Source organism: Streptomyces sp. NPDC053542, from assembly GCF_044544685.1.
In the GTDB taxonomy this organism is placed as follows: Bacteria; Actinomycetota; Actinomycetes; order Streptomycetales; family Streptomycetaceae; genus Streptomyces.
In genome coordinates, this window is sequence record NZ_JBITXL010000004.1 from 431,022 (window position 1) to 488,692 (window position 57,671).

The window sequence follows — 57,671 nt, forward strand, 5'->3', positions numbered from 1 at the left end:
CTCGTAAGCGGCGTTGATCTCCTTGAACCGCTCCTGGGTCTTGGGATCCGGGTTCACGTCCGGGTGCAGCTCGCGCGCCAGCCGCCGGAAAGCCTTCTTGATCTGGTCCTGCGAGGCGTCGCGGCTGACACCGAGGACCGCGTAATAGTCCGTGGCCACTTACGACTCCGCCAGGATCTGTCCGACGTAACGTGCCACTGCGCGTACCGCTCCCATCGTTCCGGGGTAGTCCATGCGGGTCGGTCCGACCACGCCGAGTTTGGCGACTGCCTCGTCGCCCGAACCGTAGCCGACGGCGACGACCGATGTGGAAGTGAGGCCCTCATGAGCGTTCTCGTGCCCGATGCGCACGGTCATGCTCGAATCCTTGGCCTCTCCCAGCAGCTTGAGGAGCACGACCTGCTCCTCAAGTGCCTCCAGCACCGGCCGGATCGTCAGCGGGAAATCATGTCCGAAGCGCGTGAGATTGGCGGTACCGCCGATCATCAGCCGCTCTTCGGTCTCCTCCACCAGAGTCTCCAGCAACACCGACAGCACTGTCGAGACCGTGCCGCGGTCCTCCGTCTCGAAGGACTCGGGCAGGTCCTGCACCAGCTGCGGCACGTCGGTGAACCGGCGCCCCACCACCCGGCTGTTGAGCCGGGCCCGCAGGTCCGCCAGGGACGTTTCGCCGAACGGCGCCGGGCAGTCGATCATGCGCTGCTCGACCCGTCCGGTGTCCGTGATCAGGACGAGCATCAGCCGGGCCGGGGCCAGCGACAGCAGCTCGACGTGGCGGACGGTGGAGCGGGTCAGCGAGGGGTACTGGACCACCGCGACCTGCCGGGTCAGCTGCGCGAGCAGCCGTACCGTACGGGCCACGACGTCGTCGAGGTCCACCGCGCTGTCGAGGAAGCTGTGGATCGCCCGGCGCTCGGGGCCGGAGAGCGGCTTGACGGCCGCCAGCTTGTCGACGAAGAGGCGGTAGCCCTTGTCGGTGGGGATGCGTCCGGCGCTCGTATGAGGCTGGGCGATGAAGCCCTCCTCCTCGAGCACCGCCATGTCGTTGCGGACCGTGGCCGGCGAGACGCCGAGCCGGTGGCGCTCCGTGAGGGCCTTCGATCCGACCGGCTCCTCGGTGCCCACGTAGTCCTGGACGATGGCACGCAGCACTTCGAGTCTGCGTTCGCTGAGCATCGCGCACACCTCCAGTCCCGCGCTCTCCCCTGGGCCGCTGCGGCCGCTGTCCGGCCGGGGTCCGGCCGGCTGTCCCTGGCACTCGACCGGTCCGAGTGCCAAACCCTGAACCAGTGTACGGCCGGGTAGCACGGCCAGGGCAAGGCCGGGCACCGCGGCGCGCGGCCCGGCGGGCCACCGTATCGCGCCGCGGCCGGTCCATGTTCCCGGGATCCGCCCAGGTCAGCCCCGGCGGCAGCGGGCGATTTCCCGGTATCCGGGCTAGCGTCGCGGTATGGGCACGACTTGGGAAGAGGCAGGGTGGGAGCGGCTCGCCGACGGGGTCGCCCGGCGCCGGCTGCCCCAGTGGGACGCCACGGTCGGCGTCGTGGCGGGCACCACCGGCGTCCTCCTGGTCGACACCGGGTCCGGGCTGGCCGAGGGCGCCGGGCTGCGCCGCCAGGTGCGCGGCGTACTGGGCCGTGAGGTGTCCCACATCGCGCTCACCCACCCGCACTTCGATCATGTACTGGGCACGGCGGCGTTCGCGGGCGTGACGGTCTTCGGCGCGACCGGCATGGCCGAGCTGCTGCGCCGCGAGCCGGAGGCGCTGCTCACCGACGCGGTACGGAACGGGGCCGACCCGGAGGCGGCGGCCGAGGCGGTGGACACCCTGGTGGTCCCGCAGCACGCGGTCTGCGGCGAACGGACCCTGGACCTGGGCGACCGGCACGTCCTGCTGGCGAACGTCGGGCCCGGGCACAGCGCGCACGACCTCGCGGTGTGCGTGCGGGGCAGCGCGGGCGGGCCCGAGGTGGTGTTCTGCGGCGACCTCGTCGAGGAGTCGGGCGAGCCGCAGGCCGGTCCGGACGCGCTGCCCGCCTGCTGGCCGGCCGCGCTGGACCGGCTCCTCTCCCTCGGCGGCGAGGACGCCCGCTACGTCCCCGGCCACGGCGCCGTCGTGGATGCCCGCTTCGTCCGCACCCAGCGCGACGAGCTGGCCCGCCGCTTCGGCGTGTCGCCCGAATAGCCCGCACGGGCGACGTGCTCCCCGCATATCGTCTGTCGAATGCGCAGCAGACAGTACGGGCCCGACCTCACCCCGCCCTGGAAGAAGCAGAAGCCCGCCCCCGAGGTCCCCGCCGAGCCCGACCTGGTCGTCGAGGAGATCACCACCGGTTACTGCGGTGCCGTCATCCGCTGCGAGAAGACGGCCGAGGGGCCGACCGTCACCCTGGAGGACCGCTTCGGCAAGCAGCGTGTCTTCCCGATGACGCCCCGCGGCTTCCTCCTGGAGGGCAAGGTCGTCACCCTCGTACGGCCGTCCGCGCGGCCCCGGCAGCAGGGCCCGGCCCGTACCGCCTCCGGCTCACTCGCCGTCCCCGGCGCCCGCGCCCGCGTCGCCCGCGCCGGGCGCATCTACGTGGAGGGCCGCCACGACGCGGAGCTGGTCGAACGCGTCTGGGGCGACGACCTGCGCATCGAGGGCGTCGTCGTGGAGTACCTCGAAGGCATCGACGACCTCCCGGCGATCGTCCACTCCTTCTCCCCCGGCCCGGACGCCCGCCTCGGCGTCCTCGTCGACCACCTGGTGCCCGGCTCCAAGGAGTCCCGCATCGCGGCCTCGGTCACGGACGCGAACGTCCTGATCGTCGGCCACCCGTACATCGACATCTGGGAAGCCGTGAAGCCGTCGTCCGTGGGCATCGCGGAGTGGCCGTCCGTACCGCGCGGCCAGGACTGGAAGACGGGCGTCTGCCGGTCCCTGCGCTGGCCGGAGAACACGGGCGCCGCCTGGCAGCGCATCCTCGGCTCGGTCCACTCCTACAAGGACCTGGAGCCGGCGCTGCTGGGACGGGTGGAAGAGCTGATCGACTTCGTGACGGCGCCCGCCTGAATCAAGCCCGCCCGGCGATTGAGGGCAAGACCTCGGCCGGGACGGCGGGTCAGTCGACCAGGTCGCGCACCACGGCATCCGCGAGGAGCCGGCCACGCAGCGTCAGGACCGCCCGCCCGGCCTTGTACGGCCCGGACTCCAGCAGGCCGTCCACGAGCGCCCGGCGGGAAGCCGCCAGTCCCGCAGGAGCGAGCAGCTCCAAGGGGCACCCCGCCGCCAGCCGCAGCTCCAGCAGGATGCGCTCCACCCGGCGGTCCTCGTCCGAGAGGACCTCGCGGCCCGCGCCCGGGGTGCGGCCTTCCGAGAGGGCCTGCGCGTAAGCGCCCGGGTGCTTCGCGTTCCACCACCGCACGCCGCCCACGTGGCTGTGCGCGCCGGGGCCCGCGCCCCACCAGTCGGCGCCGGTCCAGTACAGCTCGTTGTGCCGGCAGCGGGCCGCTTCCGTGGTGGCCCAGTTGGAGACCTCGTACCAGGTGAAGCCCGCGGCGGTGAGGGCCTCCTCGGCGATGAGGTAGCGGTCGGCGTGCTCGTCGTCGTCCGTCATGGGGACCTCGCCGCGGCGGATGCGGCGGGCGAGCTGGGTGCCCTCCTCGACGATGAGGGCGTAGGCCGAGACATGGTCGGGACCCGCGCCGATCGCCGCGTCCAGCGACGCCCGCCAGTCCTCGTCCGTCTCCCCCGGCGTGCCGTAGATCAGGTCGAGGTTGACGTGGTCGAAGCCGGCGGCGCGGGCCTCGGCGACGCACGCCTCGGGGCGCCCGGGCGTGTGCGTACGGTCGAGGATCTTGAGTACGTGCTGACGCGCGGACTGCATGCCGAAGGACACCCGGTTGAAGCCGCCCGCTCGCAGCTCCTCCAGATACCGCGGGTCCACGGACTCCGGATTCGCCTCCGTGGTGATCTCCGCACCCGGCGTGAAGCCGAATTCCTCGCGGATGGCGGCGAGCATGCGCCCCAGATCCGCCGCCGGGAGCAGCGTCGGCGTGCCGCCGCCCACGAAGACCGTCTCGACGCGGCGCGGGTCGTCGCCCAGGACCTTGCGGGCGAGCCGGATCTCCTCGACGAGGGTGTCGGCGTAGTTCTCGCGGGAGGCGAGCACTCCGCCGGAGCCGCGCAGCTCGGTGGCGGTGTAGGTGTTGAAGTCGCAGTACCCGCAGCGCGTCGCGCAGTACGGCACGTGCAGGTAGAACCCGAGAGGCCGCTCGCCCGCTCCGTCCAGGGCGGAGGCGGGCAGCGCCCCGTCCTCGGGCATGGGCTCACCGTCGGGGAGTGCAGAAGGCATACCGCCATTGTCCGGCACGCGGGGAGTGATCCCCGCCGCCCGCACCGGCCGCCCGCCCCGACTGCCCGCCCCGCCGCCCGGCTACGGGCCCGGTACCGCCTGTAGCACCAGCAGCGCCAGGTCGTCGTCCGGCGGCGTCGCGCCGAAGGCGTGCACCCGGCGCCGGAGGTGCTCGGCGACGCCGTCGGCGCCCAGTCCCGCGCACTCGGCGAGGGCCTGCGCGAGGCCGTCCTCGTCGTCGAAGAGCCGGCTGCCCGAGCGGCGCTCGGTCACCCCGTCGGTCACGCACAGCAGCGTCTCGCCGGGCGCGAGGTCGAAGGACTCGCTCTCGTACTCGGTCTCCTCCATGACGCCGAGCAGCATCTGGGGCGCGGCGACCGCCCGCACCGTGCCGTCCGTGCCGAGCACCAGCGGCAGCGGGTGCCCGGCACTGGCCAGCGTGCAGCGGGCGCCGCTGCCGTCCGCGTACGGGACGATCTCGCCGTACAGGAGGGAGAGGAAGCGGGCCTGCTCGCTCTCCTCGCGGTAGCCGGGCTGGAGCTCCGCCTCGGAGCCGGCCGCCACCACCGCGGCGGCCACCGCGGCGACGGAGTCGGCCGCCTCCCGCGCGACCGTGCGGTTCAGCCGGTCCAGTACGTCGCCGACGCCGTACCCCTCGCGGGCCAGCAGCCGCAGCACCGGGCGGGCCAGCCCCGTGACGGCGGCCGCCTCCGGGCCGCTGCCGCAGACGTCGCCGAGCATGAAGCACCAGCGGCCCTCGCCCGCCTGGAAGAGGTCCCAGAAGTCGCCGCCCGCCCAGGCGCCCTCGCGCGGCTCGTACACCACGGCCGAGGCCACGCCGGGCACGTCGGGGCGGCGGCCGGGCAGCAGCCGGCGCTGCAGTACCCGGCTGATGCGTTCCTGCCGGCTGTAGGCGTCCGCGGTGGCGAGGGCCCGGGCCACCCGCCCCGCCAGGTCCTCGATGAGCGAGACGACCTCGTCGGGGAAGCGGAGCAGTCCGGCCCGGCCTATCAGGAGCGTGCCGTGCCGGCGCACGCCGGAGATCAGCGGGCAGGCCAGGGCCGCGCCGCCGGGGCCGAACCCGCTGGGCTCGCCGGGCCACGGCCAGGGGCCCGCGCCGGTGGGGTGGCCGTCGCCGCCGCGCCCGGTCAGTACCGGCGGGTCCTTCTCCAGCAGTTCGCGCAGCCCGTCGATGCGGGACTCCGTGGCGTGCCAGACGCGGGCCAGCCGGGGCGCGCCGAACTCCCCGCCGTTCTCCAGCCACACCGCGCACCAGTCGGCCATCCGCGGCACGATCAGCTGCGCGACCAGCGCGGCCACCTGGTCCGCGTCCAGCTGTCCGCTGAGCAGGTCGGACGCCTCGGCGAGGAAGGACAGCGCGCCGTGGTGGAGCCGCTCGACCTCGCAGCGGCGCAGGGCGGCCCGCTGCGGCCCGGGCGGCATCAGCTCGGTGGCCGGCGGCCCGCCCGGCGCCCTGCGGTCCGCGTGGAAGATCTCCGCCGGCGGTCCGTACACCGCCTCCGGCGCGTCCGCCGTCACCCGGAACCACACGGTCTTCAGGGTGCGCCGGTAGGTGATGCCCCAGGCGTCGGCGATCGCGCCGACCAGCTGCAGCCCGCGGCCGCCGCCCTCGGGGGTGACGGCGTCGTGGCGGCCGCGCACCGGGCGGGCCGGGTGGTGGTCGGCGACCTCCACGGTGACGGCGGTGTGCGGGCCGTCCTCGTCCAGCCGGCACTGCACCTCGACGGCGGTGCCGGCGTGCACGACGGCGTTGGTGACCAGCTCGCTGACGAGCAGTTCGGCCTCGTCGGTGACGCGCGCGGTGAGGTACTCGGTGCCGGGCAGGCCGCGGGTGATCCAGTCGGCGAGCGTCGTGCGGACGAACTGCCGGGCGGCGCCGGCCGCGATGGGCGAGCCGGGCAGTCCGACGGCGCGGAAACCGTCGGTTCCGTATGCATCGTCGGCGGGTTGTGTTCCCTCGGCCGGACGGCCCTCGGCGGGCGGGCCGCTCTCCTGTGCCGGGACGGCGCCGGGCCCGGCCGTGGCCGGCCTGCGCACCACGTCGGTTTCCGACGGAGTTGTCGTCCTCATTGAGCACTCCCGAGCAGTTCCGCAATCGCGCCGAATGCGCCATCGCCAGAGTGACAGACTGAGCCCACCCATTCGCACCGAGTTACTGAAGTGGGTCACTATGTCGGTGGATTCCGCAGTGCCCCGCGATACGCGGGAGACAGGTACCGGCTGGGTGCGGGCGGCTGATCTCAAGCCGCTGCTCACCGCGCTCGTGTCGATGTCCTCCGGTGACTTCCGTACGCACCTCCCCGTGGCGTACGACGGCGTCCTCGCCGATCTGCACGGCGCCTTCAACGACATCGTCGTGCGCACCCGGCACCACGCCGACGAGCTGGTGCGGCTGCGCTCCGAGCTGATCCGGCAGGGCCGGCTGGACGAGCGGATGGCGGCCAGCCCCGGCCAGGGCACCTGGGCCTCCTCGGTGCGCGCGGCCAACGACATCATCGAGGCGCTGGTGGTCCCGGCGGCCCAGGCGACGCAGGTGCTGAACGCGGTGGCGGGCGGCGACCTGACGCAGCGCGTGGAGCTGCACGACGGGCACCGCAGGCTGCGCGGCGACCGCTGCGGGCTGGGCCGCGCGGTGAACTCGATGGTCGATCAGCTGTCGCTGTTCACCGGCGAGGTCACGCGGGTGGCCCGGGAGTCGGGCAACGAAGGGCGGCTCGGCGGCCGGGCCAAGGTGGCGGGGCTGTCCGGGAGTTGGCGGGATGTGACGGAGGCGGTCAATACGATGGCCGCCCGGCTGACCGCGCAGGTGCGGGACATCGCGGCGGTGACGACGGCGGTGGCGCGCGGCGATCTGACGCGTCAGGTGACGGTGGAGGCGACCGGCGAGCTGCTGGAGCTGAAGCTGACGGTCAACACGATGGTCGATCAGCTCTCCGCGTTCGCCGACGAGGTCACGCGCGTTGCGCGGGAAGTCGGTACGGAGGGACGGCTGGGCGGCCGGGCGCAGGTGCCGGGCGTCTCCGGGGTGTGGAAGGACCTCACCGACAACGTCAACTTCATGGCGTCCAACCTCACCTCACAGGTACGCAACATCGCCCAGGTCACCACCGCGGTGGCCAACGGCGACCTCAGCCAGAAGATCACGGTCGACGCGCGCGGCGAGATCCTGGAGCTGAAGGAGACCGTGAACACCATGGTCGACCAGCTCTCCGCGTTCGCCGACGAGGTCACCCGGGTCGCCAGGGAGGTCGGCACGGACGGGCGGCTGGGCGGCCGCGCGCAGGTGCGCGGGGTGTCGGGGATGTGGAAGGACCTCACCGACAGCGTCAACTTCATGGCGGACAACCTCACCACGCAGGTGCGCAACATCGCCCTGGTGGCGACCGCGGTGAAGGAGGGCGACCTCGGTCAGAAGATCACGGTCGAGGCCAAGGGCGAGGTCCTGGAGCTGAAGACGACGATCAACACGATGGTCGACCAGCTCTCCGCGTTCGCCGACGAAGTCACCCGGGTCGCCAGGGAAGTCGGCACGGAGGGCAACCTCGGCGGTCAGGCCCAGGTCCGCGGCGTCTCCGGGGTCTGGAAGGACCTCACCGACAACGTCAACTTCATGGCGTCGAACCTCACCTCGCAGGTCCGCAACATCGCCCAGGTCACCACCGCGGTCGCGGACGGCGACCTGTCGAAGAAGATCTCGGTGAACGCGCAGGGCGAGATCCTGGAGGTCAAGGAGACCGTCAACGGGATGGTCGACCAGCTGCGGGCGTTCGCCGACGAGGTGACCCGGGTGGCCCGCGAGGTCGGTACGGAGGGCGACCTCGGCGGCCGGGCGCAGGTGCGCGGCGCGTCGGGCGTCTGGAAGGACCTCACCGATAACGTCAACTTCATGGCGTCGAACCTCACGACGCAGGTGCGCAACATCGCCCTCGTCGCCACCGCCGTCGCCCAGGGCGACCTGTCGAAGAAGATCGACGTGGACGCGCGCGGCGAGATCCTGGAGCTGAAGACCACCCTCAACACCATGGTGGACACCCTCTCCTCGTTCGCCTCCGAGGTGACCCGGGTGGCCCGCGAGGTCGGCAGCGAGGGCCAGCTGGGCGGCCAGGCCCGCGTGGAGGGCGTCTACGGCACCTGGAAGTCCCTGACGACCAGCGTGAACGAGCTCGCGTCGAACCTCACCACGCAGGTCCGGGCGATCGCCGAGGTGACCAGCGCGGTGGCCTCCGGCGACATGACGCGCAACGTCACGGTCGAGGCGCGCGGCGAGGTCGACGAGCTGAAGAACAACATCAACATGATGGTCTCCAACCTCCGCGAGACCACCCGCGCCAAGGACTGGCTGGACGCCAACCTCGCCCGGCTGGCGGGCCTGATGCAGGGCCACCGCGATCTGGTCGAGGTCGCCGACCTGATCCTGCGCGAGCTGACGCCGCTGGTGAACGCGCAGTACGGCGCGTTCTTCCTGGCCAGCGCCGAGACCGACGAGCTGCGGCTGGACTTCATCGCGGGGTACGGCTCCGCGCACGACGCCAGCATCGCCACCCCCGGCTCGCACGGCCACGGCCTGGTCCGCCAGTCGGCCGTGGAGAAGAAGCGCATCCTGGTGGAGGAGGTGCCGCCCGACTACATCAAGGTCGACTCCGGGCTGGGCGAGGCGGCCCCGAACACCGTCGTGATCATCCCCGTGCTCTTCGAGGACCGCATCCTCGGCGTGATCGAGCTGGCGTCCTTCTCCCGCTTCTCCGACGTCCACCTCGCCTTCTTCGACCAGTTCGTGAACACCATCGGCGTCGCCATCAACACCATCGTCGCCAACTCCCGTACGGAGTCGCTGCTGAGCGAGTCCCAGCGGCTGGCCGGCCAGCTCCAGGAGCGCACGGGCGAGCTGCAGCGGCGCCAGGCCGAGCTGCAGCGCTCCAACGCCGCGCTGGAGGAGAAGGCCGCGCTGCTGGCCAGCTCCTCGCGGTACAAGACGGAGTTCCTGGCGAACATGTCGCACGAGCTGCGCAATCCGCTGAACTCCCTGCTGATCCTCGCCCAGATGCTCATCGACAACGAGCACGGCCACCTCAGCCGGCACGAGGTGGAGAGCGCGGCGATGATCCACCGCTCCGGCTCCGAACTCCTCCAGCTGATCAACGACATCCTCGACCTGTCCAAGATCGAAGCCGGCCGGATGGACGTCTTTCCGGCCCGGGTCCCGCTGATCAAGCTGCTCAACTACGTCCACGACACCTTCCGCCCGCTGACCCTGGACCGCGGCCTGGCCTTCGAGGTCTCGGTGACCGACACGGTGCCCAAGGATCTGTACAGCGACGAGAAGCGGATCAAGCAGGTGCTGCGGAACCTCCTCTCCAACGCCCTGAAGTTCACCTCCAAGGGCAAGATCGACCTGCGGGTGGACCGGGCGGACGAGGAGAGCGTCACCTTCACCGTCACCGACACCGGCATCGGCATCGCGCCCGAGAAGCTGCCGGTCATCTTCGAGGCGTTCCAGCAGGCGGACGGCACGACCAACCGGAAGTACGGCGGTACGGGCCTCGGCCTGTCCATCAGCCGGGAGATCGCGGGCCTGCTCGGCGGCGAGCTCACGGCACAGAGCGAGCCCGGCGCCGGCTCCACCTTCGCCTTCCGCATCCCCGTCATGTGCCACAGCACGGCGGAGCCCGCCGAGCAGCCGCCCGACGACGACGCGGTCACCGACGAGGGCGAGGCGCCCGCCCCGGAACTCACCCGGCCGCCGGTCCCCGCGCCCACCGTCTCCCCGGAGGAGAGTGCCTGGCCCGCCGTGTCCAATGTGGAGCAGTGGGCCGAGGGCGCCACGGGCGAGCTGCTCTCGGGCGCCCAGGCCCTGGTCGTCGACGACGACATCCGCAACGCCTTCGCGCTGACGAACGTCCTCAGCCGGGTCGGCATGCGGGTGATCTACGCCGAGCACGGCCGGGAGGCCATCGAGATGCTCGGCAAGAACCCGGGCATCGACTTCGTCCTGATGGACATCATGATGCCGGAGATGGACGGGTACGAAACGATCCGCGCCATCCGCCGCACCCCCCGGTACGCCGATCTGCCGGTCGTCGTCCTGACGGCCAAGGCCATGCCGGGCGACCGAGAGAAATCCCTGGAGACCGGCGCCAACGACTACCTACCCAAACCACTGGACGTGGACCGGCTGCTGAACGTCGCCGTCGATCTGCTCGCCAAGTACCGCGCCCCCGCCTCCGCCCCTGACGGCGGCGCCCCGACCAGCCACGGACACGAAGACGCAGCAGACGACGAGACCGGCCGGGCCGGCAATTCGTAGGGGCACACCCGTTTCAGAGGCCACTCATGATCCACGTCACCAGCACCCACAGCGACGACCGGGCAGGCATTCTCCTCGTCGACGACATGGAGGAGAACCTCGCCGCGCTGGAAGCCGTCCTGCGCTCACTCGGTGAACCGCTCGTCCGCGCACGGTCGGGCGAGGAAGCGATGAAGGCGCTGCTCCGCCAGGAGTTCGCGGTGGTCCTCCTGGACATCCTGATGCCCGGCATGGACGGCTTCGAGACCGCGAGCAACATCAAGCGGCTCGACCAGGCGAAACACATCCCGATCATCTTCCTGACCGGCACGGACGCCGACTCCGGCTACGCCTTCCGCGGCTACTCCACGGGCGCCGCGGACTATCTCACCAAGCCCTTCGACCCCTGGGTACTGCGCGCCAAGGTCAAGGTCTTCCTGGAACTGCACCAGAAGAACCGGCAGTTGCGCCGGCTGCGGCAGCAGGACCGGGCCCGCCTCGACGAGCTGGCGGACCGTATCTCCCTCATGGAGCAGGCGCTGGCGGCCGGCGACGACGTCGAGGCGGGCGAACTGCGCGCCAGGATGTCCGCGCTGGAGGAGACCGTACGAGCGCTGCGCCACGGCCGGGCCTGACGCCCGCCGGGCCCGTACGGAGAACGTACGGGCCCGGCAGCCGGCGTCAGTCAGGACTCGGCAGCCGCCGTCAGGACTCTCGGGTCCCCGCGTACATGTCGTCCAGCAGGTCCTTGAAGGTGCGCTCCACGACCGGGCGCTTGACCTTCAGGCTGGGCGTGACCTCGCCGTGCTCGATGTCCAGGTCACGGGGGAGGATGCGGAACTTGCGGATCTGCTGCCAGCGCTGCAGGCCCTCGTTGACCCGCTCGACGTAGCCGTCGATCAGCGCGCGGACCTGCTCGGTGGCGACCACGGCGGCGTAGTCCTTGCCGGCCAGGCCGTGTTCCTTGGCCCAGGCGAGGATGGTCGGCTCGTCCAGCGCGATCAGCGCCGTGCAGAAGTTCCGGTTGGCGCCGTGCACGAGGACGTTGGAGACGAACGGGCAGACCGCCTTGAACTGGCCCTCGACCTCGGCGGGCGCGATGTACTTGCCGCCCGAGGTCTTGATCAGGTCCTTCTTGCGGTCGGTGATCCGCAGATAGCCGTCCGAGGACAGTTCGCCGATGTCGCCGGTGTGGAACCAGCCGTCGGACTCCAGCACCTCGGCCGTCTTCTCCGGCAGCCCGTGGTACCCCTGCATGATGCCGGGGCCGCGCAGCAGGATCTCGCCGTCCTCGGCGATGCGGACCTCCGTGCCGGGCAGCGGCTTGCCGACCGTGCCGGTGCGGTACGCCTCGCCGGGGTTCACGAAGCTGGCCGCGCTGGACTCGGTGAGGCCGTAGCCCTCCAGGATGTGGATGCCGGCGCCGGCGAAGAAGTAACCGATCTCGGGGGCGAGCGCCGCCGAGCCGGAGACCGCGGCGCGCAGCCGTCCGCCGAACGCCTCGCGCAGCTTGGCGTAGACGAGCGCGTCGGCGACCTTGTGCTTGGCGGCGAGCCCGAACGGCACCGAGGCCGTCCCGGTCCGCCGGAAGTTGTCCTGGGAGACCTTGGCGTACTCGCGGGCCACCCCGGCCGCCCACTGGAAGATCTTGTACTTCGCCGCGCCGCCCTCGCGGGCCTTGGCGGCGACGCCGTTGTAGACCTTCTCGAAGATCCGCGGCACGGCGGCCATGTACGTCGGCCGCACGACCGGCAGATTCTCGATGATCTTGTCGACCCGGCCGTCCACGGCGATGACGTGGCCCTGGGCGATCTGGCCGGCGGTGAGCACCTTGCCGAAGACGTGCGCGAGCGGCAGCCAGAGGTACTGCACGTCCTCCTCGTTCACCAGCCCGGTGGCCTGGATCGCGCGGGCCATGTACGACCAGCAGTCGTGCGGCAGCCGGACGCCCTTGGGGCGGCCCGTCGTACCGGAGGTGTAGATCAGCGTGGCCAGCTGGTCGGCGCGGAGGGCGGCGACCCGCTCCTTCACGCAGCTGGGGTTCTTCTCCAGGTAAGCGGCGCCGCGCTTCTCCAGCTCGGCGAGGGAGAGCACCCAGCCCTCGGGGTCGCCCTCGGCGGACACGGCCGCCGCCTCGTCGATGACGATGACATGCGCGAGGTCCGGCAGGTCGGCGCGGCACTCGCGCGCCTTGGCCAGCTGCGCGGCGTCCTCGGCGATCATGATGCGGCTGCCGGAGTCGGCGAGGATGTACGCCGTCTCGTCCGCGTTGGTGCTGGGGTACACGGTCGTGGTGGCCGCGCCCGAGCACAGCACGCCGAGGTCGGCGAGGATCCACTCCACCCGCGTACTGGAGGCCAGCGCCACCCGCTCCTCGGGGGCCACGCCCAGCTCGATCAGGCCCGCCGCGGTGGCATACACCCGCTGTGCGGCCTCGGCCCAGGTCAGCGACTTCCAGTCGTCCGGACCCTGGCCCGAGGCAGGCGGTACCGGATACCGGTACGCCTCGCCCTCGGGGGTGGCCGCAACCCGCTCCAGGAAGAGCGTCGCCACGGAAGGTGGCCGGTTCTCGATCAACGACTGGCTGTCCGTCACGTCTTCCTCCGGGGCCCGCTTCATTGCTGGTGACTCGCGAGTAACCTTCGAGCAGGGATCAGACTAGAACGCGCCGCGCTCCCATGTAAGGGCCTGCAGCACACTCATTCACCTTGTGACCGATCGGTGTGCGCGCGGCTCCGCTGCGCGTCCGCGCATGGTCCTCAGAAGCCCGTCTTCCCCTGCGCGGGGCGCCCGAACCGCGGTACGGCGGCGACCCGCGCCGGTACGCGAAAGGCGCCCGTCCCCGGCTGGGAACGGGCGCCCCACGTCGCCCGGCGGCGCGCCGCCGCATCGCGACGGTCACCGTCCGGCGTTACTTCTTGCCCTTGGAGTCACCATCGGAGTCGGAGGACAGGACCGCGATGAAGGCTTCTTGCGGAACCTCCACACTTCCCACCATCTTCATCCGCTTCTTGCCTTCCTTCTGCTTCTCCAGCAGCTTCCGCTTACGGGAGATGTCACCGCCGTAGCACTTGGCGAGGACGTCCTTGCGGATGGCGCGGATGGTCTCGCGGGCGATCACCCGGCTGCCGATGGCCGCCTGGACCGGCACCTCGAACGCCTGCCGCGGGATCAGCTCGCGCAGCTTGGCGACGAGCCGGACGCCGTACGCGTACGCCTTGTCCTTGTGGCAGATCGCGGAGAACGCGTCGACCTGGTCGCCGTGCAGCAGGATGTCGACCTTGACCAGGTCGGCGATCTGCTCACCGGTGGGCTCGTAGTCCAGCGAGGCGTAACCGCGGGTCTTGGACTTCAGCTGGTCGAAGAAGTCGAAGACGACCTCGGCGAGCGGCAGGGTGTACCGGATCTCCACCCGGTCCTCGGAGAGGTAGTCCATGCCGAGCAGATTGCCGCGGCGGTTCTGGCACAGCTCCATGACCGCGCCGATGAAGTCGCTCGGCGTGAGGATCGTGGCCCGCACGACCGGCTCGCGCACCTCGGCGATCTTGCCGGTGGGGAACTCACTGGGGTTGGTCACCTCGTGCTCGGTGCCGTCCTCCATGGTCACGCCGTAGATCACGTTCGGCGCGGTGGCGATCAGGTCCAGCCCGAATTCGCGCTCCAGCCGCTCCCGGATGACCTCCAGGTGCAGCAGGCCGAGGAAGCCCACGCGGAAGCCGAAGCCCAGCGCGGCCGAGGTCTCCGGCTCGTACACCAGCGCCGCGTCGTTCAACTGCAGCTTGTCCAGTGCCTCACGCAGCTCCGGGTAGTCCGAGCCGTCCAGCGGGTACAGGCCGGAGAACACCATGGGCTTCGGGTCCTTGTACCCGCCCAGCGCCTCCTGCGCCCCCTTGTTGAGCTGGGTGATCGTGTCACCCACCTTGGACTGGCGGACGTCCTTCACACCGGTGATGAGGTAGCCCACCTCACCGACGGACAGGCCGTCGGCCGGGGTCATCTCCGGCGAGTTCGTGCCGATCTCCAGCAGCTCGTGCGCGGCGCCGGTGGACATCATCCGGATGCGCTCGCGCTTGCCGAGCGTGCCGTCGACGACCTTCACATACGTGACGACACCGCGGTACGCGTCGTACACCGAGTCGAAGATCATCGCGCGGGCCGGCGCGTCCTTCACGCCGACCGGCGGCGGCACGTCCCGCACGACCTTGTCCAGCAGCTCGTCCACGCCCACGCCGGTCTTCGCGGAGACCTTCAGGACGTCCTCGGGCTCGCAGCCGACGAGGTTCGCCAGCTCGGCGGCGAACTTCTCCGGCTGCGCGGCCGGCAGGTCGATCTTGTTCAGCACCGGGATGATCTGGAGGTCGTGCTCCATCGCCAGGTACAGGTTGGCGAGGGTCTGCGCCTCGATGCCCTGAGCGGCGTCGACGAGCAGGATGCAGCCTTCGCACGCGGCGAGCGACCGGGACACCTCATACGTGAAGTCGACGTGCCCCGGGGTGTCGATCATGTTGAGGATGTGGGTCTTCCCGTTCTCCTCATCGGTGCGGGCCCAGGGCAGCCGGACCGCCTGGGACTTGATCGTGATGCCCCGCTCGCGCTCGATGTCCATGCGGTCGAGGTACTGCGCGCGCATCTGCCTCTGCTCCACGACTCCCGTCAGCTGGAGCATCCGGTCGGCAAGCGTCGACTTGCCGTGGTCGATGTGCGCGATGATGCAAAAGTTACGGAGGAGAGCCGGGTCGGTACGGCTCGGCTCCGGCACGTTCGTAGGGGTCGCGGGCACGCAGAGGTCCATTCAGAGAACGCGGGTAGACGGGACTGGGGTATTCGTCCTCCCCATCGTCCCATGAGCCGCGGGTCCGGTCCGTACGGGAGGGGCGGGGGCACGGTCCGGAGCCGCGGGTCCGGTCGGTACGGGAGGGGCCGGGGCGCGGCGCGGAGCTCCCTGCGGGTGGGGCCGGGGCGCGGCCGGAGCTCCCGGCCGCGGGTGCCGGGCGGCGGCGGCCGCGGTCCGGTTTGCGGTCCGGTTTGCGGTCCGGTTTTGGGTGGCCGTTCGCCCTGCTGGTAGCCTGGTCCACTGTGTTTCGTGCGCTCTCGTGTACGCGACACGCAGAAAGCCCGGGACGGACGAGCTGCGGCTCGGCCCCCCGGAATCCAACGAACCTGAAAAGGCTCTTTCGTGGCGAACATCAAGTCCCAGATGAAGCGGATCAAGACCAACGAGAAGGCTCGTCAGCGCAACAAGGCTGTCAAGTCGACTCTGAAGACCGCGATCCGTCGCACCCGCGAGGCCGTGGAGGCCGGTGACCTGCAGAAGGCCACCACCGCCCAGGCCGAGGCGGCCAAGAAGCTCGACAAGGCCGTCAGCAAGGGCGTCATCCACAAGAACGCCGCCGCCAACAAGAAGTCGGCGCTGGCGAAGAAGGTCGCGTCCCTCAAGGGCTGACCTTCTGACGTTCTTCCGATACCTCCACAGAGGTCTCGCGGCCGCCGTCACGGGCCCGTCCCGTACGGCAGCCAGCACGCTTCATCGCCGGTGAGGACCCAGCGGCCCCTCTCTCCGCTCCTCCCCGGCCCCCGCGCCGCACGCGGCCTGCGTTCGCCACGCGGGTGCGGCGCACCCAGCTTGATCCCGAGGACCCCGTCCCCGCCCTTCCCCAGGGTGGAGGCGGGGTCCTCGGCTTTGTGGCGGAGGGCGGGGCCTTCGGCTTGCGGAGCCCGGGAGAAGGGCGGGGCCTTCGGCTTGTGGAGCCCGGAGAAGGGCGGCGTGCCGGCTCCCGTGGACGGGGCGCCGGTGGCTGATTCCCGTCGGCTACGCTGCCGCTCATGTCGAACTCGGGGGAACAGCCCAATCCGTACGCCCAGCAGCCACCGCAGCCTCCCCAGGGGCCGCCTCCGCCGCCTCCGGCGGGACCGCAGCCGGGGAATCCGTACGGTCAGGTGCCGCAGCAGAACCCGTACGCCCAGCCTCAGCACCAGCCGCCGGCCGGCTACGGCTACCCGGCGGCCGCGCCGCACGGCGCGCCGGGGCCGACCATGCCGGGCGTCGGCCCCGCCGGCCCCGCCGGCTACGGCGGCGGTCCCGGCGGGACCGGTGGCCGCAAGGGCATGCCCTCCTGGCTGTGGGCCCTCGGCGGAGCCGTGGTCGCCTCGGCCGTCTGGGCCGGCGTGCTCGCCGCGACCGGCGGCCTCGGCGGCGAACCCAGCCCCGACCTGCGCGGCTACCGCTACCAGTCCGACCTGTGCCGGTCGACCTCGTGGACGCCGTTCGAGGACGCGCGCTTCAAGATGGAGGACAGCAGCACCTCGGACAGCTCCGGCGAGAACCCCGAGGCCAGCGGCCACCAGGACCCCGCCCTGGACTCCATGTGGTGCAACGCCGACCTCGTATCGGAGGACGCGGGCGACAACGACTACTCCTCCACGCTCGTCTACTCCAAGGCGTTCCTGCACAAGAAGACCGACCCGGCGCCGGAGTTCGCGGCGCAGTACCGCTCGTACGCACAGGAACGGTCCTCGACCCACTACAAGGTCGAGCCCGTACGGGGCCTCGGCGACGAGGCGTACCTGGTGACCCGCGAGGAAGCCGCCGACAGCAAGGGCTCGTACGTGGTCCTCGGCGTCCGGGACGGCTGGCTGACGTACGAGACCACCTGGTCCAGCTACTCCACCAGCGACAGCACCCGCCAGCCCGACTCCACCGAGGTGGCCGACATGCTCCGCACCAGCGCCAAGGAAACCCTGGCGAAGCTGAAGGGCTGAGCGGCTGCCGGGCGGGGCGGCACGGGGCTGAGCGCGGCTGGCGGCTGGGCGGCACGCGGGTGAGCGCGGCTTAGCGGCCGGCGGGCGGGCTGGCGCGGGGCTGAGCGGTACGGGGCTGAGCGCGGCTTAGCGGCCGGCGGGCTGAGCGGCACGCGGGCGGACGGGGCGGCATGCGGCTGCGCGGCACGGGGCTGAGCGCGGCTTAGCGGCCGGCGGGCGGGCCGGCGGGCCGGTGTATCGAGCGGGGCCCGCCGGCGCTCCGGGTGGCCGGCTGTCGGATGGCCGAGCCGGCGCTTCCGGTGGCCCGGCCCGCAGGGTCAGCGGCGGGAGCGTGCCGCGCGGGCGATCGTCACGACGGCCTTCTCCAGCGCGTACTCCGGATCGTCACCGCCGCCCTTCACCCCCGCGTCCGCCTCGGCGACCGCGCGCAGGGCCACCGCCACGCCATCCGCCGACCACCCCCGCATCTGCTGCCGTACCCGGTCGATCTTCCACGGCGGCATCCCCAGCTCCCGCGCGAGATCGCCCGGGCGGGCCCCCCGCGGCGCCGAGGCCAGCTTGCCGATCGCACGGACACCCTGCGCCAGCGCACTCGTGATCATGACGGGCGCGACCCCGGTCGAGACCGCCCACCGCAGCGCCTCGAGCGCCTCGGCCGCCCGCCCCTCGACCGCCCGGTCGGCCACCGTGAAGCTGGAAGCCTCGGCGCGGCCGGTGTAGTACCGCGCGACCACCGCGTCATCGATCGTGCCCTCGACGTCCGCCGCGAGCTGCGCACACGCCGAGGCCAGCTCCCGCAGGTCGCTGCCGATCGCGTCCACCAGCGCCTGGCACGCCTCGGGCGTCGCCGACCGCCCCACCGTACGGAACTCCCCGCGCACGAACGACAGCCGGTCCGCCGGCTTGGTCATCTTCGGGCAGGCCACCTCGCGCGCGCCCACCTTGCGCGCCGCGTCCAGCAGCCCCTTGCCCTTCGCGCCGCCCGCGTGCAGCAGCACCAGCGTGATCTCCTCGGCCGGCGCGCCGAGGTACGCCTTGACGTCCTTGACCGTGTCGGCGGACAGGTCCTGCGCATTGCGCACCACCACGACCTTCCGCTCCGCGAACAGCGACGGACTGGTCAGCTCGGCCAGCGTGCCCGGCTGCAGCTGGTCGGGGGTGAGGTCACGCACGTCGGTGTCCGCGTCGGCGGCCCGCGCCGCCGCCACCACCTGCTGCACCGCTCGGTCAAGCAGCAGCTCTTCCTGCCCCACCGCGATCGTGAGAGGGGCAAGGGGGTCGTCGTTTGCTGTCTTCCTGGCCATCGCGAACAGCATCCCACGCCCCACTGACACACCGGCCGCCGACCGCGACACCGGCCGCCACCGGCGGACGCCCCCTGTCGGAGAATGGCCGGGTGAGCGATGTTCGACATGTATTGGTACTGCCCGACCGGGACGCCGCTGAGGAAGTGGCCGAGCTGCTGACCGAGGAGTACGGCGTGACGGAGCAGCCGCAGCTCGTACGGGACGCCCTGGCCGGCGAGGACGACGCCGAGGACGCGCAGTGGCTCGTCGTCCTGGAAGACCCCCCGTCCGCCTGCGACCCGGCAACCCTGGACGCCCTGGCCGCCGAGTACGAAGGCTGGCTGGAACCGGCCCGCCCCTGACCCCCGGGACGCGCGGCGGGCTGCCGTCCTAGGAGGCGGCGCCCCGTGCCGCCGGCGGTATCGGTGATGCCGGGGCGCGGCCGAGGGTGATGCCGAAGTGCGTACGGTAGGCCGCGAGCACCTCCGCCTCGGGGATCTCGCGCTCCGTCCGGCTCCCGTCGGCCCCGGTGCTCACGAGCGTCCGGCCGGAGAGCGTGATCCGGCCGCCGTCATCGGTGAGCCGCGAGCAGACCAGCGACTGCGTGAAGTGCGACTTCGGCGACGTGGTCTGCCACCAGCAGCCCGCCTCGAAGTCGGCGAGCGCCCGCGGCCGCGGTTCGAGGCGGTACTGCGGCGCCCCGTCCCGCAGTACGTCGAGATCGCCCTCGGCCGTCTCCACGACCCGGAAGACCCCGCCCGGCTCGGCCTGTTCCTCCGCCGTGTCCAGCCGCAGCGGGTAGTGGCTGTGCCGCCCGAACCCGACATCGGCCAGCAGCGGTCCTTCGGGCGTACGGACCCGCACGGCCGCGTGGTCGTACGGGATGCCGAGCCGCCCGTCCTCCCCGTACACCCGCCCGGACAGCAGCTCGGCGTCGTACCCGAGCGCGGTCAGCAGGAACGCGAACGACCCGTTGAGTTCGTAGCAGAACCCGCCCCGGCGGTCCCGCACGATCTTGTCCAGCAGCGCCTGCTCGGTGAGGACGATCTCCTCGCCGAGGTGGATGGAGAGGTTCTCGAACGGGACCGTACGCAGATGCTGCAGGTGCAGCGTCCGCAGGGCGTCGCCATCGGGCACGGCTGGCCGCTCGGCCCCGATCCGCCGGAGGTAGGCATCAACGGCCTCGGCACCGTCGGCGGCCCCGGCCCCAACGGCGCCCCCGCCGCTCCGCACAGCCTCGGCGGCGGCCTCTGTATGCCTGGCAGCTTCTGTGTGCCCGGCAGCCTCTGCGTGCCCGGCAACCTCTGCCTGCCTGGCGGCCTCGGTGTCCATCAGCTCCCCGTCCTTTCCGTCGCGAACCAGCGGCGAGTACGGTCCGCCGCCGTGGCCGGAGCCGCGGCCAGCACGTCGGCGAGGGTCTGCGCGGCCAGTTCGCGGCGCCAGGCCAGCTCAGCGCGGCGCATGGCCGTGGCGATGCCGCACGGCCCCCGGAATTCGCGCCCCGGCCCCTCGGCACCCGCGCCCTGCTGCCGGATCTCCGTACAGCGGAACGCCTCCTCCGGCCCCTCGATCGCGGTCACCACGTCCATCAGCGTGATCGCCTCCGGCGGCCGGGCGAGCCGGAAACCACCGCGGGCGCCCGGCGTCGAGCTGAGGATTCCGGCCCGTACGAGCGCCTGGAGGCGCTTGTTGAGGTACGCGGCCGGCAGGTCGAAGGAGGCGGCCAGCCTCGCCGTGGACACCGGGCGCTCGTTGCCGAGCCAGGCCAGCGTCACGCAGCAGTGCAGCCCCCACTCGACACCTTCACTCATCCTCATAATCTGGAGTTTACAGATCCGGGTTCCCTCGGCTCCGGCGGCAGTCGGAACGGCTGCCGGCTGAACCTCTGGTGAAGGCTTGCCGAAGCGTGCCCGGCCACGGCGACGGCTCCCTGGATTGTGGGCATCACCGTCCTTGCCCCCGGTCCCGCCCTCCGCCCCACAGGGCGCGGACGTCCCCTCTCTCCGATCTCCCGTGCGAGGTTGCCGTGGCCATGCCGGACACCGAGACCCTCCTGGCCCTGGCCGGACTCGCCGCTACCGCCGTGGTCTGGGCCGTGGAGCGCTTCCTGCCCGGCCGCAAGCGCATCGGCTACCGCGTCCAGATGGACACTCCGATCGGCATGAACCCCCAGGACGCCCACAGCCTCGTGCAGTTGCGGCTCCTGAGACAGGACCAGGAGATCTCCGACGCCACGCTGGCCCTGCTGCGGATCGAGAACGACGGCAGCAAGGACATCGTCCGGCAGGACTACCAGGAACCGCTGACGGTGGAGTTCACCGGCCGTACGGTCATCGGCGTCGAGGTACCGGACGCCAACCCGACCGACCTGATCGGCATGCTGACCCGGCCCGGCGCCGGCCTGCGCTACAGCGGCAACCGCCTGCACCTCCCGAAGGTCCCGCTCAACACCCGCAACCACTTCAAGCTGCTCGTGCTGCTCTCCGGAACGGACGGGGACACCGACGAGGACACCACGGGCCGCGGCCGGGCGCGGGCCGGCGGCGAGGTGACCGTCGGCGGCTTCCTCAGCGGTGGCCGGATCCGCCGGAACACCCAGCGCTGGGGACCGCGCAAGCCCAGCCTCGCCCTCGGCGGCCTCTTCATCGTCCTGGTCGGGCTGCTGGGCGGACTGCTGCTCAGCACCCCGGCACCGCCCGCCCGCGCCGAGTGCGCGACGGGGCGGCTGACCATCGACGGGTCCACCGCGTTCGCTCCCCCGATGCAGGAGATCGCCCGCCAGTATCAGGCGCGCTGCCCGGGTGCGGTGCTCGACGTCGCCCGGAGCGGCAGCCTCTCCGGCCTCGCCAACCTGAACCGGGCCGGGCGCGCCGCCCGCTCCGGCAGCCCGTCCTTCCTCGCCATGTCCGACGTCCCCGCCCCCTCGATCTACGGGCGGCTGCAGGGCGAGCGGGTCGGCGTCATCCTGCTCAGCCTGGTCGTCAACGAGCGCACAGGCGTCGACAACCTCACCCTCGACCAGGTGCGGAAGATCTACGACGGCACGTACACCAACTGGCGGGACGTGGGCGGCAACGACCTCGCCATCCACGTCGTCGGCCGCGACGCCGGGTCCGGGACCCGGCGGGCCTTCGAGACGACCGTGCTGCGCCGTTCTGAGCCGGGCGTGGTGTCGTCGTACGACTGCACCGGCAAGGACCGGGACGAGCGGGCCCGCGTCACCCGCTGCGAGGTGAACAGCACCACCGGACTGCTGGACGCGGTCGACCGGGTGGCGGGCGCGGTCGGTTACGCCGAGACCTACGCGGCGGCCAAGCGGCCGCACGTCATCGGCATCCGGCTGGACGGGCACGAGCCCGACATCGAGTGGGGACAGCAACATGAATACCCCTTCTGGACCGTTGAGTTCCTGTACTCCTACGGGCATCCGGCGGACGGCTCCCTCGCCGCGAAGTTCCTGACGTACCTGAACTCCGACACCGCGAAGAACGTCATGCGGATGTACAAACACGTGCCCTGCGCCGACGACCGGAGCCTGTCGGCCTCCGTATGCCGTCCCTGACGGCCACCCGGCGGCGGGCCGGTCGCCGCCGCCCGCGGACCGGGCGGCGGCCGTTGCTGGTGGCGGCCGCGATGCCGGTGGCCGTGGCCGCGAGATCGGTAGTGGCGGCCGCGAGACCGGTGGTGGCGCTGCCCGTCACGGCGATCGCACCGTCGGTATCCGTACGCAGCACCCTCGCCCCCTGGACGCGCAGCGCGGCGACCGTGCTGGGGGCCGGGTGGCCATACGGGTTTCCGGCACCCACGCTGATCAGGGCGAGCCGCGGCGCCAGCGCGCGCAGGAGCGCCGGGTCCTGATAGGCGGAGCCGTGGTGGGCGACCTTGAGCACGTCGACCGACCGGAGGCCGGGGTGTTCGGCCAACAGCTCCTGCTGAGCCGGCGGTTCGAGGTCGCCCGGGAGGAGGACGGTCAGCCCGGCGGTGCGCACGAGGAGGGTGACACTGGCGTTGTTGGGTCCTTCGGGCATGGGACCCGTGGAGGCGTCGGGGGATGCAGCAGGGGAGGAAGCAGGGGGCGGGATCGGTACCGGGAACGGGGATGAGGGCGGGGGCGGGGGCCAGAGGACTTCCCAGGACACCGCGCCCGTTCGGCGCCGCTCCCCCGGTACGGCCCTGATCACCGGTACGTCATGGTCCGCCGCCACCTTGCGGACGAACGCCGCCCGGTCCGGCGGGTCCTCGCGCGTCGTCGTCTCAAGAGCCCCGACGCTGCGGCCCCGGAGCGCGCCGGGCAGACCGTCCACATGATCGGCGTGGAAATGGGTCAGGACGAGCAGCGGGATGCGGCGTACGCCCAGTTTTTGCAGGCAGCGGTCCATGGCACGCGGTTCGGGACCCGTGTCCACGACCAGCGCGCTGCCGGGGCTCGTGGCCACGACGAGGCCGTCTCCCTGACCGACGTCGCACACGGCCAGCCGCCAGCCGGGCGGCGGCCAGCCGGTGATGATCCGGGTCAGGGGCACGGGCCGGACGACGAAGACGACCAGGAGCAGGGCACAGACGACGCACAGCCGGCGGTACCGCAGCAGGGCCCGCGCGACCGGTACCAGGGCAGCAATGGCCGCGGCCAGCAGGAGGCCCCCTGACCAGCCACCGGGCCAGCCGAATTCGGCGCCGGGCAGCGCCGCTCCCGTCCGCGCGATGGCCGCGATCCACTCGGCCGGCCATCCCCCGCACCAGGCGAACGTGACGGCGAGCGGCGGGAGCAGCGGCGCGGTGGCCAGGGCCGCGAACCCGAGCACCGTCGCGGGCGCCACGGCCAGCTCCGCGAGCAGGTTGCAGGGGATGGCCACCAGGCCGACGCGGGCGGCGAGCACCGCGATGACCGGCGCGCACACGGCCTGCGCGGCGGCGGCCGCGGCGATCACCTCGGCGAGCCGGGGCGGAACCCTCCGCCGCTGCAGGGCGGCGCTCCAGCGCGGGGCGAGAGTGAGCAGCGCGCCCGTGGCCAGGACGGAGAGCAGGAAGCCGTAACTCCGGGCGAGCCACGGGTCGTAGAGCACCAGCAGCAGAACGGCGGCGGCGAGCGCGGGGAGCAGCGTACGGCGGCGGCCCGAACCGATGGCCAGCAGCGTGATCAGTCCACAGGCGGCGGCGCGCAGCACGCTGGGGTCGGGGCGGCACACGACGACGAAGGCGAGCGCCACCGCTCCGCCGATCACCGCCGTGGTCCGCAGCGACAGCCCCAGGCGGGGCGCGATGCCCCGGCGTTCGGCACGTACGGCGAGGTGCGGCGGGCCGATGAGCAGGGCCAGCACGATGGTGAGGTTGCTGCCGGAGACGGCGAGCAGGTGCGTCAGGTCGGTGGCCCGGAAGGCGTCGTCGAGCTCCGGCGTCAGTCGGGAGGTGTCACCGACGACGAGCCCGGGCAGGAGGGCGCGGGCATCGGGCCGCAGCCCGTCGGACGCCTCGCGCAGCCCGCCCCGGAGGGAGCCCGCGAGCCGCTGGAGGGACGTGGGGCCGCCGATGCGCCGCGGTGGCGAGCCGGCCGCATCGGCCGCTACGCGCAGTACGGCGGCCACCCGGCCGGTGGGCGGCAGCGGGGGTACGAGCCGCGCCTCGACCCGGATGCGCGTGGAGGGGAGCAGCGCCCGCCAAGTGCGGTCCGTCTTGCGGCCGTGCTGGGGAACGATGACCAGGACGGGGGTGCGGAGGGCGGTCACCGCACCGTCCGGTGCGGTGATGCGGCGTGCTTCGGCGGCGAACACGACGGCGGCCGGCATACGCTGCGCGCCGCCTGCCCGCTGCCGGGCGAGGTGCGGGTCCTCGGTCACCTCCAACTCGACGGTGGCTTGCGCGTACTGGTGCGCCAGCCGGGGCACCGGGCCGCGCCGCAGGTCCGCGCCGTGGAGCGCTGCCGAGGCCGCCCCGCCCACCGCGCAGAGCAGCACCGCGGCCGCCGCGACGAGGGTCCCGGCTTCCCAAGCCGTATGCCGTCGGCGCCGTCGGCGCCGCCCGAAGACAGGACCGGGGCCGGGGCGCGGGCCGGGATCCGGGGAGGCGGCCGGCCCGGCCACTTGTCCGCGTACGGCCCGGAGGACGGCGAGGCCGGCCAGTACGAGAGCGGCGGCACAGAACACGAGCAGCGGGGGGACGGGCGCGTCCAGGGCCACTGCCGCGGCTCCCCAGGCGGCGAGCGCCGGCGCAACCAGCCGCAGGTCGGCCGGGCCCTCCTCCTGCGGAGTCTGCGTCTGCGGGGCGACAGACGCGCCGGGCCCTGCCGGCGAGTGCGGGGCAACCGGCGTCGGCTGCGCGCCGCCCCGCTCGCCCTCGGAACCGGACCGCTCGCCCCCGGAACCGCCCCCCTCACCCTCGGAACCGGACCGCTCCCCCTCGGGGTCGTTCGCCGACTGCCCGGCGGCCGAGCCGTACGAGGAGGCCGGGGCCCATGGGGTGGTCATGGCTGCACCAGGGGGCGCAAGTCGGCGAAGCGGCGATCACCGATGCCGTTCACCTGCTGCAGCTGGTCGACCGAGGTGAAGCCGCCGTGCTGGGTGCGGAAGTCGATGATGTGCTGGGCGAGGACGGGGCCGACGCCCGGGAGGGTGTCGAGCTGGTCGGCGGTGGCGGAGTTCAGGCTGACCGGGCCGGCCGGGGCGCCACCGGCCGCGGCGGAGCCTCCCGACGGACCGCCGGCAGGAGCGGCGGCGGCAGCACCGCCCGATGCCGCAGGGGCGGCGGCCGGAGCGCCAACGACGACCTGTTCGCCGTCGGCCAGCAGGCGGGCGCGGTTCAGCGTGCGGGTCTCCGTCCCGGGCAGCACCCCGCCCGCGGCGCGCAGCGCATCGGCGACGCGGGCGCCCGGAGGGAGGCGGTGGATGCCGGGGCGGCGCACCTTGCCCGCGACGTCCACGACGATGCGGCGGTCCGCGGCGCCGGATACCGCACCGGCCGCGGCGCCTGCCGTGGTGCCGCCGGCCGCGGCACCGCTCGGACCGGCGAGCCCGGCCGGCCCCGCCCGCTCGGCCGCGGCCGGGTCCCTGGCCGGCGCGGCTGCCGAGGCGTGCTGCGCGGTCGGCGCCCGTACGGCCTGGGGTCGCGCGGTCCAGAAATGGTGGACCGCGAAGGCCACGGCGATCAGCAGCACGACGGCGAGCGCGCCGAGCGCCTTCGGGTCCGTGCCGCACCGCAGCTGGATCCACAGCGGCAGTCGTTCCTGCAGCGCCACCCGCCAGCGGGCCAACGGCAACGGGCCCGAACGGCCAGGACCCCACGCATCAGGTGGAACAGGTGGAGCAGGCGGAACAAGTCGATCAGGTGGATCGGGTGGGTCGGGGTGGTCAGGGCGGTCAGGGTGGTCAGATGAAGGTGCGGAGATGCGAGATCGCGGAGTCATGTCGACGACGCTAGAGCGATTTCGCGAACACCGTCGATCACCACCAAATTCCGTGGATAATCGGCGAGTTGTGGATAACTCGGCCACCCGGACGAGGGAAAACCGTCCCGCCGCCTACCGCGGCGAGAGCACAACTCCCAGCAGCCCCGGCCCCGTATGCGCGCCGATCACCGCGCCCACCTCGCTGACGTGCAGGTCCATCAGGCCCGGCACGCGGGCACGGAGGCGATCGGCCAGGGCGTCGGCGCGCTCGGTCGCCGCCAGGTGGTGCACCGCGACATCGACCGGATCCGTGCCCGCCCGGTCGGCCACGATCTCTTCCAGGCGCGCGATGGCCTTGGACGCCGTACGGACCTTCTCCCGCAGTTCGATGCGTCCGTCGGCGAGTTGGAGCAGCGGCTTGACCGCGAGCGCGGAGCCCAGCAGGGCCTGTGCCGCGCCGATGCGGCCGCCGCGGCGCAGGTACTCCAGGGTGTCGACGTAGAAGTACGCGGAGGTGCCCTCGGCGCGCTTCTCGGCCGCGGCCACCGCCTCGTCGACGTCCCCGCCGGACTGTGCGACCTCCGCGGCCGCAAGGGCGCAGAAGCCCAGCGCCATCGCGACCATGCCGGTGTCCACCACCCGCACGGGGACCGGCGCCTCCTTGGCCGCCAGTACGGCCGCGTCGTACGTCCCGGAGAACTCCGAGGAGAGGTGGAGCGAGACGATGCCGCCGGCGCCGGCGGCCGCGACCTCACGGTAGGTCTCGGCGAACGTCTCGGGAGCGGGCCGGGACGTGGTGACGTACTTGCGTTTTTGCAGGGCCTGGGCGACCGACCTGGCCGAGATCTCCGTTCCCTCTTCCAGGGCCTCGTCGCCGAGGACCACGGTCAGCGGCACCGCCGTGATCCCGTGGCGCTCCAGCGCCGCCCGCGGCAGGTAGGCCGTTGAATCGGTGACGATCGCGACATGGCGGGACATGACTGGGAGGTTATCCAGAGAACCCGGAGCCCGACAGTGCGGGCCCCATTTCAAGATCTTCTCCGATCACCCGGCGATGCGCCACAGACGATTTCGCGCCGTCCGCGAGATCGCCGGCCGGCGGTCCGGCAGCTCCCCGGCGCTCAGCCGGCCGCGTCGAGTACCGCTCTCCGGCCACGTCAGCCCGCGCTCTCCGGACGGGCCGTCTTCTGCCACGAGTACGGCGTCCGTATGCGCGGGTCCGGGGCGTCGATGGCCTGCGGGCCCTCGGGGGCAGCGGCCGTACCGGGCTGCGCGGTACCGGACTGCTCGGACGGCGGCGGCCAGGCGGCGAGCGGGTCCGGCACGGCATCCGTACCCGGCCCGGACGTGCTCTCGCGCGTGCCCGGCGCCGACGTCCAGTGCCGCAGCGCGCCCGCCTCCACGTCGATCTGTCCGGCCAGCGCCGCCAGGTCGTCGTCGGCGAACTTCTGGGCGCGGTCCTGGGCCGCCCAGCGCAGCGAGTCCGAGGAGTGCGTGATCCGCTCCAGGCGGTCGCGCAGCTCGGGGAGACGCTCGGTGATCCGTGTCCGGTCCGGCTCGCGCTCCAGGCGCTTCAGGTCGGCGTCCAGCTCGTGGCCGTGCTCGCTGAGCCGTGCGAACAGGTTCAGCGCTTCGCTCAGCGACTGGTCCTCGGGGGCGGCGGCCCGCAGCGCTTCCTGGGTGGCGCGCATCGAGGTACGCAGGGAGAGCCGCATCTGGGCCAGCTGTCCGGCCGGGCCGGACTGGGTGTACTGCCGAGCGCGCAGGGTGGTGTCCTCGACCGTGCGGCGGGCCTGGGCGACCGTACGGTCCACGCCGCGCTTGGTCGCCGAGACGGCCTTGACCGTCACGAACACGCCCGCCGCGACGAACAGCACGAAGAGCAGGGCGAGGATCGCGAGCACAGCGGTCATGGGCTTACCTCATGTGGGCTCGGTCGGACCGACGGACGGACTGCTTCCTTCTCCCACCGTAAACGCCCCGGGCAGGCCGCGGGTTCCCGGAGAACCCCCAACCTGCCCGTAGTGGTTGTCCCCCACGCGCGCCTGCCGGTAGGCGCGCGTGGGGACCGGATCACGCCGGAACGATGTTGACCAGCTTCGGAGCCCGCACGATCACCTTGCGGATGCCCGCGCCGCCCAGCGCGTTCACGACCGCGGGCTCGGCCAGCGCCGCCGCCTCCAGGTCCGCGTCCGAGATGGCCGGCGAGACCTCCAGGCGGGCCTTGACCTTGCCCTTGATCTGCACGACGCAGGTCACGGTCTCGTCGACGACGTACGCCGGGTCGGCCACCGGGAAGTCCGCGTGCACCACGGAGTCGGTGTGGCCCAGCTTGCGCCACAGCTCCTCACCGATGTGCGGGGCCAGCGGCGCGACCAGCAGGACCAGCTGCTCGGCGACCGAGCGCGGCACGCTGCCGCCGGCCTTCGTCAGATGGTTGTTCAGCTCCGTGACCTTGGCGATCGCGGTGTTGAAGCGCAGCCCGGCCATGTCCTGGCCGACGCCGTCGATGGCCTTGTGCAGGGCGCGCAGGGTGTCCTCGTCCGGCTCCGCGTCCGTGACGGTGACCTCGCCGGTGGCCTCGTCCACGATGTTGCGCCACAGGCGCTGCAGCAGGCGGTACTGGCCGACGACGGCGCGGGTGTCCCAGGGGCGCGAGACGTCCAGCGGGCCCATCGCCATCTCGTACAGCCGCAGCGTGTCCGCGCCGTACTCCTGGCAGATCTCGTCCGGGGTGACGGCGTTCTTCAGGGACTTGCCCATCTTGCCCAGGACGCGGCTGACCTTCTCGCCCTGGTAGTAGTACCCGCCGTCGCGCTCCTCGACCTCGGCCGCCGGGACGGCGATGCCGCGCTTGTCCCGGTAGACGAACGCCTGGATCATGCCCTGGTTGTACAGCTTGTGGAACGGCTCGGCCGAGGCGATGTGCCCCAGGTCGTGCAGCACCTTGGACCAGAAGCGGGCGTACAGCAGGTGCAGCACGGCGTGCTCGGCGCCGCCCACGTACAGGTCGACACCGCCGTGCGGCTGGCCCTCGCGCGGGCCCATCCAGTACTGCTCGACGGTCGGGTCGACCAGCTTCTCGTCGTTGTTCGGGTCCAGGTAGCGCAGCTCGTACCAGCAGGAGCCGGCCCAGTTGGGCATGGTGTTGGTCTCGCGGCGGTAGCGCCGCACGCCCCGGCCGTCGCCCAGGTCCAGCTCGACGTTGACCCAGTCCTCGTTGCGGGACAGCGGGGTCTCCGGGGAGGTGTCCGCGTCGTCCGGGTCGAAGGTGCGCGGCGAGTAGTCGTCGACCTCGGGCAGCTCCAGCGGCAGCATCGACTCGGGCAGCGCGTGCGCCACGCCGTCCTCGTCGTACACGATCGGGAAGGGCTCGCCCCAGTAGCGCTGCCGGCTGAACAGCCAGTCGCGCAGCCGGAAGTTCACGGTGCCCTCGCCGATGCCCTGCGCGGCCAGCCACTCGGTGATCTTCGCCTTGGCCTCGGTGACGCCCAGGCCGTCCAGCGAGATGGTGTCGTCCGAGGAATTGACGATCTTCGCGTCGTACGAGGAGAACGCGTCGTCCCAGGTCGACGGGTCGGTGCCGCGGTCGTCCGAGGGCTCGACCACGCAGCGCATGGGCAGCTCGAAGGCGCGCGCGAAGGCGAAGTCACGGGAGTCGTGCGCCGGCACCGCCATGATCGCGCCGGTGCCGTAGCCCATCAGGACGTAGTCGGCGATGAAGACCGGGACACGGTCACCGCTGGCCGGATTGATCGCGTACGCGCCGGTGAAGACGCCGGTCTTGTCCTTGGCCTCGGCCTGGCGCTCGACGTCCGACTTCGCGGCGGCCTGCTTGCGGTACGCGGCGACGGCCTCGGCCGGGGTGTCGTAGCCACCGGTCCACACGTCGTGCGTGCCCTCGGGCCAGGCGTCCGGGACGATCGAGTCCTCTCCGGAGACCAGCTCGTGCTCCGGGGCCAGCACCATGTAGGTCGCGCCGAACAGGGTGTCCTGGCGGGTGGTGAAGACGGTGATGCGCTTGTCCCCTACGGGGAAGTCGACCCGCGCGCCCTCGGAGCGGCCGATCCAGTTGCGCTGCTGCAGCTTGATCGCCTCGGGCCAGTCCAGCCCGTCCAGGTCCTCCAGCAGGCGGTCCGCGTAGGCCGTGATGCGCATGTTCCACTGGCGCAGCTTGGCCTTGAAGACGGGGAAGTTCCCGCGCTCGGAGCGGCCCTCGGCGGTGACCTCTTCGTTGGCCAGCACGGTACCCAGGCCCGGGCACCAGTTGACGGGCGCGTCCGAGGCGTACGCCAGGCGGTACTCGCCCAGGATGTTGGCGCGCTCGATGGCGCTCAGGTCGGCCCACGCGCGGCCGTCGGGCGTCTCGCGCTCCCCCGCCTCGAACTGGGCGACCAGCTCGTCGATCGGGCGCGCCTTCTTGGCCTCGGTGTCGTACCAGGAGTTGAAGATCTGCAGGAAGATCCACTGGGTCCACTTGTAGTACGCCGGGTCGATCGTCTCGATCGAACGGCGCTGGTCGTGGCCCAGGCCCAGGCGGCGCAGCTGCGCCTTCATGTTGACGATGTTGGCCTCGGTGGAGGCCCGCGGGTGGGTGCCCGTCTGGACGGCGTACTGCTCGGCGGGCAGGCCGAAGGCGTCGAAGCCCAGGGTGTGCAGGACGTTGTGGCCCGTCATGCGCTGGAAGCGGGCGTAGACGTCGGTGGCGATGTAGCCCAGGGGGTGGCCGACGTGCAGCCCCGCACCCGAGGGGTACGGGAACATGTCCATGATGAACTTCTTGGGCTTGGCCGCCTGCTCCGGGTCGCCGGCCAGGTCACCACTGGGGTTCGGCGCCTCGTAGGTGCCGTTCTGCTCCCAGAAGTCCTGCCAGCGTGCCTCGATGTCCGCGGCCAGCGCGGCCGTATAGCGGTGCGGGGCCGCCGCCTCGGCGGCCGTGGTCGTCTCGCTCATCGTCCTCAAAGCTCCATCGATCGTCTCTGCCTGCGGAAACGCACCCCTTGCGGGCACCTTCTTGCCGGCTGGCGCCTGAAACAAAAAGGCCCCTCGCACAGGAGGGGACGCCGCGCCGATGCCGACCTGGACCCGCAGTCCGTGATCCGGTCGGTACTGATCAGCGCGGCCCGCTAAGCAGAAGGCGTACGGCACGCATGGCGTCAGGGTACCGCAGGGCACCAGGGGCCCGCGCCGAGGATTCCCCCGCGCGGGCCCCGTCCCACATACCGGGACGAGCGAGCACTCCGGTATGCGCGGCGCTCAGCGCCTGTAGGAGTCCACGTAGCCCCGGCCCGGTGTGCCCACGCCCGTGACGTCGTCGTAGCCGACGACCGCGTGCAGCGAGCTGTCCTTACCGAGACTGCGCAGCGAGGTGGTCCTGCCCTCACTGGCATCGATGCCGTTCACGTAGTCCACCCGGACCACTCCGAGGTCCCGCCCGGCCCCCAGGGGGTGGTCGGTGACGTCGTGGTACGCGGCGGTGCCGTACCGCTGGTAGATGCCGGGGTTGGCGAAGCCGATCGGGACGCCGTGCCGGGCCTGCTGGGCCAGCGCCTGCACTCCCGCGATCACGGGCGCCGCCAGGGAGGTGCCACCGATGCGGTACTCGTCGTACGTGAGCGAGCCGTCCGGGAGGGACTGGGTCTGGCCCACGAGGAAGCCGGTGTTCGGGTCGGCGACAGCCGCGATGTCGGGGACGGTGCGCATGGCGGTGCCGCCGTTCGCCTTCGAAAGCGCGTTCGGTACGACGCCGCGCTGATAGAAGGGCTGCGCGACGGTCCTACTGGTGCCGCCGCCGGCCCCGGAGGTGAAGGCGCCGGGGAAGTCCTGCCAGATGCCGCCGTCGGCCGCCAGACTGGCCTTCAGGGTGCCCCAGCCGGTCTCCCAGAGGTACTTGTCACCCTTGCCGACGGCCAGCGACGTGCCGCCGACGGCGGTCACCCACGCGGAGTTCGCCGGGGTGTCGACCTGCTTGGTGCCGGTGCGGGCGACCTCGTCGCCGTTGTCGCCCGAGGAGAAGTAGAAGCCGATGCCCTCGACGGCACCCAGCTGGAAGACCTGGTCGTACGCCACGGCCACGTCCGGGGTCTCATTGGCCTCGATGTCGCCCCAGCTGTTCGAGACGATGTCGGCGAGCCGCCCGTCGACGATCTTGCCCAGCGAGTCCAGGAGGTCGTCGTCCATGCAGGAGGCGCCGCCCACGTAGACGATGTCGGCCTCCGGGGCGACGGCGTGCACGGCCTCGACGTCGAGGGTCTCCTCCCCGTACCAGCCGGCCGCGTCGCACTCCTTGATGTGCGAGTACTTTTTGGGCAGCACCTGGGAGAGCTGCCCCTTCGTGTACCCGGCATCCCCGTTGCGGTCGGCGTACTTGCGGGCGTCGGCGGCGATGGTCGGCGAGGCGTACGCGTCGGTGATCGCCACCGTGACGCCCTTGCCGGTGCGCTTGCCCGCCCCGTATGCGGCGCGCAGCTGCTTGCCCGTGTAGCCCTTCACGGCGTACGGCTGCTTGGCCCCGTAGGCGGAGGGCAGTTCCGTGTTCGTCTTCGAGCCGTAGTAGCTGGAGAACGGGCCGGAGTTGCGGAAGATCTGACTGGGCGGCGGCAGCTGGGCGTGGTGCCGCGCCATGTGCGGCGCGTTGTCCAGGCCGGTGACCGTGAGGACCGCGCCGTGCAGGGACTCCGGGGCGGAGGCGGTGCGCGACGGGGCGTGGTAAGTATGTCCGCCCTTGCGGTAGTTGTGCAGGTCCGTGGCGAACGCGCGCTCCGCCGCCGAGGCGGTGCCGGCCACGGTGAGGGAGCGGCGGTCGGTGGCGGTGACCTTCAGGCCGGCCCCCGTCAGCCAGTGGGTCACCGCGGCTATCTGTTCACGGGTGGCGCCGAAACGTGCCTGCGCGCGGTCGGCGCTCAGGTACTTCCCGTACGAGGCGGAGGACGGGTCCGAGACGGCCCTGGCGTAGGCCGCGAGGCCCTCGGCGTCCCGTCCGGCCAGGAACACCCGGGCGGTGACCCGCTCGGCGCCCCTGGTGCTGCCACGGTCGGCCTGCTGCGTGGCCCACTGCGGCTTCGTGCCGTGCAGCGCGTCCCGGCCGTCATGGCCGGCGGCACCGGCGGCGGGCGTGCCGAGCGCCAGCGCGCCGGCGACCAGCGGCAGCGTCGCCGCCGCGGCCAGTCCGACGCGTCCCCGGCGCGCTCTGGAGCGGCTTGATCTCATGAAACCCCCTGCGATGCGATGCGTCGCGTGCGGTGCACGCGGTCTCCGCGGTGGCGCACGGTGTACGCGGTGGCGGCCACACGCACGCGCTGCGTCACTCTTTCGATGATCTGTTCACGTCAGGGGCATGGAACGGCCAAGAAGCATCCAAGAACGGACAAGAAATAGCCACGGAAAGGCCACCAAATACCCTGCCCAGACAGGGGAGTTCGCGTGGCAAGAAGGGCGCCCGAGCGGGTGTGCGGGGCGCGAACGGACCGACGTTAGCAGCGGGTCACGCCGTGCGGGCGGGATACCGCCAAGGCCGCCGCAGGGCCCCGTGACGGCCCCTAGCTTGCCGGGCATGCAACCCCTCACGGGCCCCACGGCGCGCCGAGCGGCCCGCGCCCGCCGCCCCCGCCGCTTACCCCTCCCCCACCGCCTCCAGAGGCCACGCCCCGCGCTCACCACCGGGGCCGGCGCCGTCCTGGTCCTCCCCCTCCTCGCCGCGGCCCCCGCCTTCCGCGCGTTCTTCGACTACACCGCCGGGGTGCTCACCCTCGTCTCGCTCACCGCCGCCGTGGTCTGGGGCCTGCTCGCGGCCGGCCGCACCGTACTGGCGCCGCGCAGCAGGCTCCTGGCGCAGGGCGTCCACCGGGCGCTCGCCACCGCCTCGCTGGGCTTCCTGGTGCTGCACATCGCGGTCAAGGTGGCCGAGGCGCACGCCCTGTTCTCGGACGCGTTCCTGCCCTTCGCCTCCGTGGTGCTCAGCGGGCCCGTCGCGCCCGGCACCGCACCGCTCATCGGGTTCGGCACGCTGGCCGGGCTGCTGATGGTGCTGGCCGCCGCGACCGGCGCACTGCGCAGCGCGTTCGCCGGCCGCGGACGCGTCTCCGGGCGCTGGCGCGCCCTGCACACCAGCGCGTACGCCGCGTGGTGCCTGGCCCTCCTGCACGGCCTCAAGTCCGGCCGCGCGCCTTCGGGATGGGTCACCACCGGGTACGTGCTCTCCCTGGCGGCGGTCATGGGCGCGCTGCTGGCCCGCCTGCTGTTCACCCCTTGCGCCGAGTTCCCGTACTTCGCACTGCGGCGGGAACTGCCGTTCCCGCTGCCCTTCCGGTCACGGAAGCCGGACGGGCAGCAGTCGCCGCGCAGAGCGGCGAACCGTACGGATACGCGCTCCGCTTCGGAGGCGCCCGGGGTCTCTGCCCCTGATGGCGCCGCTCCGGGCGACGGTCGACCCACGGGGGCAGCGGTCGGCCTCCCCCCGAGGGACGCGCCGGAGACGCCGCCTTCTTGGGCGCTGCCCGACGCCCCTACCGAGACGCTCCCGTACATCACCGAAGCGCCGCCGCTCGCCCGCGGAGCGGACGGGGCGCCCACGGAACGCATCCCCTTCGCCGGCTTCCACGCCGCCCCCGAGTGGAGCGGGCCGCCCACTCTGGTGCAGCCCCGGCCCTCCGGCGCTCACTCCGAGGGCGCGCCCGTCCCCCACGCCCCGAACGGCCGGACCCCGTGACCGGTACCGCGCTGGTCCCGTATACGGGCGGCGGACCGCTGCCCGATGTGCCCGGCGTACGCGTACTCGGGCTGCCGCGGCTGTGCGCCGGATTCGACGAGGCGGAACGGCTGGACCGCAAACGGCACCTGCTCCTCCACGGCTCGCTGCCCGCGCTCTCCGGAGAGCAGCTGACCGCCGTCGCCGAGAACGTGGCGCTACGGGGCCGGGGCGGCGCCGGATTCCCGCTCGCGCGCAAGCTGACGGCCGTCGCCGAAGCCGCTGCCCGCCGCCGGGTGCGCCCCGTCGTCGTGGTCAACGGCTGCGAGGGCGAACCGGCCTGCCGCAAGGACACCGTGCTGCTGTGCCGTGCGCCACACCTCGTCCTGGACGGCGCGCTGCTGGCCGCCGCGGCGCTCGGCGCCCGCCTCCTGGTCATCGGCGTGACGAAGGCCACGACGGAGAACTCCGTACGGGAAGCGCTCGCCGAACGCGGGCTGGCGCGCAGACGGCGCGGGCGTGCGCTGCGCACACAGGTCGTGCGCTCGCCCGAGCGCCTGGTGTCCGGGGAGGCGTCCGCGCTGATCCGGGCAGCCGAGGGCGGGCCCCCGGTACCGCCGGGCCGCCGGGCCCGGGCCGCCGAATCCGGCCTGGGCGGCGCGCCCACACTGCTCTCCAACGCGGAGACCTTCGCCCAACTCGCCGTCGCCGCCCGCCTCGGCCCCGACCGCTACGCCTCGACCGGTCTCCCCGGCGAACCGGGCACGATCCTGCTGACGGTCTCCGGCGCGGTCGCCGCGCCCGCGGTGGTCGAGGCCCCCTCCGGGGTGCCGCTGCCGTACGTACTGCAGGCGTGCGGCGCGGAGCCGGCACCCTCCGGCGTACTGGTAGGCGGCTACCACGGCGCCTGGCTGGACGCCGCCACCGCCTACGGGACGCCGCTGTCGCGCGAGGCGCTGGCGGCCCGCGGCGGGGCGCTGGGCGCCGGGGCCGTGCTGCCGCTGTCCACGCGGACGTGTCCGCTGGGCGAGGCGCTGCGGATCGCCCGGTGGCTGGCGGCGGAGTCGGCGGGGCAGTGCGGTCCCTGCCGGCTGGGGCTGCCGTCGCTCGCAGAGATGTTCGCGGACGCGCTGGGCGGCGGCGGGCAGCCGGCCCTGGAGGCGGTACGGGAGGGCGCGCGCGGCGTGCGGGGGCGCGGCGCGTGCAAACACCCCGACGGCGCGGCGCGGTTCGTGCTGTCGGCGCTCGCCGCGTTCCCCGACGACCTGGCCGCGCACGTCCTGGGCGACGGCTGCGGGCGGCCCACAGTCGAGCTGCTGCCCCTGCCGCCCGAGGAGGCCGCCGGTGCGGCGAACGGCGCCGGAGAGGGCGCCGGGGCCGTCGGTACCGCCGGGGAGCGGCTGGCGGTGGACTGGACGCTGTGCGAGGGGCACGGGCTGTGCGCGGGGCTGCTGCCGGAGGCCGTACGGCTCGACCGGGACGGCTTCCCCGTACTGTCCGACGACGTACTGCCGGGGGCCCTGCGGGCCCGCGCACAGCGCGCCGTACGCCGCTGCCCGGCTCTCGCCCTCCGGCTCGAGAAGCCGTGACGGCCGGCAGCACAGGCCCCGACGTGACAACCGGCAGCCCGGACTCCGACAGCACAGAATCCGGCGGCACACGACAGAGCGGCCCGTCCTCTTCGGACGGGCCGCTCTGATCACTGTGGAGCTAAGGAGAATTGAACTCCTGACCTCCTGCATGCCATGCAGGCGCTCTACCAACTGAGCTATAGCCCCGTGTTCTGTTGTCGTCTCCGGAAGTTTTCCTCGGGGGTTTCCCTCGCGGCGACATCGACTACATTACACGGCCGCCCCCGGCTTCTGCCAAATCGCTTTCCCGGTGCCCTCCAGCGCCAGCCCGCCGGAGGCATCCGAGGCCCCGGAGCGGCAGCCGCGACGCACCCGGCGAGGCGCCCGGCGACACCCCCGGCAAGGCACTCGGCAGCGGTACTGTCGACAATCCGTGCTCGAAGGAAACCGGGGGCCTGGACGTGACCGCGCTGAAGCTCGACCGGCCCGTCGGACGCCGCGGCCCGTTCTCCCGCCAGGGCAGCCACCGCCGCCGCGTCCTGGCGGCCGCGCTGGCCTGTGCGCTGTCCTTCACCGTCTTCTGGATCGTCCAGCGGCTGGCCGGCGTGACCATGCTCGACCTCATGGTCTACCGCGCCGAGGGCTGGACGGCCCGTACCGGCGGCGACCTCTACGACATGCTGGCCACCTCCGCGCGGCTGCCCAACACCTACCCGCCCTTCGCCTCCCTGCTGTTCGTGCCGCTGACCTTCCTCGGCGTACCGGAGATGCGCACGCTCGCCACGCTCGGCAACCTGCTGCTCCTGATCGCCGTGGTGCACCTCACCCTGCGCCTGACCGGCCTGCCCTCGCTCGCGCGCGGGCAGCGCGCCCCGCGGGCGCGGCAGGCCACCGCGACCCTCGCCCTCTCCGCGCTACTGGTCTGGTGCGAGCCCGTGTGGACCACGCTGCGCTACGGGCAGATCAACCTCCTTCTCGCCGTCCTCGTGCTCTGGGACGTCACCCGCCGGGACACCGACCGCTGGGCCGGCATCGGTATCGGCATCGCCGCCGGAATCAAGCTCACGCCCGCCCTCTTCGCCGTGTGGCTCGCGCTGGCCGGGCTGCTCCAGGCCCGCCGGCTGTACGAGCCCGGGCAGGGGCTGCGCGGCACCTGGAATCCCTGGCTGCGCCAGGCGTGCGTCGCGGTCCTGTCCTTCCTCGGCACCGTCCTCCTCTCCGCCGTGGTCCTGCCCCGTGACTCGGCCCGCTTCTGGACCGAGATCGTCTTCGCCTCCGACCGGCCGGGCGATGTGGAGATCACCGCCAACCAGTCGCTGCGCGGCGTCCTCGCCCGGCTGCTGCACACCCCCGACACCGGACCGTGGTGGCCCGCCGCCGCGGCCGTGGCGGTGATCGCGGGGCTGGCCCTCGCCACCGCCGCCCTGCTGCGCGGGGAGCGCGCCTGGGCGGCCGTGGTCTGCGCCACCACCGCGCTGCTGGTCAGCCCGGTCTCCTGGTCGCACCACTGGGTGTGGGCCGTACCGATGCTGATCCTGCTCGGCACCGAGACGGTGCGCCGCGGCGGCCGGGCCACCCGGACGGGCCGCCGACTGTGGGCCGCCACCGGAGCCGTCGGGCTGCTCTTCGCCTCCTTCGCGCTGTGGTGGGTGCCGCACCGCCCGCACAGCCACGCGGAACTGCACCAGAACGGCGGCCAGATGCTGCTCTCGGGCGTCTACCCGATCGCCGGTGTCACGCTCCTGCTGCTGGCCGCCGCCCACCTGCGCCGGACCACCGCGCCCGGTGCCAGCCGAACCGACGCCGGTGAGCCCGGTGTCGGTGAATCCGGTGCGGGTATGGCCGGTGTCAGTGCGCCCCGTGGTCGTGACCGCCGCCCGGATGGCCGTGACCGCCACCGGGCTGGTGGTGATGGAACGCCAGCACCTCCGAAGGCATCGCCACGAACGGACGCATCATCCCCATGTCCTCGTGTTCCAGCAGATGGCAGTGGTACATGAAGCGGCCCTTGGCGCCGTGGAACCGGCCGATCACGTTCACCATCTGTCCCGGCGGCACCTGTATGACGTCCTTCCAGCCCTGATCACCGGGGGCTATCGGCGCCTGGCCGCCGTACTCCAGCGGGCTGCGGGTGCCCCCGAGCGCGTTGTCGTACGGGCTGTCCGGCACCGCCGGGTACCGGTCGCGGCTGAGCACCTGGAAGTCGATCAGGTGGATGTGCATCGGATGCGTGCCGGCCCCGCCGAGGTTCAGGAAGCTCCACTGCTCCCAGGCGTCGTACCGGACCATGAAGCCGAGGGCGTCGTCGAACATCCGGGCGCCGCGCTGGTACGTACGCGTCCTGCCGTCGGCCCTCTTGACCTGGATGATCCCCTCGGACGGGATGGTGACGTCCGCCGGGTCGACCTCGTGCAGCTCCCACATCTCCGGGTGGCCGTTGCCGATCGGGCCCGGCGGGGTGAGCGCTATCAGGCGGTGCTCGTGCTTCGGCGCGGTGTCGTGGGTGATCCGCTCGAACGTCGACGAGATCACCGCGGGCAGCACGAAGGAATCGGTCACCTTCTTCGAGCCGACCCGGAACTGCATCACCTGCGGATACGCCACGCCCGCCGCGGCGTTCACCAGCCGCAGCCGCCGCCCGCGCAGCCGGCCGAAGTCGATCAGCAGATCCATCCGCTCGGCCGGGGCCACCGACAGGGTCCCGTCGACGGGCAGCGGCCGCGGCAGCAGCCCGCCGTCCGTCCCGATCTGGTGCACCGCGCCCGTGACGGGGCGGCCCGTCTCCTCGTCCACCAGCTGCAGGGCGTACGTCCGGGCGTTGGAGGCGTTGAGCAGGCGGAAGCGGTACCACCTGGCATCGACGTCCAAGTGGGGCCAGATCGTGCCGTTCACGAGCGTGTAGGGGCCCGAGAACGGGATGGTGACGTTCTTGCCTTCGTTGTCCTTGCCGACGATCAGGGTCTTGTGGAGCAGCCGGCCGGTCAGCCGGCCTTCGGCGTCCGTGTCGAGGTTGCGGTCCTGGATGATGAGCGGGATCTCCCGCCCGCCCGAGGGGAGCCGGAGCGCGTCCTCCTCGTCGTCCCGCACCAGATACATGCCGGCCAGGCCCGAGAAGACGTTCCACCGGGTGATGTCCATGGCGTGGTCGTGGTACCACCACGTCGTCGCGCGGTGGTCGTTGGGGTACTCCGAGAGCTGCGCGTCACCGGGCGAGACGGCGTTCTCCGACCAGCCGTCGTTGCCCCCGCCGGTCACCGCGCCGTGCAGGTGGGTGACCAGCCAGGGCGGGAGGGCGGCCACGCCGGCGAGGGGCTCGGCTCCGCCTCGGCCCGGTTCGTTCAACGGCGCGGGCACCTCGGGCGTCGCCGACACTTCCACGGCGGTCACCGGGAACGTGCCCGTGATGCAGTTCGTCCAGGACACCCGGAGGCGCCGGCCGCGGCGCACCTCGATGGTCGGGCCCGGGAAGTGCCCTTCGTACGCCCAGACTTTGGTGGGCGGCAGCTGGGAATGCAGCCGCACCCAGCTGGTCTTCTGCTCGATGGTGATGCCGCGCAGGGCTTCCGCGCGGCCCGGCTTGATGACTGGCGGCACGCGCAACGCGTCGACGAACGGCGTGAGTCCGGCCGCCGTAGCCTCTTCGTCCCGCTCCGCGATGGTCTCGATCTGCGGTGCGGCCCCCACAACTGTGTCTGTCACTGCGACCCCCGTCGCTTCCCCCGTGCCGCCAACCGTTCCGCGGCGGCAACTCTGTGTCTTACAACGCCTCACGGTACGACCGGAGTTCCACCACACACGTGAATTTTCCGGCCAATCGTCCGCAGTCCACTCATAGAGGAGCGGACCGGTCCGGTCCGGGGCGTCAGAACTGAAAGTAGCTCAGGAAGCGGAAAATGCGCTGAGGTTGTGGAGAAACGGTCATTCAGAGATCGGCGGACGCTCTCGGGCGCCGTTGTGCGCCCTCACGGAGCTGAGGCTGCGCGCCCTCACGGCGCCGAGTGACGGCCTCTCAGCCGGCCGGGGAGCAGGGCCGGTTCTCAGGCGGTGGCGAAGGAGTAGAAACGCTTCAGCGTGCAGTGTTCGTCGAGCAGGCGGCCGTAGATGGGCTCGCCGTCCAGCTCACGGTAGGTCTCGATGGGGTCGCCTTTTATGATCAGCGCCCGGGCGCATTCCTCGCACCAGTACTGGAATTCGGGGTTCAGCGGCTCCATGTCGCGGACGACGGGCGTACCACTGCCGCACCAGTCGCACTTCCGGCTGTGTGCCCCCATCAGTCAGCTCCAGCTGTGGCCGCAGGCCGTGCAGACGAACGAGATGCCGCCGTTGTCACCCAGCATCTGCGCCACGTGAGGCGAGCCGCAGGAAGGGCACTGCAGTGCGGAGGTGGCCACGCCGAGCAGGTCGCGGACCTCCTCGATGATGCTCGTGGGCATCGCGTTCTCTCCTCCCCTGCCGGCGCCGTCCGATTCTGCCACGGACCACCGACCTGGTCAGGCCCGCAGCCCTACGCGCACGGACGGGCTGCACGCTACCGCCGCGCAGCCGAGCACGAGGCGTTGCGCGGGCGCTCACCCCGGCGCGCACAGCGACGCACGCGCCCCGAAAGCCCCGAAACAGCAGTGATCCCGCCTCCTGGAGAGGCGGAGAACAATCTCTCCGTCTCCGCCAGAGGGCGGGATCATCCGGGTTGTGGAGCTAAGGAGAATTGAACTCCTGACCTCCTGCATGCCATGCAGGCGCTCTACCAACTGAGCTATAGCCCCGGGTCTTGTTCCGCTCCTCCGGGTTTCCCCCGGCGGCGCCGCGAACAAGAAGAACTTTAGCCTGCGACCTGCCCAGATGTGAAATCCGGGTCCGGCCGGCCGCCGGACGGCCCCCGGAGAGCCGCCGCTGACCGGCCCGCGACGTCAGTCGTCGTCGCCCAGCACCGGCTCGGGAAGCGTGCCGGCGTTGTGCTCCAGCAGGCGCCAGCCACGGGCGCCCTCCCCCAGGACGGACCAGCAGCAGTTCGACAGGCCGCCCAGGCCCTCCCAGTGATGCGGCTCCAGGCCCAGCAGCCGCCCGATCGTCGTACGGATCGTGCCGCCGTGGCTGACCACGACCAGAGTGCCGCCGTCGGGCAGCTTGTCGGCGGCCAGCCGCACGACCGGTGCCGCGCGGTCCGCGACCTCGGTCTCCAGCTCACCACCGCCGCGCCGCACCGGCTCGCCGCGCTTCCAGGCGGCGTACTGCTCGGCGTACTGCGCCACGATCTCCTCGTGGGTCAGCCCCTGCCAGGCACCCGCGTACGTCTCGCGCAGCGCCTCGTAGTGCGTCACGTCCAGGCGGGTGACGGACGACAGCTCCGCGGCCGTCCGCACCGCCCGCTGGAGGTCCGAAGCGATGATCGCGTCCGGCTGCAGGGCGGCGAGCAGCCGCGCGGCGCGACGGGCCTGCTCGACTCCCGTTTCGGTCAGCTCGATGTCCGTGGAGCCCTGGAAGCGGCGCTCCAGATTCCAGGCGGTCTGGCCGTGCCGCCACAGGACGATCCTGCGGCCCCGGCCCCCCTTCGTGCCGTTCAGCGCAGCTCTCCGTCCTGCTCGGCGGCGGTTTCCTCGGCGTGCGCGGCCGCCTTGCCGCGGGTCGCCTTGGCGTCCTCGGGCAGCTCCATCTCGGGGCAGTCCTTCCACAGGCGCTCCAGCGCGTAGAAGACGCGCTCCTCGCTGTGCTGGACGTGGACGACGATGTCGACGTAGTCCAGGAGCACCCAGCGGGCCTCACGGTCGCCTTCGCGGCGCACCGGCTTGGCGCCCAGCTCCTTGCTCAGCCGCTCTTCGATCTCGTCGACGATCGACTTGACCTGGCGGTCGTTGGGCGCCGACGCCAGCAGGAAGGCGTCGGTGATCGAGAGGACGTCGCTGACGTCGTACGCGATGATGTCGTGCGCGAGCTTGTCGGCGGCCGCCTGCGCGGCGGCGTTGATGAGCTCGGTGGAGCGGTCCGTGGCGGTCACAAGCCAAACTTCCGGGTCGGTGGCGGCGCTGCCCGGCCCGCCCGCGGGAAACCCCGCCGGCCGCGGCCGAGTCAGCGGTCAAGTACCCCTCAAGGGTCTCACGGACCGCTGACACCCCGGCGGGCTTGTGGACAAGGGGGCATCCGGGCTGGTCAGAGAGGGTGCGGGGCCAGCAGCGAAAGCGACGGGATACACGCGGCGGGCGGAGCCTTGGCCAAGACTCCGCCCGCCGCACGCGCCCCAGGGGCGCTCACCCCTTGTAGTCGCGCCCCAGCACCACCGTGATGTCGGCGTTCGAGGCGACCTTGCCCTTCCGCACGGCACTCGCCGGCAGGCCCAGCGTCTTCGCGACCTCCTCGGCACGCGGCTGGTGGACCTCGTCCCCGTACGTCACCTGCGACGCCGACAGCGAGCCCGAGGCGGTGCCGCCGTCCACGAACGAGTACCCGCCGTTGACCAGCGCGGCCTGCGCCTGCCCGACCGCCTTCTGGCTGCCCGAGGCGTTCCGGACGCTGACCCGCGCGGTCGCGGCCGGGTCGGTCTTCTTGACCTTGCCGCCCAGGACGTCCCTGACCACCTCGGAGGCGGTCCGCGCGCTGAGCGTGCCGTCCTGCTGCACGGGCAGCACCGTCGTACGGTACGCGCCGGTCTTGGCGAGCTCGGCGCGCTGCGCGAGCGAGCTGCCCAGCTGGCCCTCGGTGAGCGGCGGGTCCAGCACCTGGAACAGCGACTTCACCGTCGCGGTCGCGCCGCCCGCGTCGCTGGACACCCGCTTCAGGGTGGCCTGCATGACCTGTCCGAAGCGCGCCAGCTGCTTGGTCTGCAGCTCGCCCGGGCCCCGGTAGGTGGCGTACGCGACGGCCGCCTGGCCGTTCAGTACGCGCCCCTTGCCCGCCTTGACCAGCGGACCGTCGCCCTTCTTCGCGCCCGGCACGGTGGTGTCGGCGTCCACGGTGATGCCGCCGACCGTCTCGACGAGGTTCTCCAGGTACGGCGTGTCCAGCCGCCAGCTCGCCTTGATGTCGGCACCGAGAAGCGTGTTGAGGGAGTCACGGGTCGGCTCGGCGCCGGCGTCCTTCACCGACTTGCCCAAAGTGGTGGCCTGGCCGTCGTCCCCGGTGATGGCGAGGTTGTTGGGGAGGAGGACGGTGGTGCCCTTGTGGGTGGTCTCGTTGTCCACAAGGAGCGCCGTCGAACTCTCGTCCGTACCGGTCCGGCGCAGGTGGACCAGCAGCACGTCGCGCTTCTGGCCCGCGACGGCCGCCGCGTCCCCGGACGCAGCCCCGCCCAGCCCCGGCAGCTTGCCGGCCCACCACAGGTAGCCGACACCGCCCGCGACCAGCAGGACGAGCACCACGATCAGGGCGATGATGCGGCTGCGGCCGCGGCGCTTGGCCTCCTCGCGCCGCTCGGTGCGGCTCTCGGTGAACTTCAGCCAGTCGATGACGTCTTCGGAGTCCTCGTCCTGCTCCTCGATGAACGAGAACTGCTCGGTGCGGTACTCCTCCCCGGAGGCGCGGTCGGCGCCACCGGAGGGGCGGTCTGCCACACCGGAGGGGCGGCGGGACCCATCGGCGGCCCCGTAAGGCGGCGCGGAGCCGTAGGGCTGCGCAGAGTCGTGGGAGGGCGCGGCTCCGTACGGGGGCTGCGGCTCCTCGTACGGAGGCTGCGGCGGCGCGTACTCCTGCTGCCCGTACTGCGCCTGCTGCGGGATCCAGCCCTGCCGCTGGGTCTGCTGCGCAGCCTGGTGCTGCGGCGGCCGGCCGTACGGGTCGTGGCCCGGGGGATAGCCGCCCTGGGGATAGCCCTGCCCGTAATCCTGGCCGTACTCCTGGTTGTAGCCCTGTGCGGGTGCCTGTCCGCTGTAGCCCTGGCCGTACCCCTGAGGCTGCTGCGTGCCGTACGGGTCGTACTGCTGGCGCGGCGCTTCCTGGTACACCGGCTGCCCGTAGGCGTCGTAAACGTACCCCGGTCCACCGTGCTGCCCCTGGCCCCCTTCATAGGGCCCTTGGTCCCCCTCGTAGGGGGCCTGGGCATACGGGTCCCGTGGCGGGTACGGATCCTGTCGGTCGTTCACCGGTGCCCTCTTTCCGTCGGCCCCGTCGGCGTCGTCAGCGGTCGTCGTCGTGGTCGTGGCGGTGGCTGTGGCGGTCGTCCCGGTAGAGACGGCGCTTGTCGATGTAGCGCACCACACCGTCGGGCACCAGGTACCAGACCGGTTCGCCCTGGGCGACGCGCGACCGGCAGTCGGTCGAGGAGATGGCCAGTGCAGGCACCTCCACCAGGGAGACCCCGCCCTCGGGGAGGCCGGGGTCGGCCAGTACGTGGCCGGGCCTGGTCACCCCGATGAAGTGGGCGAGCGAGAACAGTTCCTCGGCGTCCCGCCAGGTCAGGATCTGGCCCAGCGCGTCGGCGCCGGTGATGAAGAAGAGATCCGCATCCGTGTGCTCGGCGCGCAGATCCCGAAGAGTGTCGATGGTGTACGTCTTGCCGCCGCGGTCGATGTCGATGCGGCTGACGGAGAACTGGGGATTGGACGCGGTCGCGATGACCGTCATCAAATACCGGTCCTCGGCCGGGGACACCGCCTTGTGGCTCTTCTGCCACGGCTGTCCCGTCGGTACGAAGATGACCTCATCGAGGTGGAACTGGCTGGCCACCTCGCTTGCGGCGACCAGGTGACCATTGTGGATCGGGTCGAACGTCCCGCCCATCACTCCGAGCCGCCGCTTCACGGGCCCTGTCTGCTCTCCCATGCGTGCAGACCCTACTGGGCGCCGCGTATCGAGGGGATAGCGGTGCCCTGCCTCAGCGGTCCCGGTTGAACCGGGTGGTGATCCACAGCAGGAGCAGCAGCACGATCAGGGCGCCGCCGCCCGTCACGAAGGGGCTGAGGCTGTTGTGGTTGCCGCCGTGCTCGCCGCCCTCGGCGAGGGCGACCAGGGACTGTGCGGTGGTGTGCAGGCTCATCGTCGGCAGAACCAATCCGGGCTGATGCGGGCAGGGACTTCGCCCACATCGTAAGCGCGGGCCCGTCCGGAGCTCACGCCGACTCCGCCGGAACGGTCCGTCAGGGGACCTTTCCGGTGGTTTCCACCGCCGCCCACGGGGCCGCCGGCGGGCCTCCGGGGCCCGGCCGCGCGCGTCCTCTCAGCGCCTCCAGTACCGCCCGCGAAGGCGCCTCAGTCCTGGTCGCCGCCGTAGCCGCGCAGCAGGAACCACGCCAGGAAGATCGCGCCGAGCACACCGACGATGATCACGGCACGCAGGATCCAGCCCGGGCCGTCGGCGTTGGAGGTCTGCAGGGCGAGCAGCGTGCTCGGGTCCACCATGAGGGGTCGGCTCCTTTGTGGGGGTCTGTACTGCTGTGGGGGTCTGTTCGGCCCGCACGCATCACGCGCCACGGGCCCCGGGCGGGCCCGGCCGTGGCCGGCGCCCCCGCCGCGAGCGGCTGCCCTCGCGGGCATTCTGCGGCGATTCGTTCCTTCGCCAGCGTACGCCGGGCATCCAAAGCACTGTCAGTGGCGTCCTCTACTCTGAAATCAGGCAGTCGAATCAGGGGGAGGCTCCAATGACGGATGGCCCGAGCGGCGGCAGCGAGCACGTACCGAGCAGGGACCGCAGGCGGTTCCCGGGGATCTCCTCCCGGGCGTACGAGCACCCCGCGGACCGGTCCGCTCTGGTGGCCCTGCGCAAGCTGAGCGGGTTCGACACCGTCTTCAAGGCGCTGAGCGGCCTGCTGCCCGAGCGCAGCCTGCGGCTGCTGTACCTCTCGGATTCGGTGCGCGTCAGCGACCAGCAGTTCTCGCACCTCAACGACATGCTGCGGGACGCCTGTTACATCCTGGACCTGGAGAAGGTCCCGCCGATGTACGTCAATCAGGACCCGCAGCCCAACGCCATGTGCATCGGCCTGGACGAGCCGGTGATCGTGCTGACCACGGGCCTCGTCGAGCTGCTCGACGAGGAGGAGATGCGCGCCGTCGTCGGCCACGAGGTCGGACACGCGCTCTCCGGGCACGCGGTGTACCGGACGATACTGCTGTTCCTGACCAACCTCGCCCTGAAGGTCGCGTGGATCCCGCTGGGCAATATGGCGATCATGGCCATAGTGACCGGACTGCGCGAGTGGTTCCGCAAATCCGAGCTGTCGGCCGACCGCGCGGGGCTGCTGACCGGCCAGGACCTGCAGGCGTCGATGCGCGGCCTCATGAAGCTCGCGGGCGGCAACCACCTCCACGAGATGAACGTCGACGCGTTCCTCGCCCAGGCGGACGAGTACGAGCACGGCGGCGACCTGCGCGACTCCGTCCTGAAGATTCTGAACGTGCTGCCGCGCAGCCACCCGTTCACCACCGTGCGCGCCGCCGAGCTCAAGAAGTGGGCCGCCTCGCGCGACTACCAGCGCATCATGGAAGGCCACTACCCGCGCCGCGACGAGGACAAGGACACCTCCGTGTCCGACTCCTTCAAGGAGTCCGCGGGGCACTACGCCGACTCGGTGCGCAACAGCAAGGACCCGCTGATGGGCCTCGTGCGCGACATCGCGGGCGGCGCCGGCGACCTGGGCGGCAGGCTGCGCGACACGGTGTTCGGCAGCGGCCGCGCCGGCGGCGCGGGCCGGCAGGGCCCCGAACGGCCGGACGCCGACGGCCCGGAGTCGCCGCCGGGCCGGTGAGGTGACCGGGTAACGGCAGCAATCCTGCACGGGGCAGTCCGGCCCTGTACGAGTGCAGCCGGGCCCTGCTCGGGAGCAACCCTGCAGCGGGGCAAGCAGTCCGGCCTGCCGAGACCTAGGGCAGCGGGCTCGGTTCGGCCGAAGGCGCCATGACGCCGCAGAGCGAAGCGTTCGTACTGCCGTGCGCGTACGGGTCGGTGCCCTGCGGGCGGCCGTTACCGGCCCGCTCGCCCGCCAGCAGCGGCCGCAGCGCGCTCTCCGGCCCGGAGTTGCACGACATCGGCCCCGCCTGGAGATAGCTCGACTGCACCTCCAGGCGGCGGTCGCGCAGGTCGTCCCGGTCGAAGCGGAAGTGGAGTTCACGGCGCACGGTGAACAGTGACGCGCCGTCGGCACGCTGCTGCGCCGCCGACTGCACCTTGCCGCCGCCAGCCCCGGAGGCCGCGCTGCCCGACGTACTGCCTGCCGTACTACCCGCCGTACTGGCTGCGCCGCCGGCGACGCTCCCCGTCGGCCTCTCGACAGCGGCCGGTGCGGTGTTCCCGGAGCCGCCCGCGGCGGGCCGGCCGTCGGGCGCCCGCACCGCGTACACGAAGGTGTAGTCCGCGGTGACCTCCAGGGCGTTGCCGGCCGCGGCCGGCTCCACCGCCAGCGTGCCGTCGACCCGTACGCGCGGATCGGCGAGCCGGGACTGCGAGGGGTCGAAGCGGACGAGCCAGCCCGTCGCAGCGTGCCGCCCGTCGTCGGACGGCCGCCGCAGGCTCCGGTCGAACTGGTCGAGCTGCGAGGTGTCCAGCAGCAGCCGCACACCCCGCGCGGGCCCGCCGGACAGCGTGTCCGGATCCAGCGAGGAACGCACGACGTACTCCTTCGCCGTGGTCAGCGCGGCCATGACCTGGCTCTCGGAGAACTCACCGGTGCGCCGTACGACGGGGAGGTTGACGCCCGCCGCGCCGATCCGGAAACCGGCCGCCGGACTGCGCTCGAAGAGGTCACCCGGGCGCCCGCCGGGCACCGTGCCCACCGGGGCGAGCGGGATGACCGTACTGCGCAGCGGTGGTGCGGGGGTGGGCTCCGGCGCACGATACGGATGACGCACGCCCATGTAGATCGCGGTACCGAAGGCCAGCGCTATCAGCAGGACCAGGATCAGCGCCTGGCGTGAGCCGCCGAAGCGGGACCAGGCATGCCGACTGCGCACGGCGCGTGCGTGGTCCCCCATGCGCTCCTGAGCGGAGAACTCCTGCAAACGCGCAGCGCGTACAAACGATTCGTCGAACACGACGGATCGGTATTCGTCCTCCCCTCCACCCGGGGCGCCCTCGGGGGTCCCTTCGGGAGGGTCACCTGGCCCGGTCATACAACAAGAGTAGGTCGGCGACGGCCGAGGTAAACGCCCAGGTGTGCGCCAACTTCCCCGTGCAGGTCAGGCACGGCGCGCAGATGGCTCAAGCGGGCGCGGACCACCCTCGCGCACGCGGGTCGATCAGCTGACGGATCACGGCGTGTGGCGCACGGCCGGCGCCGAGGGCGGGCCGGAGTCGGCGGACGCCGAGGGCGGCACGACAGGAGGAGCCGGATTGCCGCGCTCGGCACTGGAAGCGGGCGCCTGCCCGATGCGCGCGGTGGGCGGCCTGCCGTCGACGCCCGTGGTGGCGGGCGGCGGTGCCGGGCTCTGAGTACGGCCCGCAGCGCCTCGGTAGACGGCCGTGAAGGCCAGTACGACCATGCCGATGCCCATCAGGACGGCGAGCACCCAGGCGATGGGGCGGTGCCAGCGGGCCGCGCCGCGGTACGGGCGCAGAGCGCCGCCGTACGGCCCGTACGGGCCGTAGGTCGAGATGTCCGGGACATCGTCCGGGTAACGGCCGTTCGGCGCTCCTACGGGCCCTCCAGGCCCTTCTCGCGCCTCTCCGCCCTGCCGGCCGCCACCGAAGTCGCCGTCCCGGTCCGTGGCCGGCAGCGAGTGGCCCCGCCCGGCTTCGGACTCGGCGCGGGCCTGCGCGGCGGCGACCATCCGCTCGACGGCGGTCGGCTCGTGGACGAGCGCCGACCGGACGAACTCCTCGTCGAAGACCACGGCGGCGAACTCGTCACCCTCGCCCTCGTAGGGCGAGCGCGCGTCCGCCTCTCCGCGGTTCCCGTTGTGGTGCTCGTCGGGCTCGCCGCCGTCCGGGAACGGCCCGGCCCCCACGTCGTCCGGCACATGTCCAGATTAGCCGGAAGCGGCCAATCTGGGCAGTGTGAAAGGGAATTCGGCCACGGGGGCCGAGGATGGCTCAAGTGGTACTGCTCGCCCCACTTCCAAGAGCCGCGCCACGAGGCGCACTTCTGTCAGCCCCGTACGTATCCACAGCCCCCGTAGGCCGCGCGCAGCCCCCGTAGGCGTGCGCAGACCCGTAGATCGCGCGCAGCGCCCCCATAGGCGCGCACAGTCCCCGTAGACGCGCGAGCGCAGTACCCGTAAGCGCGCGCAGCGCCGTACGTGCCCGCTGTCAGTTGTCAGTCCCGTACGTGTCCGTCGCCCGTGACGATGTACTTCGTGGAGGTCAGCTCCGGCAGGCCCATCGGGCCGCGGGCGTGCAGCTTCTGCGTGGAGATGCCGATCTCCGCGCCGAAACCGAACTGGCTGCCGTCCGTGAAGCGGGTCGAGGCGTTGACCGCGACCGTGGTGGAGTCCACCAGCTGGGTGAAGCGGCGCGCGGCGGCCTGCGAGGTGGTGACGATGGCCTCGGTGTGACCGGAGGACCAGCGGCGGATGTGCGCGACGGCGGCGTCCAGGTCGGGCACCACGGCGGCGGCGATGTCGTACGAGAGGTACTCCGTCGCCCAGTCCTCGTCCGTGGCGGGCGCGACCATCCCGGGCCCGGCCTTCTGCCAGGTCTCGTCACCGTGCACCATCACACCCGCCTCCGTAAGCGCGGCCAGCGCGCGCGGCAGGAAGGTGTCCGCGATGCCGGCGTGCACGAGGACGGTCTCGGCGGCGTTGCACACACTGGGGCGCTGCGCCTTGGAGTTGATGAGGATCTTGAGCGCCGTTTCGATGTCGGCGTCCTTGTCGACGTACACGTGGCAGTTGCCGGTACCGGTCTCGATGACCGGGACGGTGGACTCCTCCACGACCGTACGGATGAGCGAGGCACCGCCGCGCGGGATCAGCACGTCGACCAGCCCGCGGGCGCGCATCAGCTCCTTGACCGACTCCCGGCTCTGGCCCGGCACCAGCTGGACGGCGTCGGCGGGCAGCCCGGCCTCCGCCACCGCGTCGCGCAGGACGGCGACCAGCGCGGTGTTCGAGGCGTACGCGGAGGACGAGCCGCGCAGCAGGACGGCGTTGCCGGACTTCAGGCAGAGCGCGGCGGCGTCGACCGTGACGTTCGGGCGGGCCTCGTAGATGATCCCGACGACGCCGAGCGGCACCCGGACCTGGCGCAGGTCCAGGCCGTTCGGGAGAGTCGAGCCGCGGACGACCTCGCCGACCGGGTCGGGCAGCGCCACGACGTGCCGCACGTCGGCGGCGATGGCGGCGATCCGCTCGGGGGTGAGGGTGAGCCGGTCCACGATGGAGTCGCTCGTGCCGGCCGCGCGCGCCTTGGCGATGTCCTCGGCGTTGGCGGCGACGATCTCGTCGGTCCTGGCCACCAACGCGTCGGCGACGGCCAGCAGCGCGCCGTCCCGGGCCGTGCGCGGCAGCGGGGCGAGCGCGGCGGCCGCCTCCCTGGCGCGACGCGCGGTGTCGAGGACGGGCGAGCTCTGGGCGGTCTGCGTGGCGTCGGATGCGCTGGTCATGGCCCGCAGCCTAGCCGGGCCGGGCTGGGCGCCCGGCCCGCATTTCACACTGCGGGACGCGGTGGGGGCGGGGGTGGACACCCGCCGGCGCGAGGGCGGCCGACGCGGGGGCCTGCCGGCCTGGGGCTCTGGGACCGGGGCCCGCCGCGGGGCCCGCCGCCGGGCGCCACCGCGGGACCCGCCCTCCCGGGCCCGCCCCCGGCGTCGGCCGCCGCAGCGCCGGCCCGGGGGCGCCGTCCCGGAACCCGCCACCACGGGGGCTCGCCGCCGCAGGGCCCGCCGCCGCGAGGGCGGGGACTGGGGCCCCTGGGGCTAGCGGCGGGATCGGGGTGCGGGGGCTGGGGGGGGCGGGGGCCCTGGGGCTACCGGGCTCCCATCCTGCTCCGGGAGCTCCATTCGGGCCGGGGCGCCGCCGCCTCCTTCTTCTTGTTTCGGCAACGATTACTGAGAGTAGTTCGTTTCTCGTTTTTGTCGCCTGATGTGATGAGTTTCGCGGGGAGGCGGGGCGTATAAGGGGCGGTCAGTACGGGTGGACGCCTACCGGGGCGGCGGGGGGTGGGCCGTAGCCCTCGGCGATGCGTTGGTGGTAGGTCTCGCGGTCGATGACTTCCAGGCCGACGATCTCCCACGGGGGCAACTTCGCCGAGGAGCGGTGTTCGCCCCACAGGCGCAGGGCCACCGCCGCCGCGTCGTGCAGGTCCCTGGCCTCCTCCCAGTAACGGATCTCCGCGTGGTCGTTGGCGTACCTGCTGGTCAGCAGAAAGGGGTGGTCGTGGGCCAGCTGTTCCAGGGCCCGCCGGACCTCCTTCAGCGGCGCCTCCTTGCCGGAGACGCTGAGAGTCACGTGCCAGAGCCGGGACACCTCCCGCTCGCGCGGGAGCGGGGCCTCTTTGAGCCGCCCGCCCTGCTGCGCGCCTTCGCCCGGCTGGGTCCGGCCGCCCGGCTCCGTCCGTTCGTCGTGCTCCGCCCCGGCGGTCTCCTCACCGGGCTGGATGCTGGTCCCCACGCTGGTCAGCGTCCGCTCCGCCGTCCCTCGGGGCAGCGCCCCTCGGCGCCCTCGTCTCACCGGCGGCCTCCTGTTATGCGTATCGCTCCGCTCGCGCGTGGCGGAGCCGATCGGTGCTGTTTCACGTCGGCGTAGCGCGCTCGTACTGCGCCGGGCGCGCCGCTCCCCTACAGCGCCCCTGCAACAAAGTTGACCAGCCCGCGGGCCTTCGCGGGGGCGTTTTCGAGAAGGTCTCCGTTGAAAGGCTGGTCTTTCGGCCGTGCGGCTGCCGGATCCGGCACGGACCTCGTACGGAGACCGCGCGGATCTCGTACAGGCCGTGCGAAGCCCGTACGGATCTCGTACGGGTCTCGCAGGGGCCACACACGGATCTTGCACGGACCTCGCAAGGGCCCCGCGCGGGCCCCGTACGGACCTCGCAGAAGTCCTGCCTCGTACGGATCTCGCAGGGGTCCCATACAGATCTCGCAGCGATCCCGTGCCGGCCTCGTACAGGGCTCGCAAGGGGCCCGTGCGGGGCCTCATGCAGATCTCGTGCGGGCCCCGTACGGGGTTCCCCGCTCGGCGGTGGCAAACGTGGCTCAGCGGCCAAGGACCACCAAGTCGTCCCTGTGGACCACCTCGCGCTCGTACGCCGGGCCCAGTTCGCGGGCCAGGTCGTAGGTGGAGCGGCCGAGCAGGCGGGGGATTTCGCGGGCGTCGAAGTTGACGAGGCCGCGGGCGACGGGGTCACCGGCGGTGTTGCGCAGTTCGACCGGTTCGCCCGCGCTGAAGGAGCCCTCGACCGCGGCGATGCCGGCCGGGAGCAGGGAGGAGTGGCGTTCGACGATCGCCTCGACGGCGCCGTCGTCGAGGATGAGCGCGCCGCGCGGGGTGGAGGCGTGCGCGAGCCAGAGCAGCCGGTCGGCGGAGCGGCGGCCGGTGCGGTGGAAGTGGGTGCCGGTGGGGCCGCCGGCGAGCGCTTCGGAGGCGTGTACGGCGGAGGTGAGGACGACGGGGACGCCGGCGGCCGCGGCGATGCGGGCGGCCTCGACCTTGGTGACCATGCCGCCGGTGCCGACGCCGGCCTTGCCCGCGCTCCCGATGGAGATGCCTTCCAGGTCGGCGGGGCCGCGGACTTCCGCTATGCGCGACGTTCCGGGGGTGGCGGGGTCGCCGTCGTACAGGCCGTCCACGTCCGAGAGCAGCACCAGCAGGTCGGCGCGGACCAGGTGGGCGACGAGCGCGGCCAGCCGGTCGTTGTCGCCGAAGCGGATCTCGTCGGTGGCGACCGTGTCGTTCTCGTTGACGATCGGTACGGCGCCCATGGCGAGCAGCTGGTCGAGGGTGCGGTAGGCGTTGCGGTAGTGGGTGCGGCGGCTGGTGTCGTCGGAGGTGAGGAGGACCTGGCCGACGCGGCGGCCGTAGCGCGCGAAGGAGGCGGTGTAGCGGGCGACGAGGAGGCCCTGGCCGACGCTGGCGGCCGCCTGCTGGCGGGCCAGGTCGCGGGGGCGCTTCTCCAGGCCGAGGGGGGCGAGGCCGGCGGCGATGGCGCCGGAGGAGACCAGCACGATCTCCTTGTCCTGGTGCTTGGCCAGGACGTCGACGAGGGCGTCCACCCGGTCGGCGTCCAGCCCGCCGGCCGCGGTGGTCAGTGAGGAGGACCCCACCTTCACCACGATCCGCCGCGCGTCCGTCACGTCCTGGCGCCCGGCCTGACGTCCGGCCTGGCGTCCGTCCTGAGGCCCTGCCTGCTGTCCGTCCCGTCGCCCGTCATGTCGCGCGTCTGCCGCCTGACCTGCGCTTGTCACCACTACCCCTGTACTCGTTACTCGCCCGTGGGCGTCCGTGAGCGTCCATGGGACCCCGTGGAGCCCATAGGACCCCGTGGACACCCACGGAAGCCCGTGCAAGCCCCTGGACACCCATGATCCCCGTACTGCCCGTGCTCGCCGTACGCCGCCCTGCCCGTCGCCGAGCCCGCGCCGTGTCCGGCACCGCAATCGCCGTGCCCGTCGCCGTACTCGCCGTATCCGTCGCCGTATGGCCCAGTGGATGCTGCCGTACGGCCTACGGACAGGGATGCCGTACGGCGTACCGACATGAACGCCCGTACGGGCGAAATCTACGGCAGACGGACCATCGGGCGCCTGTGCATATCGTCTGCCGGACACGCGGCACGTATGCGGCGCGTAGGCTCGCGGCCTCTGTGATCATGCTTGCGGGCAACCTACGCAAGACGGAAAAGGGCAGCATTTGGTTCCGGGCGAATCATCCCGGTTCGCGGTGATCCGAGCCACAGCAGATTGTCACCGGGGCAGCCAAAGTCATACGGTCGGTTGTCGACCTGTCCCTCCTTGCCGCCCGGACGGCCCGCAGGGAGTGTGCAGGGAGTGTCGCCCGGGTCACACCTGGCCCGGGTCTCGGCCGCCCCACCGGCCCCCCACCTGACCGACTTGCCGCCAGGAGCCCCGCCCGTGCCTTCAGCCGGATTCGCCAACCGACGAGCTCTCAAGCTCGTGGCCCTGCTCGCGATGCTCATCGCGTTCGTGGCCCAGCTCGTCGGTGCCCTGCTGCCCGTGGTCCCGTTGTTCATCGCCGCGTCCGTGGTGAACCTCGGCCTCGACCTCTATCTGCAGCACAAGCAGCCCGGGCTGCTCTCCCTGCTGGGAAAGATCCGGCTGGACATCACCGTCCGCCAGCTCATCCGCGACATGCTGATCCTGGTCGGACTGCTGCACATCCCGGGCATCAACCCGCTCAAGGAGCAGGCCCCCCTCACCATCGGGCTGCTCGTCTTCTACGTGGCGCACTTCGCGTGCCAGGCGGCGGCGGTACTGGTCCGCCGCACCCGTACGCTGCCGTTCCTCACCCGGAACATCGACTCCTCCCCGCTGCACCTCACCAAGGCCCCGCCGCGGCTGCTGGCCCGTCAGACCGGCCGCCGCCTGCTGCGTTTCTCCGTGCCGACCACGCTCGGCATGATGGCCACCGCGATCACCCGGGACGCCCTGTGGGGCGGCATCGGCCTGGCCGTCTCCCTGGTCCTCGCCATCGCCGGCACGGTCTACCTCGCGACCTGGCTGCTCCCCAAGAAGCGCGCGGTCAGCAACGAGAAGGCCCTGGAGTGGCTGGATCAGTGGCTGCAGGAGTACCAGCCGAGCGTCGGCATGTACTTCTCCGGCGGCACGACCTCCGCGTACCAGGCCAACATGTGGCTGAGCACGCTCGCCGAGCTGGACGGCAAGCCGATCATCGTGCTGCGTGAGCGCTTCATGGTGCAGAAGATCGACGCGACGGACATCCCGATCGTCTGCATCCCCAAGGTCGCGAACCTGATGCGGCTGGAGCACTCGGCGCTGAAGGTGCTGCTGCACCCCGCGAACTCCGGCAAGACCTCGCAGATCCTGCGCATCCCCTCCATCAAGCACGCCTTCATCAACCACGGTGAGAGCGACAAGCTGTCCTCCTGCAACCCGTACGCCAAGGCGTACGACGAGGTGTGGGTGGCCGGTCCCGCGGCGCGCGACCGCTACCAGCTCGCCGACATCGGCGTGGAGGACAAGGACGTCGTCGAGGTCGGCCGCCCGCAGCTGTCGCCCATCAAGGCATACGAGGGCGCGCCCAAGGGCGAGTACACGACCGTGCTGTACGCCCCCACCTGGGAGGGCTGGGACGGCAACCCGGGCAACACGTCCGTGATCCTGGCCGGCGAGAACATCGTGCGCGAGCTGCTCGCCGACCCGAAGGTGCGCCTGCTGTACAAGCCGCACCCGATGACCGGTTCGGTCGACCCCGAGGCCGGCGCCGCGAACGCCCGTATCAAGGCGATGATCCAGGAGGCGATCGCGCAGCGCGCCGCCGAGCGGGAGGGCCAGGGCGTGGGCCCGGAGGCCGCCGCCGAGCTGGAGGCCCGTACCGAGGCGCTGCGCGCCCTCACCACGTCCGACTTCAGCAAGAGCGCGGACGAGCTGGAGAAGATGCTGATCCAGAGCGCTCCCGAGGCGGGCCGCGCCGCCGCCGTGGCGGAGGCGACCGCTGCGTGGGAGGCCGCGTACTGGGCCTCGTTCCCCGAGTGGGAGCACCGGATCATCACCTCGGCCCGCCCGGCGATCTTCGCCTGCTTCAACCAGGCGGACGTCCTCATCAGCGACGTCTCCAGCGTGGTCTCGGACTACCTGAGCAGCGAGAAGCCGTACGCGGTGGCGAACACGTCCGGGATGACCGAGGACGAGTTCCGTACGAACTTCCCGACGGTGCGCGCGGCGACGATCCTCACGCCCGAGGCGGACGGCGTCGCCGGTCTGCTGGAGACCGTGCGGAACCCGGAGCGGGACACGCTCGTCCAGGCCCGCAAGGAGCTGAAGGAGCACCTGCTGGGCCCGTCCGACCCGCCGTCGCTGGCCCGCTTCAACGCGGCCGCGCTTGCGCTGCACGCTGCCGCCGTGGAGCGGCAGGTCCGGATGGAGGCCCGGCTGGCGGGCGTCCCGGGCCAGCGCGAAGAGGGCACGGAGGCGCACGAGGCGCAGGAGGCCGCCGAGGAAATGGAGCTGGACCCCTCGGAGTCCGGCGAGCCGGCCGCGGAGGCCGGTGAGCCGGCGGACGGCTCGGAGGCACGCGCGACCGTCTGACGCCGCGTCGGTACGCATGAGGGCCCGTGTTTACACGGGCCCTCAGTCGTTTTGGCGGCCCACGTAGCCGATGAACTCGGCGAAGGTCCCGGGGGACACGGTGACCACGGGCCCGTCGGGGTTCTTGGAGTCCCGGATGGCGATGAGGGCGGGGAGTTCGGCGACCTCCACGCATTCGCCTGCGGCGTCGCTGCTGTAGCTGGACTTACGCCACCAGGCGCCTCCCAAAGGCGCGCACTCCACGCAGTCACCGCCCGTGTCGCCGCTGTAGCTCGACTTACGCCACCGGGCCTCGGCGGGGATCAGGGACGTGCTCATAGCGCTCCTCCATCACTCGGGCGATCAGCTCTGCGGAGTCCGTCGTGGACAGCGCGGATGCCCTCAAGCGATCGTAACGACGTGAACGCTCCCTGACGTCCTTGACGTTCGCGGTCGCCCAAGCCTCCTCGTAGCCCTCCATGTACGCCACATCCGACTGGTCGTCGAACGAGTAGATGTTGAAGGACCCCAACACCCCGGCATGGGCTCCGGCCTTGAACGGCAGCACCTGGATGTCAACGTTACGGGCGTCCTGGGCATCCAACAGGTGGGCCAGTTGACCTGCCATGACCTGCGGACCGCCGACTTCCCGGTAGAGGGCGGCCTCGTCCAGCACGACCCACAGCAGCGGGGGTTCGTTGCGCCGCAGGATGCGCTGTCGGTCCATACGGGCCTCGACAGCGGCGTCGAGGTCGTCATGGGAGCTCACACGGAGTACGGCACGCGCATAATCCGGTGTCTGCAGCAGGCCGTGCACCAATTGGGCCTGGAAGACGCGGATTTCCGAGGCGGTCGCCTCCAGATGCGCGATGCGCTGGTACCAGGACGGCAGACGCTGGCGCTTGGCCATCTCCCACAGGCGCACCAACGCACCGTCCGCGCCCAGCGCCGTGTCGAAGCGCGGGATGTGTTCGTCCTTCGGCGTCTTCGCCGCCGTTTCGATCTGGCCGATCATTGAGCCGGTCAAGTAGACGATCTTGCCCAGCTGTTCCAGGGTCAGCCCGGCGCGCTCCCTCAGCCGTCTCAGCTCCGACCCGAAGAAATGGAGCGGGGACGCTCCTGGATCAAGACACTTGACGTGGGCCATGGGAGCTCCTTCGCTCAACCTGTGCCACCCGGCGGAGAGTTGCATTCACGCAGTAGCAGAGCGTAATCGACCCAGCGCACGATTGCCCTGTGAATGACACTTCCGACACCAATACCTATGCATTCCCGACGCCGGAGTACACGATCTCCCTT

44 protein-coding genes, 2 tRNA genes and 1 pseudogene (2 of these 47 cut by a window edge) are annotated in these 57,671 nt (G+C 72.1%); 14 read left to right on the plus strand and 33 right to left on the minus strand.

All coding sequences use genetic code 11. The annotated features are described in order from the left end of the window. Together dnaJ and hrcA are read right to left on the minus strand one after the other, a co-directional pair. Positions 1-159, minus strand: the beginning of a protein-coding gene (dnaJ, locus tag ACIGXO_RS13660) for a molecular chaperone DnaJ (RefSeq protein WP_399784933.1). The gene continues 978 nt to the left of window position 1, outside the view; the window shows 159 of its 1,137 coding nt (coding positions 1-159); its start codon is at positions 157-159; the stop codon falls past the left edge of the window. Next, a complete protein-coding gene (gene hrcA / locus ACIGXO_RS13665; protein WP_399785656.1) occupies positions 160-1,176 on the minus strand; it encodes a heat-inducible transcriptional repressor HrcA in 1,017 nt (338 codons plus the stop codon). It abuts the gene before it with no gap. A gap of 274 nt (positions 1,177-1,450) precedes the next feature. On the opposite strand from hrcA, the gene ACIGXO_RS13670 reads away from it, so the two are divergent. Both ACIGXO_RS13670 and ACIGXO_RS13675 read left to right on the plus strand, forming a co-directional pair. Then, the gene (locus ACIGXO_RS13670) at positions 1,451-2,185 is read left to right on the plus strand and encodes an MBL fold metallo-hydrolase (RefSeq protein ID WP_399784935.1); all 735 of its coding nucleotides are present in this window, start codon (positions 1,451-1,453) and stop codon (positions 2,183-2,185) included. A 39-nt stretch (positions 2,186-2,224) separates the two neighbouring features. Beyond that, positions 2,225-3,052: a DUF3097 domain-containing protein gene (locus ACIGXO_RS13675; protein ID WP_399784938.1), complete on the plus strand. Its 828-nt coding sequence runs from the start codon at positions 2,225-2,227 to the stop codon at positions 3,050-3,052. Between the two features lie 49 nt (positions 3,053-3,101). Here ACIGXO_RS13675 and hemW read toward each other — a convergent pair whose 3' ends face one another. Together hemW and ACIGXO_RS13685 are read right to left on the minus strand one after the other, a co-directional pair. Then, positions 3,102-4,334, minus strand: a complete 1,233-nt coding sequence (gene hemW / locus ACIGXO_RS13680) for a radical SAM family heme chaperone HemW (protein WP_399784940.1) — start codon at positions 4,332-4,334, stop codon at positions 3,102-3,104. An 81-nt stretch (positions 4,335-4,415) separates the two neighbouring features. Continuing rightward, positions 4,416-6,425 (minus strand): SpoIIE family protein phosphatase, encoded by a 2,010-nt coding sequence (locus tag ACIGXO_RS13685; protein WP_399784943.1) that lies wholly within the window; start codon positions 6,423-6,425, stop codon positions 4,416-4,418. 199 nt (positions 6,426-6,624) lie between these two features. Between ACIGXO_RS13685 and ACIGXO_RS13690 the strand changes: the two genes are divergently transcribed. Together ACIGXO_RS13690 and ACIGXO_RS13695 are read left to right on the plus strand one after the other, a co-directional pair. Continuing rightward, positions 6,625-10,659 (plus strand): HAMP domain-containing protein, encoded by a 4,035-nt coding sequence (locus ACIGXO_RS13690; protein ID WP_399785659.1) that lies wholly within the window; start codon positions 6,625-6,627, stop codon positions 10,657-10,659. Between the two features lie 26 nt (positions 10,660-10,685). Next, a complete protein-coding gene (locus tag ACIGXO_RS13695; protein ID WP_399784946.1) occupies positions 10,686-11,273 on the plus strand; it encodes a two-component system response regulator in 588 nt (195 codons plus the stop codon). A 70-nt stretch (positions 11,274-11,343) separates the two neighbouring features. Here ACIGXO_RS13695 and ACIGXO_RS13700 read toward each other — a convergent pair whose 3' ends face one another. Both ACIGXO_RS13700 and lepA read right to left on the minus strand, forming a co-directional pair. After that, complete coding sequence (locus ACIGXO_RS13700; protein WP_399784949.1) at positions 11,344-13,233, minus strand: AMP-dependent synthetase/ligase; 1,890 nt, start codon at positions 13,231-13,233, stop codon at positions 11,344-11,346. Between the two features lie 316 nt (positions 13,234-13,549). After that, positions 13,550-15,418, minus strand: coding sequence for a translation elongation factor 4 (lepA, locus tag ACIGXO_RS13705; RefSeq protein WP_399784952.1), 1,869 nt, complete (start codon positions 15,416-15,418; stop codon positions 13,550-13,552). 396 nt (positions 15,419-15,814) lie between these two features. On the opposite strand from lepA, the gene rpsT reads away from it, so the two are divergent. After that, on the plus strand, positions 15,815-16,081 hold the full coding sequence (rpsT, locus tag ACIGXO_RS13710) for a 30S ribosomal protein S20 (protein ID WP_030249540.1): 267 nt from the start codon (positions 15,815-15,817) through the stop codon (positions 16,079-16,081). Between the two features lie 380 nt (positions 16,082-16,461). Then, positions 16,462-17,397 carry a hypothetical protein gene (locus tag ACIGXO_RS13715; protein ID WP_399784955.1) on the plus strand — a complete coding sequence of 312 codons (936 nt, stop codon included), beginning with the start codon at positions 16,462-16,464 and terminating at the stop codon, positions 17,395-17,397. A gap of 317 nt (positions 17,398-17,714) precedes the next feature. Here the strand turns inward: ACIGXO_RS13715 and holA are convergent, their stop codons facing one another. Next, a complete protein-coding gene (gene holA, locus ACIGXO_RS13720) occupies positions 17,715-18,701 on the minus strand; it encodes a DNA polymerase III subunit delta (protein ID WP_399784959.1) in 987 nt (328 codons plus the stop codon). 92 nt (positions 18,702-18,793) lie between these two features. Between holA and ACIGXO_RS13725 the strand changes: the two genes are divergently transcribed. Continuing rightward, the gene (locus tag ACIGXO_RS13725) at positions 18,794-19,045 is read left to right on the plus strand and encodes a hypothetical protein (protein WP_399784962.1); all 252 of its coding nucleotides are present in this window, start codon (positions 18,794-18,796) and stop codon (positions 19,043-19,045) included. Positions 19,046-19,073: 28 nt separating this feature from the next. On the opposite strand, the gene ACIGXO_RS13730 is transcribed toward ACIGXO_RS13725, so the two are convergent. After that, positions 19,074-19,820, minus strand: coding sequence for an arylamine N-acetyltransferase (locus tag ACIGXO_RS13730; RefSeq protein ID WP_399784964.1), 747 nt, complete (start codon positions 19,818-19,820; stop codon positions 19,074-19,076). A gap of 194 nt (positions 19,821-20,014) precedes the next feature. Beyond that, positions 20,015-20,500 (minus strand): RrF2 family transcriptional regulator, encoded by a 486-nt coding sequence (locus ACIGXO_RS13735; protein ID WP_399784967.1) that lies wholly within the window; start codon positions 20,498-20,500, stop codon positions 20,015-20,017. Positions 20,501-20,715: 215 nt separating this feature from the next. Between ACIGXO_RS13735 and ACIGXO_RS13740 the strand changes: the two genes are divergently transcribed. Next, a complete protein-coding gene (locus tag ACIGXO_RS13740) occupies positions 20,716-22,245 on the plus strand; it encodes a PstS family phosphate ABC transporter substrate-binding protein (protein WP_399784970.1) in 1,530 nt (509 codons plus the stop codon). Here ACIGXO_RS13740 and ACIGXO_RS13745 read toward each other — a convergent pair. The 6 genes from ACIGXO_RS13745 to ACIGXO_RS13770 form a co-directional block, all read right to left on the minus strand. Then, positions 22,175-25,144 carry a ComEC/Rec2 family competence protein gene (locus ACIGXO_RS13745; RefSeq protein WP_399784972.1) on the minus strand — a complete coding sequence of 990 codons (2,970 nt, stop codon included), beginning with the start codon at positions 25,142-25,144 and terminating at the stop codon, positions 22,175-22,177. The genes ACIGXO_RS13740 and ACIGXO_RS13745 overlap by 71 nt on opposite strands. Then, on the minus strand, positions 25,141-25,911 hold the full coding sequence (locus ACIGXO_RS13750; RefSeq protein WP_399784975.1) for a helix-hairpin-helix domain-containing protein: 771 nt from the start codon (positions 25,909-25,911) through the stop codon (positions 25,141-25,143). Before ACIGXO_RS13750 ends, ACIGXO_RS13745 begins: the two co-directional genes overlap by 4 nt. Positions 25,912-26,193: 282 nt before the next feature. Beyond that, positions 26,194-27,039 carry a DegV family protein gene (locus tag ACIGXO_RS13755; RefSeq protein ID WP_399784977.1) on the minus strand — a complete coding sequence of 282 codons (846 nt, stop codon included), beginning with the start codon at positions 27,037-27,039 and terminating at the stop codon, positions 26,194-26,196. Positions 27,040-27,218: 179 nt separating this feature from the next. Next, positions 27,219-27,974, minus strand: coding sequence for a hypothetical protein (locus ACIGXO_RS13760; RefSeq protein ID WP_399784980.1), 756 nt, complete (start codon positions 27,972-27,974; stop codon positions 27,219-27,221). 160 nt (positions 27,975-28,134) lie between these two features. Further along, entirely contained in the window at positions 28,135-31,014 is a 2,880-nt protein-coding gene (gene leuS / locus ACIGXO_RS13765; RefSeq protein ID WP_399784983.1) for a leucine--tRNA ligase, read from the minus strand. 303 nt (positions 31,015-31,317) lie between these two features. Next, a complete protein-coding gene (locus ACIGXO_RS13770) occupies positions 31,318-33,270 on the minus strand; it encodes a protease pro-enzyme activation domain-containing protein (RefSeq protein WP_399784985.1) in 1,953 nt (650 codons plus the stop codon). Positions 33,271-33,613: 343 nt separating this feature from the next. On the opposite strand from ACIGXO_RS13770, the gene ACIGXO_RS13775 reads away from it, so the two are divergent. Both ACIGXO_RS13775 and ACIGXO_RS13780 read left to right on the plus strand, forming a co-directional pair. Continuing rightward, a complete protein-coding gene (locus ACIGXO_RS13775; RefSeq protein WP_399784988.1) occupies positions 33,614-34,768 on the plus strand; it encodes a hypothetical protein in 1,155 nt (384 codons plus the stop codon). Further along, positions 34,765-36,336: an NADH-ubiquinone oxidoreductase-F iron-sulfur binding region domain-containing protein gene (locus ACIGXO_RS13780; RefSeq protein ID WP_399784991.1), complete on the plus strand. Its 1,572-nt coding sequence runs from the start codon at positions 34,765-34,767 to the stop codon at positions 36,334-36,336. The genes ACIGXO_RS13775 and ACIGXO_RS13780 overlap by 4 nt, the downstream gene beginning before the upstream one ends. Positions 36,337-36,452: 116 nt before the next feature. On the opposite strand, the gene ACIGXO_RS13785 is transcribed toward ACIGXO_RS13780, so the two are convergent. Beyond that, a tRNA-Ala gene (locus ACIGXO_RS13785) sits at positions 36,453-36,525 on the minus strand. Between the two features lie 254 nt (positions 36,526-36,779). Here ACIGXO_RS13785 and ACIGXO_RS13790 point away from each other — a divergent pair. Then, complete coding sequence (locus ACIGXO_RS13790; RefSeq protein ID WP_399784995.1) at positions 36,780-38,318, plus strand: glycosyltransferase 87 family protein; 1,539 nt, start codon at positions 36,780-36,782, stop codon at positions 38,316-38,318. Here ACIGXO_RS13790 and phsA read toward each other — a convergent pair. From phsA to ACIGXO_RS13840, 10 genes and pseudogenes are all read right to left on the minus strand, one after another. Beyond that, positions 38,284-40,113: pseudogene (gene phsA, locus ACIGXO_RS13795) on the minus strand (O-aminophenol oxidase PhsA); the annotation flags it as partial. The gene ACIGXO_RS13790 and the pseudogene phsA sit on opposite strands and share 35 nt — an antisense overlap. 242 nt (positions 40,114-40,355) lie before the next feature. After that, positions 40,356-40,589 carry a hypothetical protein gene (locus ACIGXO_RS13800; RefSeq protein WP_030249581.1) on the minus strand — a complete coding sequence of 78 codons (234 nt, stop codon included), beginning with the start codon at positions 40,587-40,589 and terminating at the stop codon, positions 40,356-40,358. Between the two features lie 3 nt (positions 40,590-40,592). After that, a complete protein-coding gene (locus ACIGXO_RS13805) occupies positions 40,593-40,751 on the minus strand; it encodes a hypothetical protein (protein WP_103834116.1) in 159 nt (52 codons plus the stop codon). A 257-nt stretch (positions 40,752-41,008) separates the two neighbouring features. Then, positions 41,009-41,081 (minus strand) — tRNA-Ala (locus ACIGXO_RS13810). Positions 41,082-41,225: 144 nt separating this feature from the next. Continuing rightward, the gene (locus tag ACIGXO_RS13815; protein ID WP_399785662.1) at positions 41,226-41,879 is read right to left on the minus strand and encodes a histidine phosphatase family protein; all 654 of its coding nucleotides are present in this window, start codon (positions 41,877-41,879) and stop codon (positions 41,226-41,228) included. Continuing rightward, positions 41,876-42,310: a ribosome silencing factor gene (rsfS, locus tag ACIGXO_RS13820; protein WP_399785000.1), complete on the minus strand. Its 435-nt coding sequence runs from the start codon at positions 42,308-42,310 to the stop codon at positions 41,876-41,878. The genes ACIGXO_RS13815 and rsfS overlap by 4 nt, the downstream gene beginning before the upstream one ends. A gap of 250 nt (positions 42,311-42,560) precedes the next feature. Continuing rightward, a complete protein-coding gene (locus tag ACIGXO_RS13825; protein WP_399785003.1) occupies positions 42,561-44,387 on the minus strand; it encodes a LytR C-terminal domain-containing protein in 1,827 nt (608 codons plus the stop codon). A gap of 34 nt (positions 44,388-44,421) precedes the next feature. Beyond that, positions 44,422-45,066, minus strand: coding sequence for a nicotinate-nucleotide adenylyltransferase (nadD, locus tag ACIGXO_RS13830; RefSeq protein WP_399785006.1), 645 nt, complete (start codon positions 45,064-45,066; stop codon positions 44,422-44,424). 52 nt (positions 45,067-45,118) lie between these two features. Further along, on the minus strand, positions 45,119-45,280 hold the full coding sequence (locus ACIGXO_RS13835) for a hypothetical protein (protein ID WP_031062273.1): 162 nt from the start codon (positions 45,278-45,280) through the stop codon (positions 45,119-45,121). 212 nt (positions 45,281-45,492) lie between these two features. Beyond that, entirely contained in the window at positions 45,493-45,642 is a 150-nt protein-coding gene (locus ACIGXO_RS13840) for a hypothetical protein (protein WP_399785010.1), read from the minus strand. Between the two features lie 239 nt (positions 45,643-45,881). On the opposite strand from ACIGXO_RS13840, the gene ACIGXO_RS13845 reads away from it, so the two are divergent. Then, positions 45,882-46,988, plus strand: a complete 1,107-nt coding sequence (locus ACIGXO_RS13845) for a M48 family metallopeptidase (RefSeq protein WP_399785013.1) — start codon at positions 45,882-45,884, stop codon at positions 46,986-46,988. A gap of 115 nt (positions 46,989-47,103) precedes the next feature. Here the strand turns inward: ACIGXO_RS13845 and ACIGXO_RS13850 are convergent, their stop codons facing one another. The 5 genes from ACIGXO_RS13850 to proB all read right to left on the minus strand — a co-directional run bounded on the left by ACIGXO_RS13850 (position 47,104) and on the right by proB (position 53,462). Next, complete coding sequence (locus tag ACIGXO_RS13850; protein WP_399785016.1) at positions 47,104-48,348, minus strand: hypothetical protein; 1,245 nt, start codon at positions 48,346-48,348, stop codon at positions 47,104-47,106. 138 nt (positions 48,349-48,486) lie between these two features. Beyond that, complete coding sequence (locus ACIGXO_RS13855) at positions 48,487-49,194, minus strand: hypothetical protein (RefSeq protein WP_399785019.1); 708 nt, start codon at positions 49,192-49,194, stop codon at positions 48,487-48,489. A 296-nt stretch (positions 49,195-49,490) separates the two neighbouring features. Continuing rightward, positions 49,491-50,777, minus strand: a complete 1,287-nt coding sequence (locus ACIGXO_RS13860) for a glutamate-5-semialdehyde dehydrogenase (RefSeq protein WP_399785022.1) — start codon at positions 50,775-50,777, stop codon at positions 49,491-49,493. A gap of 520 nt (positions 50,778-51,297) precedes the next feature. Next, positions 51,298-51,843: a hypothetical protein gene (locus ACIGXO_RS13865; RefSeq protein WP_399785024.1), complete on the minus strand. Its 546-nt coding sequence runs from the start codon at positions 51,841-51,843 to the stop codon at positions 51,298-51,300. 521 nt (positions 51,844-52,364) lie between these two features. Next, complete coding sequence (gene proB, locus ACIGXO_RS13870) at positions 52,365-53,462, minus strand: glutamate 5-kinase (RefSeq protein WP_399785027.1); 1,098 nt, start codon at positions 53,460-53,462, stop codon at positions 52,365-52,367. A 777-nt stretch (positions 53,463-54,239) separates the two neighbouring features. Here proB and ACIGXO_RS13875 point away from each other — a divergent pair. Then, positions 54,240-56,393 (plus strand): hypothetical protein, encoded by a 2,154-nt coding sequence (locus ACIGXO_RS13875; protein ID WP_399785030.1) that lies wholly within the window; start codon positions 54,240-54,242, stop codon positions 56,391-56,393. 42 nt (positions 56,394-56,435) lie between these two features. Here ACIGXO_RS13875 and ACIGXO_RS13880 read toward each other — a convergent pair whose 3' ends face one another. Further along, on the minus strand, positions 56,436-56,711 hold the full coding sequence (locus ACIGXO_RS13880; protein ID WP_399785033.1) for a DUF397 domain-containing protein: 276 nt from the start codon (positions 56,709-56,711) through the stop codon (positions 56,436-56,438). After that, entirely contained in the window at positions 56,671-57,519 is an 849-nt protein-coding gene (locus ACIGXO_RS13885; protein WP_399785036.1) for a helix-turn-helix domain-containing protein, read from the minus strand. The genes ACIGXO_RS13880 and ACIGXO_RS13885 overlap by 41 nt, the downstream gene beginning before the upstream one ends. A gap of 89 nt (positions 57,520-57,608) precedes the next feature. Between ACIGXO_RS13885 and ACIGXO_RS13890 the strand changes: the two genes are divergently transcribed. Continuing rightward, on the plus strand, positions 57,609-57,671 hold the start of the coding sequence (locus tag ACIGXO_RS13890; protein ID WP_399785038.1) for an ATP-binding protein. The gene runs 375 nt beyond the window's last position; the window shows 63 of its 438 coding nt (coding positions 1-63); it begins with the start codon at positions 57,609-57,611; its stop codon lies off the right edge, out of view.

Bases quoted from the DNA above. Each gene is read 5' to 3' on its own strand.
- hrcA (WP_399785656.1), bottom strand. From the start codon at position 1,176: ATGCTCAGCGAACGCAGACTCGAAGTGCTGCGTGCCATCGTCCAGGAC.
- ACIGXO_RS13670 (WP_399784935.1), top strand. From the start codon at position 1,451: ATGGGCACGACTTGGGAAGAGGCAGGGTGGGAGCGGCTCGCCGACGGG.
- ACIGXO_RS13675 (WP_399784938.1), top strand. From the start codon at position 2,225: ATGCGCAGCAGACAGTACGGGCCCGACCTCACCCCGCCCTGGAAGAAG.
- hemW (WP_399784940.1), bottom strand. From the start codon at position 4,334: ATGCCTTCTGCACTCCCCGACGGTGAGCCCATGCCCGAGGACGGGGCG.
- ACIGXO_RS13685 (WP_399784943.1), bottom strand. From the start codon at position 6,425: ATGAGGACGACAACTCCGTCGGAAACCGACGTGGTGCGCAGGCCGGCC.
- ACIGXO_RS13690 (WP_399785659.1), top strand. From the start codon at position 6,625: ATGTCCTCCGGTGACTTCCGTACGCACCTCCCCGTGGCGTACGACGGC.
- ACIGXO_RS13695 (WP_399784946.1), top strand. From the start codon at position 10,686: ATGATCCACGTCACCAGCACCCACAGCGACGACCGGGCAGGCATTCTC.
- ACIGXO_RS13715 (WP_399784955.1), top strand. From the start codon at position 16,462: ATGTCGAACTCGGGGGAACAGCCCAATCCGTACGCCCAGCAGCCACCG.
- holA (WP_399784959.1), bottom strand. From the start codon at position 18,701: ATGGCCAGGAAGACAGCAAACGACGACCCCCTTGCCCCTCTCACGATC.
- ACIGXO_RS13735 (WP_399784967.1), bottom strand. From the start codon at position 20,500: ATGAGGATGAGTGAAGGTGTCGAGTGGGGGCTGCACTGCTGCGTGACG.
- ACIGXO_RS13740 (WP_399784970.1), top strand. From the start codon at position 20,716: ATGCCGGACACCGAGACCCTCCTGGCCCTGGCCGGACTCGCCGCTACC.
- ACIGXO_RS13745 (WP_399784972.1), bottom strand. From the start codon at position 25,144: ATGACCACCCCATGGGCCCCGGCCTCCTCGTACGGCTCGGCCGCCGGG.
- ACIGXO_RS13755 (WP_399784977.1), bottom strand. From the start codon at position 27,039: ATGTCCCGCCATGTCGCGATCGTCACCGATTCAACGGCCTACCTGCCG.
- ACIGXO_RS13760 (WP_399784980.1), bottom strand. From the start codon at position 27,974: ATGACCGCTGTGCTCGCGATCCTCGCCCTGCTCTTCGTGCTGTTCGTC.
- leuS (WP_399784983.1), bottom strand. From the start codon at position 31,014: ATGAGCGAGACGACCACGGCCGCCGAGGCGGCGGCCCCGCACCGCTAT.
- ACIGXO_RS13770 (WP_399784985.1), bottom strand. From the start codon at position 33,270: ATGAGATCAAGCCGCTCCAGAGCGCGCCGGGGACGCGTCGGACTGGCC.
- ACIGXO_RS13775 (WP_399784988.1), top strand. From the start codon at position 33,614: ATGCAACCCCTCACGGGCCCCACGGCGCGCCGAGCGGCCCGCGCCCGC.
- ACIGXO_RS13800 (WP_030249581.1), bottom strand. From the start codon at position 40,589: ATGGGGGCACACAGCCGGAAGTGCGACTGGTGCGGCAGTGGTACGCCC.
- ACIGXO_RS13805 (WP_103834116.1), bottom strand. From the start codon at position 40,751: ATGCCCACGAGCATCATCGAGGAGGTCCGCGACCTGCTCGGCGTGGCC.
- nadD (WP_399785006.1), bottom strand. From the start codon at position 45,066: ATGGGAGAGCAGACAGGGCCCGTGAAGCGGCGGCTCGGAGTGATGGGC.
- ACIGXO_RS13835 (WP_031062273.1), bottom strand. From the start codon at position 45,280: ATGAGCCTGCACACCACCGCACAGTCCCTGGTCGCCCTCGCCGAGGGC.
- ACIGXO_RS13840 (WP_399785010.1), bottom strand. From the start codon at position 45,642: ATGGTGGACCCGAGCACGCTGCTCGCCCTGCAGACCTCCAACGCCGAC.
- ACIGXO_RS13845 (WP_399785013.1), top strand. From the start codon at position 45,882: ATGACGGATGGCCCGAGCGGCGGCAGCGAGCACGTACCGAGCAGGGAC.
- ACIGXO_RS13850 (WP_399785016.1), bottom strand. From the start codon at position 48,348: ATGACCGGGCCAGGTGACCCTCCCGAAGGGACCCCCGAGGGCGCCCCG.
- ACIGXO_RS13860 (WP_399785022.1), bottom strand. From the start codon at position 50,777: ATGACCAGCGCATCCGACGCCACGCAGACCGCCCAGAGCTCGCCCGTC.
- ACIGXO_RS13880 (WP_399785033.1), bottom strand. From the start codon at position 56,711: ATGAGCACGTCCCTGATCCCCGCCGAGGCCCGGTGGCGTAAGTCGAGC.
- ACIGXO_RS13885 (WP_399785036.1), bottom strand. From the start codon at position 57,519: ATGGCCCACGTCAAGTGTCTTGATCCAGGAGCGTCCCCGCTCCATTTC.